Origin of the sequence: Nocardia sp. NPDC058244 (assembly GCF_042882065.1) — a bacterium.
Classification (GTDB): domain Bacteria; phylum Actinomycetota; class Actinomycetes; order Mycobacteriales; family Mycobacteriaceae; genus Nocardia.
In genome coordinates this window covers 56,619-105,753 of the sequence record NZ_JBHVWX010000010.1, presented here as the reverse complement: position 1 = coordinate 105,753, position 49,135 = coordinate 56,619, and the positions used below count along the sequence as shown (strand labels likewise).

Here is a 49,135-nt window from a genome sequence, read left to right as displayed (position 1 = left end):
GTCCAGGACTCGCCCTCGGCGACGGCGAGCTCGGCGTACCGGGTGGCGCCGGCCGCCGAGGTCATGGCGACCACGTCCACCGAACCGCGGCCGAGGCCGTTCATGCCGAGGAACGCTAGCGGGTGTCGCCGAGGACGGCGCCTTCGCGGCGGGGGTCGGCGCCGCCGATCCAGCCGTCCTTGCCGTCGCGTTGCAGGGCGCTCAGGCCGCTCGATTGCGGGGCCACCGAGACCTGGTGGCCCATCTGGCGCAGGCGCTGGACGAGGGGATCGTGGTCGCCGTTGTCGGTGGCGTCGATGTCGGGGTGTTCGCCGCCGACGCCGGTGACCGGGGTGTTGCCGGCGCCGAAGGAGACGCCGGAGACCGCCTGCTGCGGGTCCAGGCCCCAGTCCAGGGTGTTGATCAGGGTCTTCACCACGAACTGGATGATCACCGAGCCGCCGGGGGAGCCGGTGACGAGGGCGAGGTCGCCGCGGTTGCCCGCGTCGTCGCGGTCGAAGACCAGGGTGGGGGCCATGGAGCTGCGCGGGCGCTTGCCCGGCTGCAGCCGATTAGCGACCGGGGTGCCGTCCGGGTCGAGCGGGTCGGCGGCGAAGTCGGTGAGCTGGTTGTTGAGCACGAAGCCGTCGACGAAGTGGAACGACCCGAAGGCCGACTCGACCGTGGTGGTCATGGCGGCGGCGTTGCCGTACTTGTCGACGACGGAGATGTGGCTGGTGCCGTGCTCGGGCGGCTGCGGGCCGTTGCCCAGCGGGACCGGACCGAGATCGCCCGGCTTGGCGGTGCCCATGCTGCGCTGCGGGTCGATCAGCGTCGACCGCTGCTTGAGGTACTGCGGGTGCACCAGCGACAGCACCGAATTGCCGGGCAGCGGAACGAAATCCGGGTCGGCGACGTACTTGTTGCGATCGGCGTAGGCGAGCCGCTCGGCCTCGGAGATCAGGTGCACGGCCTGGGCGTCGGGCCGCCCGCCGTTGGCGTCGAGGTCCTGCGGACGCAGCGACGGGATGTCGAAGTTGGCCAGGATGCCGAGCGTCGCGGCCACCGTGCTGCCGCCCGAGGACGGCGCCGGCATGCCGCACAGCTCGAACTTGCGGTAGCCGGTGCACAGCGCGGTGCGCTTCTTGGCCTGGTAGCCGGCCAGATCGCTGGTGGTCAGCAGGCTGGGCGTGCGCCCGCCCGCGGTGCTGCCCGCCGCCTCGACGATGTCCTGGGCGATGGCGCCGCTGTAGAACGCCTGCGCGCCGTCGCCCGCGATCGCCGACAGCGTCTTGGACAGGGCCGGATTGGTCAGCACCGTGCCGGACTTCTTGGGGGAGCCGTCGGCTTCGAGGAAATACCCGCGGGCACCCTCGTCGGCCGCCAGGTCCTTGGCCGACTCGGCGATCTGGCCCGCCAGCCGGGGACTGATCTCGAAGCCGCTGTCGGCCAGGCCGATCGCGGGATCGAACAGTTCCTTCCACGCGGTCAGCCCGTGCTCGCGATGGGCGAGCTCGAGCAGCCGCAGCACGCCGGGCACACCGATGGAGCGACCGCTGGCGCGGGTGTTCGGAGCGGGTTCGGTGCGGTCGGTGTCGCTGACCCAGCGCAGGTAGTTCTCGGTCGCCGCGGCGGGCGCGGTCTCGCGGCCGTCATAGGTCTCGACGGTGCGCGACTTCGCGTCGTAGTGCACCAGGAAGGCGCCACCGCCGATGCCGGAGGCCTGCGGTTCGACCAGCCCGAGCACCGCCTGCGCGGTGACCAGCGCGTCGGCGGCCGTGCCGCCGGCCCGGAGCACCCGGCACGCGGCCTCGGTGGCCAGCGGGTTCGCGGTGGAGACCGCGTAGGTGCGGGTGCGCACCGCGGTCATGTCCGCGCGGTAGCCCGACGCGATCTCCGGGTTGGTGCTGAGGTTCTGCGAGGTCGGGGCGTTCGTCGCCGGAGCGGCCGAGACGGGCGTGCCGTTCGGTGTGCTCGTGCACTCGGCCGCCGCGGTGTCGCCGGACGAGCAGCCCGTCAGCAGACCCACCGTGAGGACTCCGGCCGCCGCAGCCCCGATCCACGTCTGTCGCCTTGGCGTCATCCTGGCAGCGTAACCCCGCGCGGCCCGGCCCCGCCGATTATTTCTCGGTGACGGCCGCGCGAATGTTCGGTAGACGAACCAGTTTTCCCCCGGCGACCGGCCGCGGCCTCGCTACCCTGGCGACATGGATATCGACGCGGTGCTGTTCGACTTCTCCGGCACGGTCTTCCGGCTCGAGGACGACCGGACCTGGGCCGACGAACTGGTCGGCGACGACGGCACCCCGTTCGACGTCGCGGCGAAAGCCGAAGTGCTGCGCCGGATGACGGCCCCCGTCGAACAGTTCATGACCTTCGACGCGGCGGGCCAGCACGCCTGGGACCACCGCGATCTCGACCCGGCCCTGCACCGGCACGCCTACCTCGAGGTGCTGCGCGGCACCGGCGTCCCCGGCACCCACGCCGCGCGCCTCTACGACCGCCTCATCGACCCGCTGGCCTGGACCCCCTACCCCGATACCGGCACCGTGCTGGAAGCCCTGTCCGCCCAGGGCATTCCGATCGGCATCGTCAGCAATATCGCCTTCGACATCCGCCCCGCCTTCGCGAAACACGGCTGGGACGGCCTGGTCGGCGCGATGACCCTGTCCTACGAGATCGGCGCCGTCAAGCCGGACGCCGCGATCTTCCGCGATGCCACCGACCGCCTCGGCGTCGAGCCGGAACGGGTGCTGATGATCGGCGACAGTGCCGAGGCCGACGGCGGCGCCGCCGCGCTCGGCGCCCGGTTCGCCCTCGTCGAGCCGCTGCCGACGGCCGAGCGCCCGCGCGCCCTGATCGAGGCACTCGGCGCGCACGGCGTCCGGCTCGGCGCCTGACCGACGCGGAACTGGCTCAGCGCTCGCGGGTGAACCAGGCGAGGGCGGTGGGGCGCAGCAGCAGGGCGACGATCGCCCCGTTGGCGACGATGCCGACCGCGCCGGGGGGCAGTCCGGTGAGGATCCCGGTGCACGAGACCAGGCCCGCGATTCCGGCGACGCCGACCGCGGCCTTCCTGATCAGCTCGCCGCCCCGGCCGAACAGCACGATCAGCGGCACCAGCGCGAAGGTCGGCAGGTAGCCCGCCAGCAGGGTGGCGAGCGAGCCGTTCGTCCCGAGCGCGACGGTGATCACGATCAGCACGACGCCGACCAGCGCCGCGACGGCGGCGATCAACCGGGCACCGCGCACACTGCCCGGCATCACGCCCGCCGGCGTCGCCTCGTCGAACAGGTCGTCGTCGGCGGGGGCGGGGGCGGTGGGCGCGTTCGTCACGCCGACCACGCTACACAGGTGGGTTTCCCGGCTCGGCGCACCGCCGCGGCACCCGGTCGGCGGTGTGGGTCTGTCGGACGCGCTCGCTAGGCTGGATGGGTGGCAGATCCCGCGACGTACCGGCCGGCGCCGGGCACCATTCCCGTCGAACCCGGTGTGTACAAGTTCCGGGACGCGCACGGGCGGGTCGTCTACGTCGGCAAGGCCAAGAGCCTGCGCAGCCGGTTGAACTCGTACTTCGCCGACGTGTACTCGCTGCACCCGCGGACCAGGCAGATGGTGACCACGGCCGCGAGCGTCGAGTGGACCGTGGTGTCCACCGAGGTCGAGGCGCTGCAGCTCGAATACAACTGGATCAAGGAATTCGATCCGCGGTTCAACGTCCGCTACCGCGACGACAAGACCTACCCGGTGCTGGCGGTGACGCTGAACGAGGAGTACCCGCGGCTGTTCGTCTACCGCGGCGCGCGCAAGAAGGGCGTCCGCTACTTCGGTCCCTACGCGCACGCCTGGGCGATCCGCGAGACCCTCGACCTGCTGCTGCGGGTGTTCCCCGCGCGCACCTGCTCCAACGGAGTCTTCAAGCGGCACAACCAGATCGGGCGGCCCTGCCTGCTCGGCTACATCGACAAGTGCTCGGCGCCGTGCGTCGGCCGGGTCACCGCGGGCGAGCACCGCCAGATCGTCGACGACTTCTGCGACTTCCTCTCCGGCCGGACCGACAAGATGGTGCGCGCGCTGGAACGGCGCATGCACGAGGCCGCCGACGATCTCGACTTCGAGACCGCCGCTCGCCTGCGCGACGACGTCCAGGCACTGCGCCGGGCGCTGGAGAAGCAGGCGGTCGTGCTCGGCAGCGGCACCGACGCCGACGTGATCGCCTTCGCCACCGACGAACTCGAAGCCGCCGTCCAGATCTTCCACGTCCGCGACGGGCGGGTGCGCGGCCAGCGCGGCTGGGTGGTCGACAAGTCCGGTGACGCGCTCGACGTCGCCGAATCCGGCACCGAACTCGCGGCGCTGGTCGAGCAGTTCCTCACCCAGTTCTACGGCGAGCAGGCCGCGATGGCCGAGCAGAACGCCGACCGGGACGTGGTGGTCGTTCCGCGCGAGGTGCTGGTCCCCGAACTGCCCGCCGACGCCACCGAGATCCAGGACTGGCTGAGCAGGCTGCGCGGCTCGGCGGTCTCGCTGCGCATCCCGCAGCGCGGCGACAAGAAGGCGCTGGCCGAGACGGTGCAGCGCAACGCGGGCGAGGCCCTGGCCCAGCACAAACTCAAGCGCGCCGGCGATCTGACCTCCAGATCCCAAGCCCTGCAGGACATCCAGGACTTCCTCGATCTCGACAGCGCGCCGCTGCGGATCGAGTGCGTCGACATCAGCCATGTCCAGGGCACCGATGTGGTCGCCTCGCTGGTGGTCTTCGAGGACGGCCTGGCCCGCAAGTCCGACTACCGGCACTACGCGATCAAGGAGGCGGCGGGCGACGGCCGCTCCGACGACGTCGGCAGCATCGCCGAGGTGACCCGCCGCCGCTTCGCGCGCCTTGCCCGCGACCGGCAACAGGTCGTCGACGTGGAGACCGACGAGGCCGACGAGCCGACCTCGCGTCCCGGGGTGGACCCGACCACCGGCAAGCCGCGCCGCTTCGCCTACCCGCCCAACCTCTACGTCGTCGACGGCGGCGCGCCGCAGGTCGCCGCGGCCGCCGAGGTGCTCGACGAGCTCGGCATCACCGATGTCGCGGTGATCGGCCTGGCCAAGCGGCTGGAGGAGGTGTGGGTGCCTGGCGAACCCGACCCGGTGATCATGCCGCGCAACAGCGAAGCGCTCTACCTGCTGCAACGCGTGCGCGACGAGGCGCACCGCTTCGCGATCACCTTCCACCGCAGCAAGCGCTCGCGCCGGATGACGGCGTCGGCGCTCGACTCGGTGAAGGGGCTCGGCGAGGCGAGGCGCACCGCGCTGGTCACCCACTTCGGCTCGGTGGCCCGGATAAAGGACGCGACTGTCGACGAGATCACATCGGTGCCCGGCATCGGCGTCTCCACGGCGAAAGCAGTGCTGGAAGCACTGAACAGCCCGTAGCGCGGGACGGGCGGATCGCAGGACGCAACATTGCGAGTGCCGTACGTTGTGTGTCTGCGCCCGATACCCGAACCGGTGCGGGATGATCGAAAGGCACCCAGAAACGGATCCGGTAGGACATGACACGCGTCGAATCGAACAACAATGCGGGGGCGGTACCCGGACAGGCCGGGGCGGTCCCCGATCCACAGCAACCAGTAGAAGTGGTCATCGTGACCGGCTTGTCCGGCGCGGGCCGCGGCACCGCCGCGCGCGTATTGGAGGATCTCGGCTGGTACGTCACCGACAACCTGCCGCCCGAACTGATCGGGCGGATGATCGAGCTCGGCGCCGCGGCCGAACCACCGGTCCGGCGCCTGGCGCTGGTCATGGACGTGCGCAGCCGCTTCTTCACCGGTGACCTCTCCGGCGTCACCGAGCACCTGCGCTCGGCGGGCATCCGGACAAGAGTGCTGTTCCTCGAGGCCTCCGACGACGTGCTGATCCGGCGCTTCGGTTTCGCCCGGCGCAGGCACCCGCTGCAGAGCGACAGCCCCGACGGCACGCTCTCGGCCGGCCTGACCGCCGAGCGGGTCCGGCTCGCGGCGGTGAAGGCGGCCGCCGATGTCGTCATCGACACCACCGAGCTGTCGATCCACCAGCTGCACCGCAAGCTGGAGGAGGTCTACGGCGCGGGCGCGCCCGCCGCGCTGCAACTGACCGTGCAGTCGTTCGGGTTCAAGTACGGTGTTCCACTCGACGCCGACATGGTGTTGGATGTTCGATTCCTGCCCAACCCGCACTGGATTCCCGAGCTGCGGGAACACACGGGGCAGGAGTCGGTGGTCAGCGACTACGTGTTGTCGAGGCCCGGCGCGCAGGACTACCTGCAGACCTGCCACCATCTCGTCGACCTGACCACGACCGGATACCGGCAAGAGGGGAAGCGATACATGACGGTGGCAGTGGGGTGCACCGGCGGCAAACATCGCAGCGTCGCGATCGCCGAGGCGCTCGGTGAGCGCATCGGCGCCGATACCGGGCACGCGGCCGTGGACGTCGTCCGCGTCGTGCACCGGGATCTGGGGCGCGAATGAGTGGATGGGAAGCCGACCCAGCCGTCGTCGCGCTGGGCGGCGGACACGGGCTCTACGCGACCCTGACGGCGGTACGCAGGCTGACCAGGCGGATCACCGCGGTCGTGACGGTCGCCGACGACGGCGGGTCCTCGGGCCGGTTGCGCGGTGAGCTGGGCATGCTGCCGCCGGGTGACCTGCGGATGGCGCTGGCCGCGCTGTCGGAGGACGCCGACGGCGTGTGGACCACGACGGTGCAGCACCGCTTCGGTGGCACCGGGGCGCTGGCCGGTCACTCGGTGGGCAATCTGATCCTGGCCGGCCTCACCGATGTCCTCGGTGATCCGGTGGCCGCGCTCGACGAGGTGGGCAGACTGCTGCGGATCACCGGCCGGGTGCTGCCGATGTCGCCGGTCCCGCTCGACATCGAGGCCGAAGTGTCGGGCCTGGAGTCGGATCCGCGGATCGGGCGCAGTGTGCGCGGTCAGGTTGCGGTGGCGACCACGCCGGGTAAGGTCCGGCGGGTGCGGCTGATTCCGTCCGATCCGCCTGCCAGCCCCGAGGCCACCTCGGCCATCGAGCACGCGGATGTCGTTGTGCTGGGCCCGGGTTCGTGGTTCACCAGCGTCATCCCGCATGTGCTGGTGCCGCAACTGCACGACGCGCTGGTGCACACCAGGGCGCGCAAGGTGCTCGTGTTGAACCTGGCCGCCGAGCCGGGGGAGACGGCCGGCTTTTCCGCCGAACGTCATCTGCATGTATTGTCCCAGCACGCACCGGATTTCGCGGTCGACGACGTGCTCGTCGACTCGGCGTCGGTGCCCGAGGGGCGGCAACGGGAACATGTGGCAAGAGCCGCCGAACAGTTGCGTGCACGGGTAACGTTCAGCGATGTCGCCGAGCCGGGAACGGATCGGCATCATCCCGGAAAACTTGCCGCCGCACTGGATCAGCTGATCCGGGCGCCGCGGCCGCAACTGGCAGGGCTTCGAGTCGAGGGACGGCACACGGGATCGGATGTGCGTTCCGGGTCGGTGGGAAAGGAGCGCGTCTCGTGGCGATGACAGCCGAGGTGAAGGACGAGCTGAGCAGGCTCGTGGTGTCGCAGGTCAGCTCGCGCAAGGCGGAATTGTCGGCCCTGCTGCGGTTTGCGGGTGGTCTGCACATCGTCGGGGGCCGGGTGATCGTCGAGGCCGAGGTGGACATGGGGTCCATCGCGCGACGACTGCGCCGGGAGATCTTCGAGCTCTACGGGTACGGCTCCGACGTGCACGTGCTCGGTGCGGGCGGGTTGCGCAAGACCTCCCGCTACGTGGTGCGGGTGTCGAAGGAGGGCGAGGCGCTGGCTCGCCAGACCGGTTTGCTCGACGTGCGCGGACGTCCGGTCCGCGGCCTGCCCGCCCAGGTGGTCGGCGGCAGCATCGGCGACGCCGAAGCGGCCTGGCGTGGAGCGTTTCTCGCGCACGGTTCGCTGACCGAGCCGGGGCGGTCCTCGGCGCTCGAGGTGAGCTGCCCCGGGCCGGAGGCCGCGCTGGCGCTGGTCGGTGCCGCCCGGCGGCTCGGGATCACCGCCAAGGCCCGTGAGGTGCGTGGCACCGACCGGGTCGTGGTGCGCGACGGGGAGGCGATCGGAGCCCTGCTCACCCGGATGGGCGCGCAGGACACCCGGCTCACCTGGGAAGAGCGCCGGATGCGTCGCGAGGTGCGGGCCACCGCGAACCGGCTCGCCAATTTCGACGACGCCAACCTGCGGCGTTCGGCCAGGGCGGCCGTGGCCGCGGCCGCGCGCGTGGAGCGGGCCCTGGAGATCCTCGCCGACGACGTGCCCGACCATCTGGCCGCCGCGGGCAGGCTGCGGGTCCAGCACCGGCAGGCCTCGCTCGAGGAGCTGGGTCAGCTGGCCGAGCCGCCGATGACGAAAGACGCGGTGGCGGGCCGGATCCGGCGCCTGCTGTCGATGGCCGACCGGCGGGCCAAGGACCTGGGCATTCCCGACACCGAGTCGGCGGTGACGGCGGAGCTGCTCGACGACGCGTAGCGCGGCATTCGCCGCGCGCTGTGGCGAATCCGACGTTTAGGGCAGAGCGGTCATGCATGATCGCTCTGCCCTTTATTCTGTGGTTCCCGCAGGCAGGGGGCCGGGAACCTCACAAATCACAGGTGGCTGTCGTGAAGCAGGTGACGGCTACTACTGTGGTTCCCGTCGGAATGAATCCGCTTGAAAGCTGAGGAGCGATAACGTGACTGTCCGGGTAGGTATCAACGGCTTCGGTCGTATCGGACGTAACTTCTTCCGTGCGGTGGAGGCGCTGAAGGCTGTCGGCAAGACCGATATCGAGATCGTCGCGGTCAACGACCTCACCGACATCAACACCCTGGCGACCCTGCTGAAGTACGACTCGATCCTGGGTCGGCTGCCGCAGGACGTCTCCGTCGACGGTGACGTCATCGTCGTGGGCGAGCAGCGCATCAAGGCGCTGGCGATCAAGGAAGGCCCGTCGGCGCTGCCGTGGGGCGACCTGGGCGTCGACATCGTCGTGGAGTCCACCGGCATCTTCACCGACGCCGCCAAGGCCAAGGGCCACCTGTCCGCGGGCGCCAAGAAGGTCATCATCTCCGCGCCGGCCTCCGGCGAGGACATCACCATCGTGATGGGCGTCAACGACGACAAGTACGACGGCAGCCAGAACATCATCTCCAACGCCTCGTGCACCACCAACTGCCTCGGCCCGATCGCCAAGGTCCTCAACGACGAGTTCGGCATCGTCCAGGGCCTGATGACCACCATCCACGCGTACACCCAGGACCAGAACCTGCAGGACGCGCCGCACAAGGACCTGCGTCGCGCCCGCGCCGCTGCCCTGAACATCGTGCCCACCGGCACCGGCGCCGCCAAGGCCATCGGCCTGGTGCTCCCCGAGCTGCAGGGCAAGCTGGACGGCTACGCGCTGCGCGTTCCGGTCCCGACGGGCTCGGTCACCGACCTCACCGCGACCCTGGCCAAGCCGGCCACCATCGACGAGATCAACGCCGCGATGAAGGCCGCCGCCGAGGGCCCGCTGCAGGGCATCCTCAAGTACAACGTGGACCCGATCGTGTCGAGCGACATCGTCACCGACCCGCACTCCTCGATCTACGACGCCCCGCTGACCAAGGTCATCGGCAACGAGGTCAAGGTCGTGTCCTGGTACGACAACGAGTGGGGCTACTCCAACCGCCTCGCCGACCTCATCGGCCTCGTCGGCAAGTCGCTCTGACCGCGATGACTGTTCAGACACTGCAGGATCTCCTGGCCGAGGGCGTCGAAGGCCGGGGCGTGCTCGTGCGCTCCGACCTGAACGTCCCCCTCGACGACAACGGTCAGATCACCGACCCGGGCCGCATCATCGCCTCGGTGCCGACCATCCAGGCGCTGGTCGAGGCCGGCGCCAAGGTGGTCGTGATGGCGCACCTGGGCCGCCCCAAGGGCGAGCCGGACGCCAAGTACTCGCTGGCGCCGGTGGCCGTGAAGCTGGCCGAGCTGCTGGGCCGCAATGTCCAGCTGGCCGGTGACGTGGTGGGCTACGACGCCCTCTCGCGGTCCGAAGGCCTCACCGACGGCGACGTGCTGCTGCTGGAGAACGTGCGTTTCGACGCGCGCGAGACCAGCAAGGACGACGCCGAGCGGGCGAAGCTGGCGGCGGCCTACGTCGAGCTGGTCGGCGACGACGGCGCGTTCGTCTCCGACGGTTTCGGCGTGGTGCACCGCAAGCAGGCCTCGGTCTACGACGTCGCCCAGCAGCTGCCGCACTACGCGGGCACGCTGGTGGCGGCCGAGGTCGAGGTGCTCCAGAAGCTCACCCAGGACCCGGCCCGCCCGTACGCGGTGGTGCTCGGCGGCTCCAAGGTCTCCGACAAGCTCGCGGTCATCGAGGCGCTGGCCCCCAAGGTCGACACCCTGGTGATCGGCGGCGGTATGTGCTTCACCTTCCTTGCCGCACAGGGCCTTTCGGTGGGCACCTCGCTGCTGCAGGAAGAGATGATCGACACCTGCAAGGATCTGCTCGAGCGCTTCGGCGACGTGCTGCACCTGCCGGTCGACATCGTCGCGGCCGACAAGTTCGCCGCCGACGCCGACGCGAAGACGGTCGCCTCGACCGAGATCCCCGACGGCTGGATGGGCCTGGACATCGGCCCCGAGTCGGTGGCCCGGTTCGCCGCGCTGCTGACCGAGGCGAAGACGGTGTTCTGGAACGGCCCGATGGGCGTGTTCGAGTTCGAGAAGTTCGCCGCGGGCACCCGCGGGGTGGCCGAGGCCATCGTGACCGCGACCGGCAAGGGCGCGTTCACTGTGGTCGGCGGCGGCGACTCGGCGGCCGCCGTGCGCACGCTCGGCCTGCCCGACGACGGTTTCTCGCACATCTCCACCGGTGGTGGCGCGTCCCTGGAATACCTGGAAGGCAAAGAGCTGCCCGGTATTTCGGTGCTGGAGGGCTGAGCGATGGCACGGAAACCGCTCATCGCGGGCAACTGGAAGATGAACCTCAACCACCTCGAGGCCATCGCACTGGTGCAGAAGGTGGCCTTCGCGCTGCCGGAGAAGTACTTCGCCAAGGTCGACGTGTCGGTGATCCCGCCGTTCACCGACCTGCGCAGCGTGCAGTCGGTGGTCGAGGGCGACAAGCTCCTGCTCACCTACGGTGCGCAGGACGTGTCGGTGCACGATTCCGGTGCCTACACCGGCGAGGTCAGCGGGTCGATGCTGGCCAAGCTGGGCTGCACCTTCGCGGTGGTCGGGCACTCGGAGCGCCGTCAGTACCACAACGAGGACGACGCCACCGTGCTGGCCAAGGCCAAGCAGGCGCTGAAGAACGAGATCACCCCGATCGTCTGCATCGGTGAGGGTCTGGGCGTCCGCGAGGCGGGCACGCACGTCGAGTACAACCTCGAGCAGCTGCGTGGTTCGCTGAAGGGCCTGACGGCCGAGCAGATCTCGCAGGTGGTCATCGCCTACGAGCCGGTCTGGGCGATCGGCACGGGCAAGGTCGCCTCGGCGGCGGACGCGCAGGAAGTCTGTGGCGCGATCCGGGCCGAGCTGGCCGAGCTGGCCTCGCCGGAGGTCGCCGCGGGTGTCCGCGTGCTCTACGGCGGTTCGGTCAACGCCAAGAACGTCGGCGAGCTGGTCGGTCAGCCCGACATCGACGGCGCTCTGGTCGGCGGTGCTTCGCTCAAGGCGGACGAGTTCGCCACCCTGTCGGCGATCGCCGCGGGTGGACCGCTGCCCTGATCGGGTAGACAGCGACGAAGGGCCGGAAACCGCACTGGTTTCCGGCCCTTCGGCGTTCGGTGCTACTGCGCGTGCAGGACCAGGCCGCTGCCGTTGTCGTTGCGCAGGGTGAGGGTGTCGCCGTCGATGGTGGCCGTGGTGCGGCCGTCCAGGGCGGTCAACACGCTGTTCTCGACCTCCATGACCTCCGGCGCGCACATCATCTTGGTGGTGGCGACGGCGAAGTTCACCGCGTCGCCGGGGCCGATGCCCGCCGTGCCGGTCATCCGGTTGCAGCCGGCCATCCCGTTGACCGTGCCGCCCTCGCTGATCGTCAGGTTCGGGCTCACCTCGTCCAGGGTGGTGGAGCGGACCTGCCCCTGCGGGGTGAGCAGGGTGGTGACCACCCAGGTGGTGCCGAGCAGCGGCTTGTCCGGGGTGACGATCTTCTTGTCGGTGAGGTGGACGGTGACCGTCTTGCCGGTCAGCGTCAGCTTGTCGCCGTCGAGGCGCCAGGTGGGGTCGGACTCCAGGAAGGTGTTCTGCCAGGCGTCCGCGCGGCCGCGGTCACCGGTGCACGCCATCAGGGTGCCCGCCAGCGGGGAGGTGTGCAGGATGTGGTTGCTCAGGTCGACGGTGCCGCTGCTGGTGTTGCAGCCCGAGTTCGCCGAGATGCGGCCGTCGGCGAAGGTCAGCGTCATCGGTCCGCCGCCGGGGATGCTGTCGCCGTCGACCTCGGTGGAGATGTAGGTGTGGCCCATCGGGGTCGCCGAGTCGTCGGGGGCCTTCGGTTCGTCCGAGGAGGAGCAGGCCGTGGCCGCGGCGGTGGCGAGCACACAGAGCGCGGCGAGACGGATCAGTGTTGCCGACATGTCGCCCATCGTACGGCTCGCGGTGCGGTGAATCCGTTGCCCGAGCGCACCGGGTCGCGCGCCGTTGCGCGCCCGTCCCCGGCCGTTCGCCAGGGATATGCTCGGCGGGTGAGCAGCGTGACGGCGGAACCGGTGTCGACGTGGGCGCCGTTGCGGTCGCCGGTGTACCGGGCGCTGTGGATCGCGCAGCTGGTCTCGAATCTGGGCACCTGGATGCAGACCGTCGGCGCGCAGTGGATCCTGGTCGACGCGCCGAACGCGGCGGCGCTGGTGTCGTTCGTGCAGACCGCGCTGGCCCTGCCGGTGATGCTGCTGTCGATCCCGTCCGGTGTGCTGGCCGACCTGGTCGACCGGCGCAGGTTGCTGATCGGCGCGCAGACCGGGATGGCGCTGGCCTCGCTCACCCTCACCGTGTTCACCGCGACCGGGCACACGACTCCCGCGGTCCTGCTGACCCTGCTGTTCCTGCTCGGCTGCGGACAGGCGCTCACCGCGCCCGCGTGGCAGGCGATCCAGCCCGAGCTGGTGCCGCGTGACCAGATCACCTCCGCGGCCGCGCTGGGCAGTATGAGCATCAATATCGGTCGCGCGGTGGGGCCCGCGGTCGCCGGTGTGATCGTGTCGATCGCCGGGCCGACGGTGGTCTTCGGGTTCAACACCCTGTCGTTCGTCGGGATCGTCGCGGTGCTGCTGGTGTCCAAGTGGCCGACCCGGCCGCGCACGCTGCCCAGCGAACGCCCGCTCGCGGCGCTCCAGGCGGGCACCCGGTTCATCCGCGCGGCGCCCGCGATCCGGCGGGTGCTGTTCCGCGCGATCCTGTTCATCGCGCCGGCGAGCGCGGTGTGGTCGCTGCTGCCGGTGATCGCGCACGACCGGCTCGGCCTGGCCTCCGACGGCTACGGCCTGCTGCTCGGCGCGCTCGGGTTGGGTGCGGTGTGCGGTGCGCTCGGGCTGTCCCGGTTGCGGGTGCTGTTCACCCCGACCCAGCGACTCGCCTTGGCGGCGGTGCTGTTCGGGCTCGGCGCGGTCGCGACCGCGCTGGTACCGAACGTGCCGCTGGTGCTGATCCTGCTGGTCGGGGCCGGTCTCGCCTGGCTGCTGGCGATGTCGACGTTGAACTCGACGATGCAGCTGCTGCTGCCCGCGTGGGTGCGGGCGCGCGGGCTGTCGGTGTACATGCTGGTCTTCATGGGCGGGCAGGCCATCGGCTCGCTGCTGTGGGGTCTGGTCGCGGGCGCGTACGGCGCGGTGACGGCACTGCTGATCGCGGCGGTTCTGCTGGCCTGCTGCGCGGTGAGCACGGTGTGGTGGCCGATCCGGCACAACGTGGAGGACATCGATCTCTCCCCGGCGGCGTTCTGGCCGGAACCGCAGCTCGTCGTCGAGCCCGACCCGGAGGACGGCCCGGTCCTGGTGATGCGCGGCTACGACGTGCCGCCCGAGGACGTAGCGGTGTTCACCGAGTCGATGGCGCTGGTCGGACGGTCCCGGCAGCGGACCGGGGCGATGGAGTGGCGGCTCTACCGCGACGTCGGCACCGTCGACCGGTTCGTCGAGGCGTTCGTGGTGCGGTCCTGGGCCGAGCACATGCACCAGCATCAGGTCCGGTTGACCGCCCGCGATCAGGAGATCGAGCTGATGGTCGCGGGCTGGTCGGCCGGGGCGGAAACGGTGTCCCACCTGGTCGCGGTCGAGCCTGGTTAGACCTGCCGCCCGTCGACCCCATAGGATGGGCGCCATGTCGCTGTTCCTCGATATCCTCCTTGTGATCACCAGCGTCCTGTTGGTGCTGCTGGTGCTGCTGCACCGCGCCAAGGGTGGCGGCTTGTCCAGCCTGTTCGGTGGCGGCGTCCAGTCGAGCCTGTCCGGCTCCACCGTGGTCGAGAAGAACCTCGACCGCATCACCATCTTCGTCGGCCTCGTCTGGCTGATCTCGATCCTCGGCATCGGCCTGGAGATCAAGTTCGCCTGAGTTCGGCCGAACTCCCGCGCTCGACCCTGTCGCCACGCCTCGCGTGACGGCAGGGTTTCGTCTGTGCCGAGGTCGCTAGACCACCGACCACACCACCCGCTGCGCGGCCGCCTCGATGGCGTCCTCGCCGAGCAGCACCGTGTCGGCCGCCGGGCCGAGGGGCACGAAGCTGTCCGCGCTGGTGACGCGGGCGAGCGTGCCCTGGAACCCCGCGTCGACGAGTGCCGCGAACACCGACTCCGACACCCCGCCCGCGCGGCGGGTCTCGTCGGCGACGAGCACCCGCCCGCTCGCCTCGGCATGGTGCAGCAGGTCGGCGATCGGGAGCGGATTGAGCCAGCGCAGGTCGACGACGCGGACCCGGATGTTCTGCGTGGCGAGCCGGTCGGCGGTGCGCAGGCTCATCGGTACGCCGTTGCCGAAGGTGACCAGGGTGAGGTCGGTGCCCTCGCCGTAGACGCGGGCGCGGCCGATCGGCACATGGTCGGACGTCGGTGCTGCGAGCCAGGATTCGTCGCCCGGATGCAGATCCCTGGTGTGGTACAGGGCGATCGGTTCCACGAACAGGCACACGCGGCCGTCGACCCTGGCGGCGGACACACACGTCCGCAGCATGGCCGCCGCGTCGTCGGCGCGGGCGGGCACGGCCAGCACGACCCCGGGGATGTCCCGCAGGGCCGCCAGGGAGTCGTCGTTGTGGAAATGCCCGCCGAAGCCCTTCTGATACGCGAGTCCGGCGATCCGCACCACCATCGGATTGCGGTACTGCCCGTTGGAGAAGAACGACAGCGTCGCCGCCTCGCCGCGGATCTGATCGGCGGCATTGTGCACGTAGGCCAGATACTGGATCTCCGGAATCGGCACGAAGCCGGCGAGCGCGGTGCCCAGCGCGGTACCGAGGATGCTCTGTTCGTCGAGCAGGGTGTCGAAGACCCGGCGCGCGCCGAACCGCTTGCGCAGCCCCTTGGTGACGCCGTAGACCCCGCCCTTGCGGCCGACGTCCTCGCCGAAGACCAGCACGTCGCGGTCGCGGGCGAGCAGGTCGCCCAGGGTGTGGTTGATCGCCTGGGCGACGGTCATCGGGGGCTGGTCGGTGGTATCGACGTGGTCGCGCAGGACATCGGCGCGGACCGCGTCCGGGGTGGCGGGCGCCAGCGGGGCGGTGACGGCGCCCGCCGAGCTCAGCCGGGGCTCGCGCACCACCTTCTCCGCCGTGTCGCGCACCGCGCCGCCGATCCGGTCGTAGCGGGCGAGCAGGTCGGCGGTGTCGGCGATCCCCGCCGACAGCAGGTAGCGGGCGGTGCCGAGCAGCGGATCGCGCGCCAGATCGGCGGCGATCTCGGCCGGGCCGCGATAGGCGCCCTCGACATCGGAGCCCGCGTGCCCACCGAGCCGCACCGTGCGTACGTGCAGGAAGACCGGCACCCGCCAGGTCCGGGCGAGATGCACCGCGTCGTCGGCGGCGCCGAGGACATCGGGCAGGTCGCAGCCGTCGGTGGCGAGGTAGGTCAGACCCGGCCGCGGCCCGTAGTCGCGTTCGATCCAGTCCGGCGGCGTGGGCACGCTGATGCCCAGCCCGTTGTCCTCGCAGACGAACACGATCGGCATCGGCACGCCCTGGTGTGAGGCGTGCACCGCGGCGTTGATCGCCCCCGCCGCGGTCGAGTGGTTGGCCGAGGCGTCACCGAAACTGCACACCACCACCGCGTCGGCGGGCCACGGGCACGGAACCCCCTGGCGGGCGGCCCGATCCAGGGCGAAGGCCAGGCCGACCGCGCGGGGCAGGTGCGAGGCGATGGTCGAGGTCTGCGGGATGATCGCGGCCTGCTTGCTGCCGAACACCTTGTGCCTGCCGCCGGAGATGGGATCGGCGGCCGCCGCGACGACGCCGAGCAGCACGTCCCGGATCGGGTCGAGGCCGGTCACCCGCCGGCAGCGCTGCACGAAGAAGGCCCCGGACCGGTAGTGCAGCAGGGCCGGATCGTCGACCCGCAGGGCCGCCGCCACCGCCGCGTTTCCCTCGTGCCCCGAGGACCCGATGCTGTAGTACCCCTGCCGGGCCGCGCCGAGCCGCCGGGCGGTCAGATCGAGATGCCTGCTGGTCACCTGGGATTCGAAGATCTCCAGCCCGACGGCCCCGTCGATCGCGGGTGGCCCGTCGGTGCGTGGCGGGACCGTCAGCTCCGTGAGCGCCGTCCGGAAGGCCGCGTCGAGATCGACCGCCCCGCTCATGGCCGCGCTCCGTCGGCCGCACCCACTCCTCGCAGATCGCGCATCGTCACCACTCCTCGCTCGAGTCGAGTCGACGTCCGTTCGCCGGCGTTGCCAGGACTCCGATGCTAGGCGCTCCGGCCGCCGAACTCGGCCGTTCGGGCCCGGACACTCGGTGGATGTCGCGATCGGCCCCGCGACCGCGATGCCCGCCCGGTCGGCGCGCGTGCCTGCTCGGCGCGCTACTCGGCCGGTGGTGTCTGCTCGCGGGGGACGACCCACAGCGCCTCCGCGAGCGCGCAGAGGTCGCCGTCGCGGGTGGCGAGGGCGACACCCACCGTGTATTTGCGGCCCTCGGCGCGGATCGGCCAGGCGTGCGCGATGTACTCCGCGCCGGCCGGGACCGGACGGAAGCGGGTGGCGGTGAGCGCCGCGGTGACCGCGCCGCGGGCCATCTTCTGGAACGTCCAGGCGGCGATGCCGCCGGGGCAGTCGAGGGCGGACCAGACGATCTCCGGCGGGAGTTCGCCGGTGTCGTCGGCCAGGCTCAGATCGGGGGTCCAGGCGGCGGCGACCATCGGCCGGTCCGGCACCGGCCAGGGGAACAGGCGCAGGCCGTGGCCGGGGGAGCACTCGACACCGCAGCCGAAGCAGTCGGTGACCGGGCGGTGCCGGCTGGCGAGCGCGGCGTCGGCCGCCCGCTTGGCCGCGGACCAGGACGGGCCGGGCGGTGCGGTGATGGCGAGGTCGGCGGGCGCGGCGGTGGCGAGGACGGTGCCGTCCGCGTCGGTCAGGGTCGCGTGACCCGGTGCGCCCGCGGGCAGCGCGATCGGGGTCTCGATCGGGACCGCGCGGCGGAAATCGACGCGCACCGTGTCGGCGCCGGAGCGGCGCGCCAGCAGGCCTGCGACGTACCCGCCGAACGCCACCCGCGGATAGCCGTGCACATGGGCCGGAATCGTCACCGTCTCGGTCTGGATCATGCTGGTGGTCACCCTTTCGGCCGGTCGAACACCTCCGACGATATCGATGCGGCGCCGCAGGCCGACAGGGTGTCCACACGAAAGGGCCGGGTCCCGCCGGACCCGGCCCTTCGGTGACGCGATTACTCCTCGTCGAGGAGCAGGTCCGCGGCGGCGGCCTCGTCGACGACCCAGGTGGTCGATTCGATGCCGACCGCGCCGGCGGAGGGCACGTCGTCGGGGGAGGCCCCGTTGACGGCGGCGGTGACCGCGGCGGCCTTGCCGACGCCGCTGACCACCAGCATGACGTGGCGGGAACGGTGCACGGCGGGCAGCGTCAGCGACACCCGGGTGGGCGGCGGCTTCGGGCAGTCATGAACCGCGACAACGTAATCCGTGGTCTCCCGGATCGCCGGGGAATGCGGGAACAGCGAGTTGATGTGCCCCTCGGGCCCCATGCCGAGCACGGTCAGGTCGAACTCGCCGCGCTCGTCGAGCTCGGTGTGCACGATCTGCGCGTAGGCGGCGGCCGCGGCCTCCGGGGAGCCGTAGGTGCCGTCGGACGGCGCGATCGGGAACACGTGCGCGGGGTTCAGCGGAACGAAATCGAGCAGCGCCTGCCTGGCTTGCAGCTCGTTGCGGTCCGGGTCGCCGTCGGGCACGAAACGCTCGTCGCCCCAGTAGACATAGAGGGTCGACCAGTCGATGTCGCCCGGGTCGCGCCGGACCCGCTCCAGCAGCCGGATACCGTCGCTGCCGCCGGTGAGCACCACCGAGGCGGAACCGCGCTCGGCCTGCGCGGCGACGATCACCTCGACGAAGCGTTCGGCCGCGGCATCGGCGAGACCGTCGGGGTCGTCGTGGACTTCGACGGTGTTGGCGGGGAATTCGGCGCCGAGTTCGTCGTGCACGTCGATGTGCTCACTCATAGGTCACCTTCTCGATTCCGGCGAGTGCCTCGGCGTAGATCTCGTCGGCGTCGAGCCGGCGCAGTTCCTCGGCGAGGCAGTCGCGAGTTTCCCGGCGCGCCAGTGCGATGCGCTGGTCGGGTTCGCCGGTGCGGGTCAGCGTTGCGGTTCTTCCCAGTTGCGGCCTGCTGATGGCGATCGAATCCGTGCTGCGGTGCAGCTCGACCTTCAGCTCGCCCGTCCGGCGGACGACGGGGCAGTTCAGCCGCGCGGCCAGCCAGCCCGCCAGCGTGTCCAGCGCGGGCTCACTGGCCAGGCCCGACACGGTCACCGAGGTGACCGGCTCGAACGGTGGCTCGTCCAGCGCGGCCGCCAGCAGCGCCCGCCAGTAGGTGATCCGGCTCCACGCGAGATCGGTGTCGCCCACCGCGTAGGAGTAGCGCCGCTTCTTGATCGCGGCCTGCGGATCGGGCGCGAAGGTGGCGTCGGTGATCCGGCGCTTGGCCAGCTTGCCCACCGAGTCCATGGACGGGAACTCCGGCGCGCCCCGCGGCCACCACGCCACCACGGGGGTGTCGGGCAGCAGGAACGGGGTGACGACGCTGCTCTCGTGGTTCACCAGCGGACCCTGCAACCGCAGCACGATCACCTCGGCCGCGCCGGCGTCGCCGCCGACCCGGATCTGGGCGTCGAGGCGGGTGTCGGCGTCGCGGTCACCGCGGGCCAGCACGATCACCCGGCAGGGGTGTTCGCGGCTGGCGTCGTTGGCGGCGTCGATCGCGTCCTCGGCCTCGGAGGAGTCCAGGGTGCAGACCACCAGGGTGAGCACCCGGCCCTGGGTGATGACGCCGTTGGTCTCGCGCAGCTGCACCATCTTCTTGGCCACGTCGACCGTGGTGGTGTCGGGCATGTCGACGATCACGGGCGCCGCCACTCCCGCCCGCTGCGCGCGAGCATCTCCTCGGCCGAGGCCGGACCCCAGGTGCCCGCCTCGTAGGGTTCGGGTTTGCCGTCGGCGGCCCAGTGCGCCAGCACCGGATCGAGGATGCGCCAGGACAATTCGACCTCCGCGTTCACCGGGAACAGCGAGGGCACGCCGAGCAGCACGTCCAGGATCAGCCGCTCGTAGGCCTCGGGCGAGGACTCGGTGAACGCCTCGCCGTAGCTGAAGTCCATGTTCACGTCGCGCACTTCCATGCCGGAGCCCGGCACCTTGGAACCGAAGCGCAGGGTGATGCCTTCGTCCGGCTGCACCCGGATGACCAGCGCGTTCTGGCCGAGCTCCTCGGTCATCGTCTGGTCGAAGGGCAGGTGCGGCGCGCGCTTGAAGATCACCGCGATCTCGGTGACCCGGCGGCCGAGGCGCTTGCCGGTGCGCAGGTAGAACGGGACGCCAGCCCAGCGGCGGTTCTCCACGTGCGCGGTGATCGCGGCGTAGGTCTCCGTGCGCGACTGCGGGTCGAAGCCCTCTTCCTCGTGCAGGCCGACCACGTGCTCGCTGCCCTGCCAGCCCTCGGTGTACTGACCGCGCGCGGTCGTCTCGTCCAGTGGCTCGACGAGTTTGGTGGCCGAGAGCGCCTTGATCTTCTCGGTGGTCAGCTGCTGGGGCTCGAAGGAGGTGGGTTCCTCCATGGCGGTGAGCGCCAGCAGCTGCAGCAGATGGTTCTGGATGACGTCGCGGGCGGCGCCGATGCCGTCGTAGTATCCGGCGCGCCCGCCGAGGCCGATGTCCTCGGCCATGGTGATCTGCACGCTGTCGACGTAGTTGGCGTTCCAGATCGGCTCGAACAACTCGTTGGCGAAGCGCAGCGCCAGGATGTTCTGCACCGTCTCCTTGCCGAGATAGTGATCGATGCGGAAGACCTGCTCCTCCGGGAACACCCGATTGACCAGCGCGTTGAGTTCCTTGGCGCTGGCCAGGTCGTGCCCGAAGGGCTTCTCGATCACCACCCGGCGCCACGGCAGGTAGCCGTCGGCGTCGGTCCCGGCGGGCTGGGCGAGCTTGTGCTCGGAGAGCTGGTCGAGCACCACCGGGAACATGTTCGGCGGAATCGACAGGTAGAAGGCGTAGTTACCGCCGGTGCCGCGGGTCGCGTCCAGGGTGCGCAGGGTGTCGGCGAGCGTCGCGAAGGCGGCGTCGTCGTCGAAACTGCCCTGGACGAAACGCACGCCCTCCGCCAGGTGGTCCCAGACCTCCTGGCGGAAGGGCGTGCGCGCGTGCTGTTTCACGGCGTCGAGGACGACGGCGGCGAAGTCCTCGTGGGCGTAGTCGCGCCGGGCGAAGCCGACCAGGGCGAACCCGGGCGGCAACAGGCCCTGGTTCGCGAGGTCGTAGATGGCCGGCATCAGCTTCTTGCGGGACAGATCTCCGGTGACACCGAAGATCACCATGCAGCAGGGTCCCGCGATGAAGGGAACCCGTTTATCTCGTTCGTCGCGCAGCGGGTTATGCCACAGCCCCGCCGCCCGATCGCTCGATGCTGTGCCGGCCATCGGGTCAGTTGCCCCCCGCCGCCGCGGAGTTCAGTTCGCCGGTGGTGGCTTCCAGCAGTTCGTTCCACGCCTGTTCGAACTTGTCGACGCCCTCGCGCTCGAGCAGGTCGAACACGTCGTCGAGGTCGATGCCGACCGCGCTCAGGTCGGCGAAGACCTGCGCGGCCTCGACACCAAGCCCGCTGAGCGTGTCGCCGCGCACCTCGCCGTGATCGGCGAAGGCCTGCAACGTCTTCTCCGGCAACGTGTTCACGGTGTTCGGGCCGACGAGCTCGGTGACGTAGAGCGTGTCCGGGTAGTCCGGGTTCTTCACGCCGGTCGAGGCCCACAGCGGCCGCTGCCGGTTGGCGCCCTGCGCGGCCAGGTGGTTGTAGGTGGAGGTGTGCGCCCCACCGTCGAACACGTCCTGGTACTCGGCGTAGGCGAGCCGGGCGTTCGCGACGCCGGCCTTGCCGCGCAGCGCGAGCGCCTCGGGGGTGCCGATCGCCTCCAGCCGCTTGTCGATCTCGGTGTCCACGCGGGAGACGAAGAACGAAGCGACGGAATGGATCTTGGCCAGGTCGTGGCCGCCGATCTTGGCGTTGCGCAGCCCGTCGAGGTAGGCGCCCATCACCGCGCGGTAGCGCGGCACCGAGAAGATCAGCGTCACGTTGACGCTGATGCCCTCGCCGATCACCGAGGTGATGGCGGGCAGGCCCGCCTCGGTGGCCGGGATCTTGATGAACAGGTTCTTGCGGTCGACGATCTTCCACAGCTCGATGGCCTGGGCGACGGTCTTGTCCGCGTCGAAGGCGAAGCGCGGGTCGACCTCGATCGACACCCGGCCGTCGACGCCGTTGCTGGCCTCGAACACCGGGGCGAGCACGTCGCAGGCGGCGCGCACGTCGTCGGTGGTCATGGTGCGGATCGCGGCGTCGGCGTCGGCGCCCTGGGCCGCGAGTTCCTTCAGCTGACCGTCGTACTCGTGGCCCTGGCTCAGCGCCGCCTGGAAGATGCTCGGATTCGTGGTGACGCCGACGATGCTCCTGGTCGCGATCAGGTCGGCGAGATTGCCGGACTCGATCCGCTCACGGGACAGGTCGTCGAGCCACACCGAGACGCCCGCGGCCGAGAGCGCGGCGAGATTCTCGTTCTGTGCCATTGGTTTTACCCCTTCACCTTGTCGGTCGAACGCAGCGCGGCGGCGACGACGGCATCGGCGGTGATACCGAACTCGGAGTACAGCTTCTTGAAGTTGGCCGAGGCGCCGAAGTGCTCGATCCCGACGACCTCACCCGCGTCACCGACGAACCGGTGCCACGGCATCGCGATACCGGCCTCGACGGCCACCCGGGCGCGCACCGAAGGCGGCAGCACCTCGTCGCGGTAGCCCTGCTCCTGCGCGTCGAACCATTCCACGCACGGCATCGAGACCACGCGGGTCCCGATGCCCTGCTCCTCCAGCGTAGTGCGCGCGGCGACGGCGAGCTGGAGCTCGGAACCGGTGCCGATGAGGATGACCTGCGGAGTGCCGGTGGAGGCCTCGGCCAGGATGTAGCCACCCTTCTTGACACCCTCGTAGCTGGTGCCCTCGAGCGTCGGGATGTCCTGGCGGGTCAGCGCCAGCGCGGACGGGCCGTCCTGGTGCGGGGCGTCGTAGGTGTGGAAGTGCGAGGTGTGCTCGTCGGAGTCGCGCTCGAGGATGGTGCGCCAGGCGTGCACGGTCTCGTTGGCGTCGCCGGGGCGGACCACGTTGAGGCCGGGGATCGCGCGCAGCGCGGCCAGGTGCTCGATCGGCTGGTGGGTCGGGCCGTCCTCGCCGAGACCGATGGAGTCGTGGGTCCAGACGTAGATGGCGGGCACCCGCATCAGCGCGGCCAGGCGCACGGCCGGACGCATGTAGTCGGAGAACACCAGGAAGGTGCCGCCGTACGGACGGGTCGGGCCGTGCAGCGCGATGCCGTTGAGGATCGAGCCCATCGCGTGCTCACGGATGCCGAAGTGCAGGGTGCGGCCGTAGGGCTGCGCCTTCCACATGCCGGTGGAGATCGACTCCGGGCCGAAGCTCGGCTGGTTGGGCATCGTGGTGTTGTTGGACTCGGCCAGGTCGGCCGAACCGCCCCACAGCTCCGGCAGCTCGTCGGCGACCGCGGCCAGGAACTTGCCCGACGCCTTGCGGGTGGCCATGCCCTTGGGATCGGTCTCGAAGGCCGGCAGCGCCTCGACCCAGCCCTTGGGCAGGGTGCGGGTCTGCAGGCGGTCGAACAGCGCCTTGTTCGACGGGTTGGCCTCGGCCCACGCGTCGAAACCCTGCTGCCACTTCGCCTTCGCCTCGGCACCGCGGCCGAGCGCCCCGCGGGTGTGCTCGATGACGGCCGGGTCGACGTCGAAGGACTTCTCCGGGTCGAAGCCCAGCGCCTTCTTCACCGCGGCGACCTCGTCGGCGCCCAGCGCCGCGCCGTGCACGCCGCCGGTGTTCATCTTGTTCGGCGCGGGGAAGCCGATGATGGTGCGCAGGATGATGATCGACGGCTTGCCGGTCTCGGCCTTGGCCGCCGCGATGGCCGCCTCGATCGCCACGACGTCCTCGCCGCCCTCGACGATCTGCACGTGCCAGCCGTAGGCCTCGTAGCGCTTGGCGACGTCCTCGGTGAAGGCGATGTCGGTGTCGTCCTCGATGGAGATCTCGTTGTCGTCGTAGATCACCACGAGGTTGCCCAGCTGCTGGGTGCCCGCGATCGAGGAGGCCTCGGCGGTGACGCCCTCCTGCAGGTCGCCGTCGGAGGCGATGGTGTAGATGAAGTGGTCGAACGGGCTGGTGCCCGGTGCGGCCTCGGGATCGAACAGGCCGCGCTCACGGCGGGCGGCCATCGCCATGCCGACCGCGGAGGCCAGACCCTGGCCCAGCGGGCCGGTGGTGATCTCGACGCCGTCGGTGTGGCGGAACTCGGGGTGGCCCGGGGTCAGCGAGCCCCACTGGCGCAGGTCCTCGAGGTCGGTCAGCTCCAGGCCGAAACCGGCCAGGTACAGCTGCACGTACAGGGTGAGGCTGGAATGCCCACAGGAGAGCACGAACCGGTCGCGGCCGACCCAGCGCGGCTCCGCCGGGTCGTGGCGCATGGTGCGCTGGAAGAGGGTGTAGGCGACGGGCGCGAGACTCATCGCGGTGCCGGGGTGCCCGTTGCCCGCCTTCTGCACGGCGTCGGCGGCGAGCACGCGGGCGGTATCGACGGCCTTGGTGTCGAGGTCCGTCCAGTCGCTGGGGTAGTTCCGCTGAGTGAGGGCGCGAATGTCGTCTGTGACTGACACGACCGTGGTTCTCCTGACCTAGGTTTCGTCGACGGCGATACATGGCAGCGGCGATGGGTGTCTGATGCGGATCGCACGCGGCCGGGGGTGCGTACCGATGTACATCCATACCCTAGTGGTGGTGCTCGGTGGGACCGGCGCGAACCCTGGTTGTGAGTCTAGTGCCGACCCGGGCGTCGTCTCCCGGTGTGGGCGGCATCGATCGGCGCGCCGGACGGTGGCGTGTCCGCGGTGCCGTTCACCTGCATGTCGATGCCGGTTCACCACCGCGTGCGGCCGGGCGAGGGCCGCGAGCGGCGCGGTGACCGCGCCCACGGTGGCAGGGGCCTGGCGCGGAGCGGCATCGGCGTGGGTCTACCATCGTCTGTAGTAGTGGCCGCGCCGCAGCCGCGCGCTGCTCGTTCCAATGCCGGATGCGAAGCACAGCGTGCGAGGAGAAACAGTGCGGATCGATCCCCAGCCGGGTAGTAGCGGTGCGCACAATTCCTCGACGGCGCTCGCCGATCGCCTCTCCGGCGACGGCCTGGTGTCCAGGGTACTGCGCAAGCCGCTCGCCTACATCGCGCTCACCAAGCCGCGCGTCATCGAGCTGTTGCTGGTCGCCACCATCCCGACCATGCTGCTCGCCGATCGCGGCACCGTCGACATCCGGCTGATCCTGGTCACCCTGTTCGGTGGCTGGATGGGCGCGGCCAGCGCCAACACCCTCAACTGTGTCGCCGACGCCGACATCGACAAGGTGATGAAGCGGACCGCGCGGCGCCCGCTGGCCCGCGATGCCGTGCCGACCAGGCACGCGCTCGTCTTCGGTGTCGCGCTCGGCGCGATCTCGTTCGCGTGGCTGTGGTGGCAGGCCAACCTGCTCAGCGGCGTGCTGGTCGTCGCGACGATCCTGTTCTACGTCTTCGTCTACACCAAGGGCCTCAAGCGCCGGACCTCGCAGAACGTGGTCTGGGGCGGCGCCGCGGGCTGCATGCCCGCCCTGGTCGGCTGGTCCGCGGTCACCGGCACCATCGGCTGGCCCGCGATCGTGCTGTTCGCCGTCATCTTCTTCTGGACGCCGCCGCACACCTGGGCGCTGGCCATGCGCTACAAGGAGGACTACCGCGCGGCCGGCGTGCCGATGCTGCCGGTGGTCGCGACCGAGCAGGTCGTCACCAAGCAGATCGTCATCTACACCTGGCTGACCGTGCTGGCCACGCTCGCCCTTGTCCCGGCGACCGGTGTCATCTACACCGCGGTCGCGCTGGTCGCGGGCGCCTGGTTCCTGCTGATGGCCCACCAGCTCTACGCCGGGGTGCGGCGCGGTGAGTCGGTGAAGCCGCTGCGGCTGTTCCTGCAGTCGAACAACTACCTGGCCGTGGTGTTCTGCGGGCTGGCCGTGGACTCGGTGCTCGGCTGGAACACGGTGGGCTCCTTCATCGGGCTGTAGATCCCGCGCACGAACGGCGGCCGGGCAGACACTTGCCCGGCCGCCGTTGTGTCCGGCGGCGGTTCCGCTCACCAACGACGGGCGAGATGGCCGTCCGGGCGGATCAGGATCTGGGTACCGGGGGTGGCCGCGTAGGCGGTGAAGGCGTGTCCGTCGGTGTCGACCAGGGTGGTGGCCGCGGGGTGGTGCGGGTCGTCGGCGCGGCGGATCTCGACCGTGTGGATCGTGGGATCGCCGACGGACGCGTCCTTCGGCGGGCGGCCGGACAGCGGGCGATCGGTGTCGGGTGTCCTCCGCGACGGCGTCGGCGCGAAACGCAGCAGGGTGGCGTGCGGGCCGCGGAAGAGGTCGAAGAGCCGGACGCGACGACCGGCGGCGTCCACGAGCGGGGCGTCCGGCGCGCGGTCGCCCGCGACGAGCGGACCCCGCTCGGCGGGGGAGCGGTAGGAGATGCCGAGCTGACGGGTCTCGGGGCCACGGCGCATCGCGTCCGCGTCGCCGTCGACGAGCTTGTCGAGGAGCGCGGTGCTCAGGCCGAGGACCTGGGCGGCGACGGTGCGGCGTTCCGGTTCGTAGGTGTCGAGCGGGGCCGGGTCGCCAGCGAGGGCCGCGGCCAGCTTCCAGCCGAGGTTGTAGGCGTCCTGGACGCCGGTATTGAGGCCCTGGCCGCCGGTCGGCGGGTGGACGTGGGCGGCGTCGCCCGCGAGCAGCACCCGGCCGTCGCGGAACCGCGCGGCGAGGCGAATGTTGGGGCGCCACACCGTGACCCAGGACAGGTCCGTCAGCTCGAGCTCCAGCGCGGGCGCGTGCCGGTCGGCGAGTTCCTGGAGGGTGGCCAGGTCGGCGGTCTGGTCCTGCGAGAGCGGGGCGGCGAACTGGAAGCGGCGCCCGCCGGGCAGCGGTGACAGGGCGAATCCGGTCATCGGCTGATCGGCCGCCGCGGCGAACCAGTAGCCGAACTCGTGGTCGAGGGCGTCGACGCGGACATCGCCGAGCAGCATCCTGATCGAGTCGTCGGTGCTGCCCTCGAACGCGATACCCAGGCGCTTGCGGACCGTGCTCGCCCCGCCGTCGGCCCCCACCAGATAGCGCGTACGCACTGTCTCCCGGCGGCCGTCGCGTTCCAGGATCACCGTCACGCCGGTGGCGTCCTGCGTGAATTCGACCAGCGCCGTACCGAATTCGACCTGCCCACCCAGCTCGGCCAGCCGGTCCCGCAGGATCGCCTCGGTGTCGGACTGGCCGAGCACCCACGCGTTCGGGTACGGCACATCGGGGGTCGGCGCGACCGGCTCGGCCATCCGCCGCTCACCGGCGAACTCGCCCCCGAAGTAGGCGCGCATGACCGGGAGGTCGCGCCCGGCGGCCAGCACCGCGTCGAGGACGCCGAGATCGTCGAACACCTCGAGCGTGCGCGGCTGGATGCCGTCACCGCGCGAGCCCTGGAAGGCCGACGCCGCCCGGTCGACGACCCGGACGGCGACGCCGCGCCGCGCGAGATCGATGGCGAGGGTGAGCCCGGTCGGGCCCGCACCGGCGACGAGTACCTGGTCGGTCATGCGAACTGCCTCCTGCGACAAGAACTGAATCCGTATTCAGTGAATATGAATTCAGTTTCAGCGTTGGTACGGTGCTTGTCAAGGAGGTGGCCTCGGATGGCAGGCAGGCGCGAGAAATCCGCGGAGACCGAGCAGGCGCTCAAGGACGCGGCCCGGCAGGTGTTCGCCGAACACGGCTACCTCAACGCGAAGATCACCGACATCACCGCCACCGCGGGCCGGGCGGCCGGGTCGTTCTACAACCACTTCGCGAGCAAAGAGGAACTGCTGCAGGCGCTGCTGGCCGATATCGCGGCGGCGGGCGATGAGCGCGCGGCCGATCCCGAGCACAACGGGGACTTCACCGATCCGGCGGCGATCCGTTATCACGTGCGCGGCTACTGGACCTTCGCGCGCGAGCACGCCGCGGTGCTGCGGGCCATCGAGCAGGCGGCGCAGGTGAGCCCCGAATTCGCCCGCGTCATCGCGGGATTCGGGGCGGCGCAGCGTGCCGACATCGCCGACCATATCGCCGACTTCCCCGAGCGCGGGCTCCGGCTGCCGGGGACCGTGGACGCCAGTCTGGCGATGATGTTCGCGGCGGTCGACGGGATGCTGCGGATGGTGGCGGACGGCTCGGTGGCGATCGGCGACGAGGAGGCGATCGAGTCGATCACGCGCTTCGTCTATCGCGGGCTCACCGGTCGTGACTACTGACCTCGCGGCCCGCCCCGCCGGATCCGGCAGTGGCCACGGATCCGCCGGGAGCCCGAGGTGAGCCGGCGTCCCTAGGGCAGCAGGACGAGGGAGCCGGTGGTCTTGCGCGCGGCGAGATCCCGGTGGGCCTGGGCCGCGTCGGCGAGCGGGTAGGTCGCGCCGATCCGGAAGGTCAGCGTGCCCGCCGCGATGGCGTCGAAGACATCCGTCGCGCGCCACAGGAATTCGGTGCGGGTGCGGGTGTAGGCGCCCAGCGACGGGCGGGTCAGCCAGAGCGATCCGGCGGGGTTGAGACGCTGCGGATCGAACGGCGGAACCGCGCCGCTGGCGGCGCCGAACAGGGCGAGGGTGCCGCGGACGCGCAGCGCGGCCAGGCTCGCTTCGAACGTGCTCGCGCCGACACCGTCGTAGACCACCGCGACACCCTCGCCGTCGGTGAGCTCGCGGACCCGCGCGGCCAGGTCGTCGCCGTAGCGCAGGACCTCCGCCGCGCCCGCCTCGCGGGACAGCTTCTCCTTGTCGTCGGTGGAGACGGTGGTGATCACCCGCGCGCCCTTGGCGGCGGCCATCTGGGTGAGCAGCAGGCCGACGCCGCCCGCGCCCGCGTGGATCAGCACCGGGTCGCCCGGCTCGGGCCGGAAGACCGATTCGATCAGGTAGTGCGCGGTCATGCCCTGGAGCAGGGCGGCGGCCGCCACGACCGGGTCGACGGCATCGGGCACCCGCACCGCCACCGCCGCGTCCACGGCGACCCTGTCCGCGTAGCTGCCCGGCGCCGCCGCCCAGGCGACCCGGTCGCCCACGGCGAACTCGGTGACCTCGGCGCCGACCGCCGCGACGACACCGGTGCCCTCGGAGCCCGGAATGTACGGAGTCGCCTGCGGGTACTGGCCGGTGCGGAAGTAGATATCGATGTAGTTGACGCCGACACCCTGGGTATCGACCAGCAGCTGACCGGGTCCGATCTGCGGATCGGCCACCTCGACGTACCGCAGGACCTCGGGACCACCGTGCTCGGAAACCTGAATGGCGCGCATGAGTCTCCTTTGTACACCCCGTGTTCGACGCCACTCGGGGGTGGACTCGCGACTACCGGCCGGTAAACTCTGGCCCATGAGTGCTACCACCGCCGCCCCCGTCGCCGTGAAGGTGCCTGCCGAGGTCGAGAAGTCCGTCGCCAAGTTCGTCGCCGAGCACGGCGGTTCGGGCACGGCCGTGCTGCAGTACATCGGCGAGCAGGGTGTGCGCATCACGCTGGTCGGTGCCGACGGCATCCTCGGCGACCGCGTGGTGGCCGACCTGGCGACCGCGAAGGCCCTGGTCGAGCGGGTCGACGGGCTCACCGAGGCCGACGAGTGGAACCGCGAGCTGGTCTCCGTCGTGACGCCGACCAAGTCGCACTGGAAGAAGATGGCTGGCTGGGTCGCCCACCAGACCAAGTTCCCGAAGGCGCGCAACTGGAAGCTCTTCGCCGGCGCCTGATCCCGGCCCGAACGCCCGACAGCCCGCGATCCTCGGATCGCGGGCTGTCGTCGTTGCGGAAGGTCAGTGCGCGGCGGCCGACGACACCGGCGCCGGCACGCACACCTGCTCGCGGACCCGCAGCGAGGCCCAGAGCGCGGCGGTGGCCGCCGTGCACGCGGCGGCGCCACCGACATGGATGGCGACCAGCGCGGCGGGGACGTCGGTGAAGTACTGGACGATGCCGACGAGCGACTGCGACAGCACCAGCCCGAGCAGCACGTACAGGCGGACGCGGATCGCGGGGGTGATGCCGACGGCGAACAGGCCGAAGGCCAGGCCGATCAGTAGCGCCAGGTAGCCGACCAGCAGCTGCGAGTGCAGGTGCACCAGCGTGACGATCTCGACCTCGAGCCGGGCCACCGGCCGGTCGATGCTTTTGTCGCCCGCGTGCGGGCCCGCGGCGGTGACCAGCGTGCCCGCGATCAGTACCCCGGCCAGCGCGACGCCGCTGAGCGCGGTGAGCCAGCGCAGGGGAGCGGGTACCTGGACGGTGTCGATGCCGTCGTCGGGCTGGCCGATCTTGGCGTACAGCACGACCGCCAGCCACACCATCACCATCGAGGCCAGCAGGTGCACGGCCACGGTCCACCACAGCAGGCCGGTCCGCACGGTGATCCCGCCGATGATCGCCTGCACGACGGTGCCACCGGGCATCAGCCACGCGTAGACGAGGACCTCGCGCCGACGCCGGGCGCGGACCACGGCGAGCACGATCAGCGCGGCGCACAGCGTCACCGCGAAGGTGAGCATCCGGTTGCCGAACTCGACGGTCTGATGCAGGACCGGCACCTCCGAGACACCCACCGGGGTGAAGCTGCCGGGGAAGCACTGCGGCCAGGTCGGGCAGCCCAGGCCCGAGGCGGTGACGCGCACGACGGCGCCGGTCACCGAGATTCCGGCCTGGCTCAGGATCACCGCGAGCGCGATGAGCCGCTGCACCCGCAGCGAGGGGAGCGGCAGCCGGTCGACGAGGCCAACGAAGGCGCGATACAGCACGTCACGATGGTACTGGCCGCGAAATCCCGACCGATACCAGGGCTACTACAGTGCGTCGTTGATCACTCAGCTGAACCGGAACAGGCGGGTCGCGAGCCAGCCGCACAGCACGCCCCACACCGCGAGCACCGCGACCGCGAACCAGTCGACCGCGCCCGTCAGCGCCGATTCCAGGGCGAACGCCAGCGCGCCGGAGGGCACCAGCCGGACCAGCACGGTGAGCGCATCGGGCAGCGAGTCGCCGACGAGCACCAGGCTGGCGACGCCGAGCATGATGAACCAGAGGATATTGGCCAGCGCCAGCACGACCTCGGCCTTGAGCGTCCCGCCCAGCAGCAGGCCCATCGCCGCGAACGTCGCGGTACCGAGGGCGATCACCAGCGCGCCGAGCGCGAGGCCGCCGATCCCGGGCCGCCAGCCCAGGGCGGCGCCGATCGCGCCGAGCAGGATCGCCTGCAGCACGACCACGATGAGCACCGCCGCGCACTTGCCCGCGATCACGCCCCAGCGGGGCAGCGGGGTCGCGCCGAGCCGCTTGAGCGCGCCGTAGCGGCGGTCGAAGCCGACGGCGATGGCCTGGCCGGTGAACGCGGTCGACATCACCGCGGTCATCATGACCATCGGCACCACCTTGTCCACCCGGTGCTCGCCGAGCTCGCCGAACGGCAGCAGAGTCAGGCCGATCAGCAGGGTGATCGGGATGAACATGGTGAGCAGCAGCTGTTCGCCGTTGCGCAGCAGCAGCTTCAGTTCGAGGCCGGTCTGCGCGATGAGCATCGTCCGCCGGGTGGCGGGGCGTGGGTCGGGAGCGAAGGTGCCGGGCAGGAACCGGCTGGTGGTCTCGGTCATCCGCGCAGGTCCCGTCCGGTCAGTTCGAGGAAGACGTCCTCGAGGCGGCGCTGATCGATGCGGATGTCGGTGGCGAGCACGTCCATCCTGGCGCACCAGGCGGTGACGGTCGCCAGCACCTGCGGGTTGATCTCGCCCTCCACCAGATAGGTGCCCGGTGTCGTCTCCCGTGGCGAGAAACCTTCCGGCAGCGCCGATTTCAGCAGCGCGATATCGAGCTTCGGCGGGGCGCAGAAGCGCAGCTGACCCGCGGCGCCGTGCGCGGTGACCTCGGCGGGCGTGCCCTGCGCGACGATCTCGCCGTGATCGATGATCACCAGCTGGTCGGCGAGCTGCTCGGCCTCGTCCATCATGTGCGTGGTCAGCACCACGCTCACGCCGTCGCGGCGCAGGGCGTCGATCAGCTCCCACACGATCAGCCGGGCCTGGGCGTCCAGCCCGGCGGTTGGCTCGTCGAGGAACACGATCTCCGGCCTGCCGACCAGCGCGCAGGCCAGCGCGAGCCGCTGCTGCTGGCCGCCGGACAGGCGGCGATACGGCGTCCGGCGGTTGTCCTGCAGGCCGAGGGTGGACAGCAGCCAGTCGGGATCGATCGGGTCGGCCGAGTAGGCGGCGACCAGATCGAGCATCTCGCCGGCCCGCGCACCCGGATAGGCGCCGCCGCCCTGGAGCATCACGCCGATGCGGGGGCGCAGCTGCTCGGAATCGGCGATCGGGTCGAGGCCGAGGACGCGGACCGTGCCCGCGTCGGGGCGCACGAAGCCCTCGCACATCTCCACCGTGGTGGTCTTGCCCGCGCCGTTGGGGCCGAGCAACGCGAACACCTGGGCCTGCTCGACCTCGAACCGCAGGCCGTCGACCGCGGTGGTCTCGCCGTAGCGCTTGACCACGCCGTCGACGCCAACAGCGGGTCCGGAGCGACTTCTCACGATGTCACACGGTAAGCCGTGCCCTCCTGTGACGGAGCCGACACCCCCGGCTGAGCCCGCCAGGGCAGGGAGTGACGGGTGAGTGCGAAGAACAACGCGAAGCAGACCGCGGCGGCCAGTGCGGCGCCGATGATCTGGAAGACCTGGAACTCCGCCCCCCGTGGCATCACCAGCATCGAGACGACCGCGGAGAACGCCACGGCGGGCACGCGGAACACCGGCTGGGTGGCCCAGGCGGCCAGCGGCACGATCGCCCACAGCAGGTACCAGGGCTGGACCACCGGGAACAGCAGCACGATCGCACCGAGCGCGACACCCAGCGCGCCGACCGGATGCAGCCGGCCGGTGCCGGTGGCGACCAGCATGCGCACGGTGATGTAGGCCGCGACCGCCGCCGCGATCGGCCGGGTGATCGACAGCAGCGCGGTCGTGTGGTCGCCGAGACCGAGCAGGACGCCGCCGAATCCGGTGATGATGCCGATGACGGTCGGCAGCGACATCCAGCTGCGCACGGCGCTGGCGGTGTTGAGTGTGAAGATCCAGCCGAAGCCCAGACCGCTCACCGAGCTCACGAACAGCGTTGTCACCCCGGCGATCACGCCGAGCAGCAGCGCGGCCTTGACCACCGCCTTCAGGTCGCCGCCCCAGCGACGGGCCAGCGCCATCCCGACGAAGCCGAGCGCGATGATCGAGGTGAACTTGATCGACGACGACAGGGTGATCACCACCGCGCCACCGATCAGCAGCCCGTAGGCGCGCGCGTCGAACGGCGCGAGACCGGTGCCGTTCAGCCGATCGGGGGTGCCGCCGTTGCCGTAGATCGCCCGCAGCATCAGCTCCACGCCCGCGAGCATCAGGCCGAGCATCAGCGCGTCGTTGTGCACGCCGCCGACCAGGTGGAACAGCACCAGCGGGTTGGCCGCGCCGAGCCACAGCGCGCTCACCGGCGCGACACCGCAGCGCACCGACAGCCGCGGCAGCGCCCACACGATCAGCGCCACGCCCGCGAGCGCGAGCAACCGGTGCACCCAGACCCCGGCGATGATGTTGTCCCCGGTCAGCTCCGCGATGCCGCGGCCGATCCAGAGGAACAGCGGGCCGTACGGCGCGGGGGTGTCGCGCCAGATGGTCGGCACGTTGTTGGTGAGGACATTGTCGATGCCGAGCCCGGCGACCGGACCCTCCAGATACGGGTCGATGCCGCGCGCGGCGATCTCGCTCTGCGCCAGATAGGAATAGACGTCGTTGCTGAACATCGGCGGTGCCACGCTGAGCGGGATGATCCACAGCAGCAGCGTGCGGTCCAGCTGCGACCGGGTCAGCCGGTGCACCGGCGACCCGGCCAGACCGCCGACCGCGAACCGGCCGAGCAGCAGCCACGCGCCGATCACCAGCACGGTGCCGAACATGCACATCGCCAGCGAACCGGTGTGCGCCCTGGCGAAGATGCCGAGGACCCGCATGCCCGAGACGGGGTTCTGGTGGACCGGCTGCGCGCCGATGCCCAGCGCCGCGATCGCCATCAGGACCGCGCCGGTCGCGCCCATCAGCCGGATGCGGTCCAGCTGCGCGCGCTCGCGCCGGTCGAGGCCGGGAACCTCGTTCTCGTCGCGGTGCAGCACCGCGACGGTGTGATCAGGGGTCGGCACGTCGAGCCCGAGAGCTCGCCTCCCGAACGCCAGTGTCTTGCGCGCCGCGCCCTCCAGTACCGCCACGGAGAGCGAGCCTAGTGCGGCGCGCCGCGACCGGTGGTGCTCCGGTCGGTGCCGCGTCGCCCACCAGCGCCGATCACGGCGGCTAGCGCGGTTGCGGCGCCACGGCGGTGGGGGCCGACACCTGGGGCGGTGGGCCCGGGATGTCGGCGCGCACCATCAGCGTGGCCCCGACGATGACGGCCAGGCACGCCACCGCGACCGCGCCCAGCGACGCCCAGCCGATCCGGCGCGCGGCCTCGGGCGTGCGGGCCGACAGCCATTCCGGGACGAACAGGATGCCCAGCGCCGCGAGCGTGCCCGCGGCCAGCCCGCCGAGGTGGCCCCACAGCGAGATGCCGGGCAGCGAGAAGCTGATCAGCACGTTGACGCCGATGACGACCAGCATCGGCGTCGGGCTCTGCCGCAGCCGGATCAGTGTCACGGTGACCGCGCCGAACAGGCCGTACACCGCGCCGGACGCGCCCGCGGTGGCGACGACGGTGTCGGACAGGGCCATCACCGCGGCGGAACCGCCGAGCAGCGAGATCAGGTACACGCACGCGAACCGCACCCGGCCGAGCACTCGCTCCAGATCCCGGCCGACGACGTAGAGCGCGAACATGTTGACCAGCAGGTGGATCGCGCCGTAGTGCAGGAAGCCCGAGCCGATCAGCCGCCACCACTCGCCGTCGGCGACCAGCAGCGGGACCAGCACGAACTCCCGGAACAGCGCCGAGCCGCGGTAGTTGTCCATCGCGCTGCCCGCCTGGGCGGCCGTGACGAGATAGACCAGGACGTTGACCGCGATCAACGCGTAGGTCACGTACGGAACGGCGGCCGCGCCCGCGGTCGCGCCGCCGACGGTGCGCACCTGGCGCACCTCGCTCTGACCCTGGCGCACGCAATCCACGCAGTGCTGGCCGACGGCGGCGGGCCGCAGGCACTCGGGGCAGGCGGGCCTGCCGCACCGGGTGCACGCGAGGCCGGTGGGGCGGTCGGGATGGCGGACACACGTCGGTGCGGGCGGGTTGGACACCTCGTCATCGTGCCACGGCCGGTGGGCCGGGGCGGGCCGACCGCGCGGCGACGCCCGCCGGGCCGCAACACCGGTGTTGCGTAATTCCGCGGGCCGGACGGCGGCCCTCGGTCGTGTGCGATGGGTCACCCCGGCGGCGGCCGCCGGCGCGGCCGTGGCGTCCGCACCTGGGGTTTTGCCGGGCGGTCGCGGTGTCCGGCGATCTTCGTCGCAGGTCAGGGCACCCTTTGTCAGGGGACCCTTATTAGATTTAGGGAAGTAATTCCGCCACACTGGTGTTGTGAAAACCGTGGGTTTGCGGACAGACGTGGACGGGACCGGTCGTAAGACGACCGGCGCCCGGTCGTCCGCCGGTCCAGCGGCGACCGCGCACGAAGGGCACACCAGGGCGGCGATCGTCCAGTTGCTGCTCGAGGACGGCCCGATCACCGCGACCGCGATCGGCGCCGCGCTCGGGCTCGCGCCCGCGGGCGTGCGCAGGCATCTGGACGCGCTCATCGACGCCGGCCAGGCGCGGGCGAGCCGGTCGGCGCCGTGGCAGCAGAAGGGCCGCGGCCGCCCGGCCAAGCAGTACCAGCTGACGGCGGCGGGGCGGGGCAATCTCGGCCACGCCTACGACGATCTGGCCGGCGCGGCGATCCGCCAGCTCGGCGAGATCGGCGGCGAGGCGGCCATCGCCGAGTTCGCGCGCAAGCGGGTTCGGGTCATCGTCGACGGCATCGAGCCGGTCGCCGAGCACACGGCGCCCGTCATCGAGGCCAAGGTCGAGGAGATCGCGGAAGCGTTCGCCGACGCCGGTTTCGCCGCCACCACCCGCCAGGTCGGCGCCGGTGTGCAGATCTGCCAGCACCACTGCCCGGTGGCCCACGTGGCCGAGGAGTTCCCGCAGCTGTGCGACGCCGAACTGGACGCTTTCCGGGACCTGCTCGGCACCCACGTTCAGCGACTTGCGACCATCGCCAACGGCGATTGCGCCTGCACCACCCACGTACCGCTGGTCGCGCTCCCGAAAACAGCTTCCACCCCATCCGCCGCACAGCCCGCGGCGGGACGAACGAACGACTCCGGAAGGAGTGCCGAATGACGACGACCACCGACCAGGTGCAACCGCTGACCCAGGACGAGACCATCGCCTCGCTGGGCAACTACGGTTACGGCTGGGCCGATTCGGATGTGGCCGGTGCCAGTGCGCAACGCGGCCTGTCGGAGGCTGTCGTTCGCGACATCTCGGCCAAGAAGAGCGAGCCGGAGTGGATGCTCGACATCCGCCTCAAGGCGCTGCGCATCTTCGATCGCAAGCCCATGCCGAACTGGGGCTCCAACCTCGACGGCATCGACTTCGACAACATCAAGTACTTCGTGCGTTCGTCGGAGAAGCAGGCCGAGAGCTGGGAAGACCTGCCCGAGGACATCAAGAACACCTATGACAAGCTGGGCATCCCCGAGGCGGAGAAGCAGCGGCTGGTCTCCGGTGTCGCCGCGCAGTACGAGTCCGAGGTCGTCTACCACTCCATCCGCGAGGACCTGGAGAAGCAGGGCGTCATCTTCCTCGACACCGACACCGCGCTCAAGGAGCACCCGGAGATCTTCCAGGAGTACTTCGGCTCGGTGATCCCCGCCGGTGACAACAAGTTCTCCGCGCTCAACACCGCCGTGTGGTCGGGTGGCTCGTTCATCTACGTGCCGCCGGGCGTGCACGTCGACATCCCGCTGCAGGCCTACTTCCGGATCAACACCGAGAACATGGGCCAGTTCGAGCGGACGCTGATCATCGTCGACGAGGACGCCTACGTCCACTACGTCGAGGGGTGCACCGCCCCGATCTACAAGTCCGACTCGCTGCACTCCGCGGTCGTCGAGATCATCGTGAAGAAGGGCGGCCGCTGCCGCTACACGACCATCCAGAACTGGTCCAACAACGTCTACAACCTGGTCACCAAGCGGGCCAAGGCCGAGGCGGGCGCCACCATGGAGTGGGTCGACGGCAACATCGGCTCCAAGGTCACCATGAAGTACCCGGCGGTCTGGATGACCGGCGAGCACGCCCACGGCGAGGTGCTCTCGGTCGCGTTCGCCGGTGTCGGCCAGCACCAGGACACCGGTGCCAAGATGCTGCACCTGGCCCCGCACACCTCCTCGACCATCGTGTCGAAGTCGGTGGCGCGTGGCGGTGGTCGCGCGTCGTACCGCGGCCTGGTCCAGATCAACAAGGGCGCCCACGGTTCCAAGTCGACCGTGAAGTGTGACGCGCTGCTGGTCGACACGATCAGCCGGTCCGATACCTACCCCTACGTCGACATCCGCGAGGACGACGTGACCATGGGCCACGAGGCGACCGTCTCCAAGGTCTCCGAGGACCAGCTGTTCTACCTGATGAGCCGCGGTCTGACCGAGGACGAGGCGATGGCGATGGTGGTGCGCGGCTTCGTCGAGCCCATCGCCAAGGAACTGCCGATGGAATACGCGTTGGAACTGAACCGGCTCATCGAGCTGCAGATGGAAGGGGCCGTTGGCTGATGTCGTCGCTCGAGACGCCGACCCAGAATCCGGGCGCGGGCGCCGCGGTCAACAAGGGCGAGGTCTTCACCTCGTTCGACGTGGACCAGTTCGAGGTGCCGTCGGGCCGTGACGAGGCGTGGCGGTTCACCCCGCTGCGCCGGCTGCGCGGCCTGCACGACGGCACCGCGGTGCGCGACGGACAGGCCACGGTCGAGGTCACCCCGGTCGCCGGGGTCACGGTCGAGACCGTCGACCGCACCGACGCCCGCCTCGGCCAGGCCGGTACCCCCGCCGACCGCGTCGCCGCCCAGGCCTACTCGGGCTTCGAGTCGGCGACCGTGGTGTCGATCGGCGCGGAAACCGAAGTGGCCGAGCCGGTCACCGTGACCGTCACCGGTCCGGGCGAGGGCAAGACCGCCTACGGTCACCTGCAGATCCGCCTGGACAACTTCGCCGTCGCCACCGTGGTCCTGGACCAGCGGGGCAGCGGAACCTACGCCGAGAACGTCGAATTCGTGCTCGGTGACAGCGCCAAGCTGACCGTCGTCGCCGTCCAGGAATGGAACGAAGACGCCGTGCACGCCACCGCGCATCACCTGAAGCTGGGTCGCGACGCCACCGTGCGCCACTTCGCGGCCACCCTCGGCGGCGACCTGGTCCGGCTCACCGGCACCGTGCGCTACGCCGGTCCCGGCGGCGAGGCCGAGCTGTTCGGCCTGTACTTCGCCGACGCGGGTGAGCACTTCGAGCAGCGGCTGCTGGTCGATCACTCCGAGCCCAACTGCAAGTCCAACGTGCTGTACAAGGGTGCGCTGCAGGGTGATCCGGCCTCGGCCAAGGGCGATGCCCGCACCGTGTGGGTCGGCGACGTGCTGATCCGCGCGGCCGCCGAGGGCACCGACACCTACGAGGCCAACCGCAACCTGGTGCTCACCGACGGCGCGCGCGCCGACTCGGTGCCGAACCTGGAGATCGAGACCGGCGAGATCGCCGGTGCCGGACACGCCAGTGCCACCGGCCGTTTCGACGACGAGCAGCTGTTCTACCTGCGCGCTCGCGGCATTCCGGAGGACGTCGCCCGCCGCCTGGTGGTGCGCGGCTTCTTCCACGAGATCATCCAGAAGATCGCGGTCCCCGAGGTCCGGGAGCGGCTGGAGGCGGCCATCGAGGCCGAGCTCGCCACTGTCGGTATCTGACCCACTCTTACCTCCCACGAAGGAATTCGAATTCGATGACCACCTTGGAAATCAAGGACCTGCACGCCGAGATCACCACCCCCGAGGGTGAGTCCAAGAAGATCCTCAACGGTGTGAACCTGACCGTGCGCTCCGGCGAGACGCACGCCATCATGGGCCCCAACGGCTCGGGCAAGTCGACGCTGTCCTACGTGATCGCGGGTCACCCGAAGTACACCGTCACCCAGGGCACCATCACCCTCGACGGTGAGGACGTGCTGGAGATGTCGGTCGACGAGCGCGCTCGCGCCGGCCTGTTCCTGGCCATGCAGTACCCGGTCGAGGTCCCCGGTGTCTCGATGTCGAACTTCCTGCGCACCGCCGCCACCGCCGTGCGTGGCGAGGCCCCCAAGCTGCGCACCTGGGTCAAGGAGGTGAAGGAGTCGATGAAGGAGCTCGAGATCGACGCCGCCTTCGCCGACCGCAGCGTGAACGAGGGCTTCTCCGGTGGCGAGAAGAAGCGCCACGAGGTCCTGCAGCTGGGTCTGCTCAAGCCGAAGATCGCGATCCTCGACGAGACCGACTCCGGCCTCGACGTCGACGCGCTGCGCATCGTCTCCGAGGGCGTCAACCGCTACAAGGAGCGCGAGAACGGCGGCGTGCTGCTGATCACGCACTACACCCGCATCCTGCGCTACATCCAGCCCGACTTCGTGCACGTGTTCGTCAACGGCAAGATCGTCGCCGAGGGTGGCTCCGAGCTGGCCGAGGAACTCGACGCGAACGGCTACGTGCGCTTCACCTCCGCGACCGCTGGAGCCTGAGATGACCGCGACGGTGCCGGCCCTCGACGTGGCCCGGATCCGGGCCGACTTCCCGATCCTGAACCGTACGGTTCGGGACGGGAAACCGTTGGTGTACCTGGATTCCGGGGCGACCTCGCAGCGTCCGCTGCAGGTGCTGGACGCCGAGCGCGACTTCCTGCTCACCCGTAACTCGGCCGTGCACCGCGGCGCGCACCAGCTGGCGGAGGAGGCGACCGACTCCTACGAGGACGCCCGCGTCGCCATCGCCCGTTTCGTCGGCGCCGACGCCGGGGAGATCGTGTTCACCAAGAACGCGACCGAGTCGCTGAACCTGGTGGCCAACGCTTTCGGCGACGACCGGTTCCCCCACAAGGTGGGTCCCGGCGACGAGATCGTGATCACCGAACTCGAGCACCACGCGAATCTCGTTCCGTGGCAGGAACTCGCGCGCCGCACCGGTGCCACGCTCAAGTGGTACGGCATCACCGACGACGGCCGGATCGACCTGGATTCGCTCGAACTGTCGCCCGCGACCAAGGTGCTCGCGTTCACCCACCAGTCCAATGTGACCGGCGCGGTCGCCCCGGTGGCCGAATTGGTGCGCCGGGCCAAGGACGTCGGCGCGCTCGTCGTGCTCGACGCCTGCCAGTCGGTGCCGCACATGGCGGTGAACTTCCGTGAGCTCGGCGTGGACTTCGCCGCGTTCTCCGGCCACAAGATGCTCGGCCCGATGGGCGTGGGCGGACTGTACGGCCGGCGGTCGCTGCTCGAGGAGACCCCGCCGTACATCACCGGTGGGTCGATGATCGAGACCGTCACCATGGAGCAGACCACCTACGCGCCGCCGCCGCAGCGCTTCGAGGCGGGCACGCCGATGACCTCGCAGGTCGTCGGGCTGGCCGCCGCGGTCCGCTACCTGGAAGACCTCGGCATGGACGCGATCGCCGCCCACGAGCACGCGCTCACCGGCGCGGCGCTCGACGGCCTGCGCGGGATCGAGGGCGTGCGGATCATCGGGCCGACCGAGAACGTGGACCGCGGTGGCGCGGTGGCGTTCGTGGTCGACGGCATCCACGCCCACGACGTGGGCCAGATCCTCGACGACCAGGGTGTCGCCATCCGGGTCGGGCACCACTGCGCCTGGCCACTGCACCGCAAGTTCGGTGTCGCGGCGACGGCGCGCGCGTCGTTCGCCGTCTACAACACCCTCGACGAGGTGGACGCGCTGGTGCAGGCCGTGCGGAAGGCTCAAAGCTTCTTCGGAGTTGCATAAGTCATGCGCATGGAGCAGATGTACCAGGAAGTGATCCTGGACCACTACAAGCACCCGCACCACCGCGGGCTGCGGGAGCCGTTCGGTGCCGAAGTGCACCACGTGAACCCGACCTGCGGTGACGAGGTGACCCTGCGCGTGCACATCGACGACGCGGGCGAGGTCGCCGACGTGTCCTACGACGGGCAGGGCTGCTCGATCAGCCAGGCCGCCACCTCGATCCTCACCGATCAGGTGATCGGGCTGCCGGTGCAGCAGGCGCTGAAGGTGGTCGAGTCCTACAGCGAGATGATCTCCAGCCGCGGCACCGTCGAGGGTGACGAGGACGTGATCGGCGACGGCATCGCGCTGGCCGGCGTCGCCAAGTACCCGGCGCGGGTGAAGTGCGCACTGCTGGGGTGGATGGCGTTCAAGGACGCCGTCGTGCGGATCGCCTCGGCCGAAGAAGTCAAGCCTGCCATGGGAAATGGGGAAGCGTGATGAGTGAGACACCGGCTGTGGAAGCCACCGAGGCCGCCGCTCCCGAGGTGGAGCTGACGCCCGAACAGGTCGAGCACCTCGAGAATCTCGAGGAGGCCATGCGCGACGTCGTCGACCCCGAGCTCGGCATCAATGTCGTCGACCTCGGCCTGGTCTACGGCATGTCCGTCGACGACGACAACATCGCCACCCTCGACATGACGCTGACCTCGGCGGCCTGTCCGCTGACCGACGTCATCGAGGACCAGTCCCGCAACGCCCTGGTGCGCAGCGGCCTGGTCGAGGACCTGAAGATCAACTGGGTCTGGATGCCCCCGTGGGGCCCGGACAAGATCACCGAGGACGGTCGCGAACAGCTGCGCGCCCTCGGCTTCACGGTCTAGAAATCGCGCGAAAAGGCCCGGATTCCTTGGGAATCCGGGCCTTTTCGGTTCCCGCGGCCCCGCCGGATTCGCCGCCGGGCACCGATATCCGGTTGCGGGTGCGGCCGCGACGAGGATTATGGAGGAATGGCCGAGTCGAGCAGGAGCAGTGCCGCCGAACGCGGCAGGCACGCGCTCGTCGGCGGTCTCGCCGCGGTCGTTCTCGCGCCGGTGGCGGCCGCGACGACGGCCGCCGTCTATCGCTTTCCGGTGCCACTCGTCGGCTATACCAGCGGAATAGGCGGCGCCCCGACGGCGGCGGTCGGCAGCATCTTCTATCTGGTGCTCGGCGGCGCGGTGGTGCTCGCGGTGGCCGGTGCGCTGGGTGGTCTGCTCACGACGTGGGGGAATCCGGCACCGACCCGGCGCAATTATCTGATCGCCGGCGCGGCCGGATTGTTCGTCGCGTTTCTGGGCGCCGTCGGGCTGGCGCTGCTGGAATTCCTCGTCGGGCCGTGGTGATGTGTTCCTTTGTCGCGCTGTGATTTTCCTCCCTGCTATTGGATGTACGCCGTTGTTCGGCAATAATCCGGAGGTTCCGGACTTCCGGGACAGATTCCAGAGGAGAATTGTTCGATGAGTTTCTTGGGTAAGGCCGGTCTCGCCGTCGCGGCGCTCGGCCTTGCGGCCGGTTCGGTCCTCGGCGCCGGTGCGGCGAACGCGGAGAGCCTGCACGCCGCCATCTCGTTCAGCGACGCGGACTGGGCCTTCGCCTACAGCGTGAACAAGCCGACGGCCGAAGCCGCCGCCGACGAGGCGCTCGCCCTCTGCGACGCCGCCGACTGCCACATCTGGGCCGCCTGGGCCAACGGGTGCGGTGTCATCGTCGAGGGTGACGGGGGCGCGATCGGCATCGGCACGGGTGCCACCAGCCGTGAGGCGGAGACCGAGGCCTACGCCAGCCTGGGCGAGCTGGAGCCGAAGGCGCTGCTCGCGAACACGGGTTCGGCAGCGTTCAGCGGGGCCCACGTGGTCAAGACGATCTGCACGGCCAACGCCCGCTGATCACCGCACGCCGAAGGGCCCGGATCCGCACGGATCCGGGCCCTTCGGGGTCTGTGGGCCTAGGCGGGCTCCGGCTGGGTGAGCGAGGCGATCCAGGCGCCGATCATGTCGGCGGTGTGGTCGATGACGACCTCGCGGTCGAGGCCGTCGTTCTCCATCTCGACCGAGCGCAGCGCGGTGGCGAAGCCGGCGTTGAGGACGACGAAGGCCATGGTGTCGATGTCGATGTTCTCGGTCGGGCCGAGCATCTGGATCAGGTACAGCTTCATGATCATCCGCAGCCGCGGCTCGAATTCCGGGATGCCACTGCCGTAGAAGTGCAGATCGGCGACGAGGGCGCGCACCAGCGGCCCGTTGGCGATCAGGATCTCGACCGCGATCCGGATCACCTCGGCCACGGCGTCGCGCGGGGTCTTGTCGGCGGAGCCCGTGAGCAGGCGGCTGTAGCGGTCCTCGACCTGCAGGAACAGGCTGTCGGTGAGTTCCTTGACGATCTCGTCGCGGTCGGTGAAATACCGGTACAGGGTGCCGATGCTCATGCCCGCCTCGGCGGCGATCCGATTGGTCGAGGTGTTGCCGATTCCGCGGCTGCCGAAAAGATGAGCGGACACCGTGAGAATGCGGGCGCGGGTTTCCTTCGCCCGGTCCTGCTTGGGGCGTTTGCGCTGCTTGTCGGCGTGCGGTGGCATTCGGAGACCTCGGTCGAAAGAGGAGTAGAAGATGAGCAGTTGCTCATCCTAGAGTCATGATCATGGAGAAACCGGAGTGTAGGCCATCACCGGGGCCGGGCACTACGGCAGCTGAACCACCGCCGGCCGCGCCGACGCGGTGTGGAAGGAGTCGACGATGATGACGATCCCCGTGGATGGAGCCCCGATGTGGCAGCCGCTGCGCGATGTCCGGACGCTGACGGGCACGCTGGTGAGCCACTTCGTCGACACCGTGGCCACCTGCCGGACGCTACCCGGCGACGCGATCTCCGGTGACGTCACCGCGGTCACCCGCCTGTGCCTGGAGATCGTCGGCGGGATGCTCGACGGCCGCGACGAGACCGAGCGGCTGAACCGGCTCTCGGTCGCCGCGGCGGGCTGGGCGCGCGAGGGCGTGCCGATCGACGCCATCCTGCACGCCTTCCACGAGGGTGTGCGGATCAGCTTCGACGCCGTCTTCGACGCGGTCGCCGACGACGACCGGGCGAGCCTGCTCGACGGCTTCCGCCGGGCGGTGGCGATCTCGGATCAGCTGTGCACCACCGTGACCCGCGCCTACATCCGCGAGCACCGCGACGTCGCGGGCGAGCACCACACGGCCGTGCACACGCTCACCTCGGCGCTGCTGGCCGGGCAGCCGACGGTCACCATGGCGCGCGAGTGCGGAATCGCCGTCGCCGATGCGTATTCGGTGCTGGCGCTGTCGATCCGGCGTCGTTCCGAGGCCGCCGATCCGCGGGTGAACCGGGCGGTGGTGGCCCGGCGCGCGCTGCGCCGGGTGCAGGCCGCGCTCGCGCACCACGGCGGCGAGCAGGTGCTGTCGCTGCTGTCGGTGGACGGTGGGACCCTGCTCATCCCGGCCGAGCTGATGGACTCCAGCGCCCTGGACGCCCTGATCGCGGCGCTGTCGCGCGCGGCCGATGTCGACGTGACCGGCGCGCTGGTCCCGGCGACCACCGCGGAGATCCCCTCGGCCGCCGAGCGCGCGCACGAGCTGCTGGACATGGTCGAACGGCTCGACTGCGAGCCCGGCCTGTACCGCTTCGGCGACCTGGCCCTGGAGTACCAGCTCACCCGTCCCGGCCCCGGCCGCGCCCGCCTCGGCGAGCTGCTCGCGCCGCTGGACAGCCACCCCGAGCTCTTCGAGACCCTGCGGGTGCACATCGCCAACAATATGAACCGCAGGCGCACGGCCCGCCTGCTGCACATTCACACCAACACCGTCGACTACCGCCTGCGCCGCATCGCGCAGCTCACCGGTCTGGATCCGGCCCAGGGCTCGGGGCTGTGGCAGCTGCGCTCGGCCATGATCGCCCGCAGCTTCCACTCCGGGCCGACGGTGGAAGCCCGCCTGGCCTGATCCGGAAACCGTTGGCGCGGTGTCCCCTCTCCGGTATATGGTTCAGTGGACCAAAACCTGGGAGGGGATATGACCGTCGAGACCGTCGAGCAGCTGTGTCACGCGATCGAGCAGGGCGCGGCACCGAAATACCTGGCGTTCTGGGGGCACACCCCGCGCGCCGACGGGACTATCGGCGCGAGCTGCCTGAGCCAGTGGTGGCCCGCGGAATTCGTCGTCGACGGCACCGCGTTCCGCAGCGCTGAGCACTACATGATGTGGCGCAAGGCGCTGCTGTTCGACGACGAGCGCACAGCGGTTCGCGTGCTCGACGCGAGCCATCCGAGCGTGGCCAAGAAGCTGGGCAGGCAGATCCGCGCCTTCGACGACACCGTCTGGGAGCGTGCGCGATTCGAGATCGTCGTCGCGGGCAGCGTGGCCAAGTTCGGCCAGGACGACGCCCTGCGCGCCTACCTGCTCGGCACCGGCGCGCGGGTGCTCGTCGAAGCCAGCCCGGTGGACCGGATCTGGGGGATCGGCCTGGCCGCCGACGACGCGCGCGCCACCGACCCGGCGCGCTGGCGCGGCCAGAACCTGCTCGGTTTCGCCCTGATGCGCGCTCGCGAGGTGTTCGCCGCGGCGGGCTAGCCGCCGGCGATCCCCGGTTGTCGGTGGGGGTTGTTAGTCTGTGGCGGACGGACGGACCGGGAGGATTCGGGCGTCACGGTAGGCGAATTCGGTTGGCGTCGTGCTCATGCCGGCGCGCGGCGGAATTCGCGGAACCCGGCCGGGCGGGCAATTCGGGAAAGCTATTTCTCGATGACCCGTGTGGCGGTTCATGATTGGTTCGGCTTCGACCGCGAAGCCGATTTTTCGATGGGGAGATTCACTGATGTCTGTTGTGGGCAAATATGCCCTGGGTGTGGCCGCCATGTCCGCGGTGGCCGCGTTCACCGTCGTGAACGCCGGCTCGGCCGCCGCGGCCGAGAGCGGCGTGGCGATCGCCGAGGCGCCCGGCTACACCGCCGTCTCGCGCGACGGTGGCTTCCAGGCCGCCGCCGGTGATCTCTACGGCGCGCTGGCGTTGTCGTCGAAGGAGGCCGTGGTCGCCTCGGCGGTCAACTACGGCAGCTGGGCGGCCGCGAGCCAGGCCGCGCTGGCCGAGTGCGGCGTCTGGGACTGCCAGATCGTCGTCGAGTTCCGCAATGCCTGCGGTGCCGTCGCGCAGGGCGCCGACTACCGCTTCGGCTGGTCCTGGGATCACTCCCTGGCCGCGGCCGAGCGCTCGGCGGTCGACGTGCTGGGAATCAGCGCGCCGCCGTTCCCTGACCCGGGTTCGGCCTCGCCGCGCGCGGCGAGCGTCATCCTGTCCGCCTGCACGGCGAACGTCTGACGAATCCAGACAACGGGGTGCGGACCGAATCGGTCTGCACCCCGTTCTCTTTCCCCACCGGTATTCTCAGCGCCGCAATACCTTCCGGGCCAGCCAATTGCCGAAGAACTGCACACCCTGCACGCCGGCGATGATGATCAGCGTCGCCACGATCGTGACTTCCCAATCGAATTGCTGATAGCCGTAGACCAGCGCGAAATCGCCGAGTCCACCGCCGCCGACCGTGCCCGCCATGGCGGAGATGTCCACGATCGAGATGACCACGAAGGTATAGCCGAGGATCAGCGGCCCGAGCGCTTCCGGAATCAGCAGCGTGAGAATGATCCGCAGCGGACCGGCCCCGACCGCGCGCGCCGCCTCGATCACGCCCGGATCGACCGTCACCAGATTCTGTTCCACGATCCGGGCGATGCCGAACGACGCCGCGACGATCATCACGAACAGCGCGGCCTCGGTCCCGATCGTGGTGCCGACGACCTCGAGGGTGACCGGACCCAGCGCCGCCAGCAGGATGATGAACGGAATCGGGCGCACCACGTTCACCAGCACATTGAGCACCAGATAGACCGGCGCGTTGGCCAGCAGCCCGCCCCGGCGGGTGGTGTAGAGGGCGGTGCCCAGCGCCAGCCCGATCACCCCGGCCACGACGAAGGTCACGCCGACCAGATAGACGGTGGTCCCGATCGCCTCGAACAGCGTGGGCCGCAGCTTCTCCCAGTTGGTCTCCATCAGCTCGCCTTCCGCTCCAGGTCGGCGACCACGCGGTCGAGGGCGTCGTCGGGGCCGTGCAGCGCCAGCGTGATGCTGCCGAACGTCTTGTCCTGCAACGTGCTAACCCCGCCGTAGACGATCTCGAAACGCACGTCGGCGGCGGTCGCGGCGGCCAGCGCGGCGCCGATCCCGCTGTCGTCGTCGACGTCGACGGTGACCAGCCTGCCGCCGTGCAGGTCCCGCAGGCGCGCGAGTTCGGCCGCGTCGGGCCGGTTGTGCAGCACGGTGGCCACGAACGACCGGGTCGGCGCGGCCCGCGGCGCCGCGAAGACGTCGAAGGTGGGCGACAATTCGACGATCCGGCCCTCGGCCAGCACCGCCACCCGGTCGGCGACCGCGCGGATCACGTCCATCTCGTGGGTGATCACCACGATGGTCACCCCGAGCTCGGCGTTGATCTTCTTCAGCAGCCGCAGCACCTCGGCGGTGGTCTCCGGGTCCAGCGCCGAGGTCGCCTCGTCGGCGAGCAGCAGCGACGGCGAGGTCGCCAGCGCCCTGGCGATGCCGACGCGCTGCTTCTGCCCGCCGGAGAGCTGATCGGGGTAGGCGCGCGCCTTCTCGGTGAGGCCGACGAAGTCGAGCAGCTCGGCGACGCGCGCCTTGCGTTCGGCGCGCTTCCAGCCCGCCACCTTGAGCGGATATTCGATATTGCCCGCCGCCGTGCGCGAGCGGAACAGATTGAACTGCTGGAACACCATGCCGATATCGCGGCGCAGGGTGCGCACCGCCGACTCCGGCACCCCGGTGATCGGGGCGCCGGAGACGGTGATCGTGCCCGAGGTGGGCTTCTCCAGGGCGTTGATCAGCCGGACCAGGGTCGACTTGCCCGCCCCGGAGTAGCCGATCACCCCGAAGATCTCGCCCGCCTCGATCCGCAGATCGATGTCGTCGAGCGCCACGTGCCGCTCGGCGCCGCTGCCGAAGACCTTGCTGACGGAACGGAATTCGACCGCGGCGTCGGGTGCGCTCACTTGTTCGCGCGGATGCCCTGCTGCACCCGGTCGAGGATCTGCTCGAGCTCGGGGCCCGGGCGGGTCACGGCGACCGCGGTGTTCTTGGTGACCTCCGCGTGCGCGGCGGCCACGGCCGGGTCCTTCCAGATCTCGACCAGCTTCAGGTAGGTCGGGTTGGTCTTGTCCTCGGCCCGCGTCACGATCACGTTGATGTACGGCTCGGCGGCCGGGTTCTTCGGATCGTCCTTGTAGAGCGCCGAATGCGGATCGATCCCGGCGCGGTCCAGGAAGGTGTTGTTGATCACCGAACCGTCGACCGAGGCCAGCGACAGCGCCGTCTGCGCGGCGTCGACCGGGGTCACCGTCACCTTGGACGCGCCCTTGTCGATGTCGGCGGGGGTCGGCTGCGCGGAGGTGCCGGTCAGCTTCAGCAGCCCGGCGGCCTGCAGCACGAACAGCGCGCGGGCCTGGTTGGTCGGATCGTTGGGGATCGCGATCTGACCGCCGGCCGGGATGTCGGCCAGCGCCTTGTGCTTCTTGGAGTACAGGCCCAGCGGCACGATGTAGGTCGCGCCGATCGGGGTCAGCGTGTCCGAACTCGCCACGTTGTACTGCCCGAGGAACTGCAGGTGCTGGAACAGGTTGACGTCGATCTGCTTCTGCGACAACGCGGCATTGGGCTGCTTGTAGTCGGAGAAGCTGGTGATCTTCAGGGTGATGCCCTGCTCCTTGGCCTTCTGCTCGAAGACGTCCCAGGCCTTGTCCCTGTCGGTGGTGCCGATGCGCACCACGGTGCCGGAGTCCGCGTCGTCCGAACCGCACGCCGTGAGGGTGAGGGCCGCGGTTGCTACCAGGACCGGGATCGCCAGTACCCGCCGGAATTTCACTTGATGCTCCCGAATTGCTCGCTGAGGATGAACCCGGTCATCCAAGCCTCCGTTCGTACGCCGAAACAACGGTTTGCGTTGCCTCGAGCGAAACCCTCGGCAACTCCTGGACGTGCGACTACTTTGCGGACGATGCGAGTTCTGCGCCGTCCGCGGCCGGGATCCTCGAGACCGACGACCCGGCCGATCCGCAGGCGACGCCGCGTGAGCTGGAGGCGAAGTTCCGCGAGGAGGGATCGCCGCATACGAGAATCGGAGTTTCGTATGCTGCGAGCATGAGGACGTCGAAATCAGCGGG

At 70.3% G+C, this 49,135-nt stretch carries 47 protein-coding genes (1 of these 47 running past the window's edge); 26 read left to right on the top strand and 21 right to left on the bottom strand.

Annotated elements, in window-relative coordinates; genetic code table 11:
* Positions 1–115: 115 nt before the first annotated feature.
* Entirely contained in the window at positions 116–2,062 is a 1,947-nt protein-coding gene (locus ACFVW6_RS29035) for a gamma-glutamyltransferase family protein (RefSeq protein WP_355281314.1), read from the bottom strand.
* Positions 2,063–2,186: 124 nt separating this feature from the next.
* Between ACFVW6_RS29035 and ACFVW6_RS29030 the strand changes: the two genes are divergently transcribed.
* Positions 2,187–2,879 (top strand): HAD family hydrolase, encoded by a 693-nt coding sequence (locus ACFVW6_RS29030; RefSeq protein ID WP_378830157.1) that lies wholly within the window; start codon positions 2,187–2,189, stop codon positions 2,877–2,879.
* A 16-nt stretch (positions 2,880–2,895) separates the two neighbouring features.
* On the opposite strand, the gene ACFVW6_RS29025 is transcribed toward ACFVW6_RS29030, so the two are convergent.
* Complete coding sequence (locus tag ACFVW6_RS29025) at positions 2,896–3,315, bottom strand: hypothetical protein (RefSeq protein ID WP_355281311.1); 420 nt, start codon at positions 3,313–3,315, stop codon at positions 2,896–2,898.
* 99 nt (positions 3,316–3,414) lie between these two features.
* Here ACFVW6_RS29025 and uvrC point away from each other — a divergent pair, with 99 nt between their 5' ends.
* The 7 genes from uvrC to tpiA all read left to right on the top strand — a co-directional run bounded on the left by uvrC (position 3,415) and on the right by tpiA (position 11,724).
* A complete protein-coding gene (uvrC, locus tag ACFVW6_RS29020) occupies positions 3,415–5,403 on the top strand; it encodes an excinuclease ABC subunit UvrC (RefSeq protein ID WP_378830158.1) in 1,989 nt (662 codons plus the stop codon).
* 119 nt (positions 5,404–5,522) lie between these two features.
* On the top strand, positions 5,523–6,479 hold the full coding sequence (gene rapZ / locus ACFVW6_RS29015; protein WP_357345141.1) for an RNase adapter RapZ: 957 nt from the start codon (positions 5,523–5,525) through the stop codon (positions 6,477–6,479).
* Positions 6,476–7,522 (top strand): uridine diphosphate-N-acetylglucosamine-binding protein YvcK, encoded by a 1,047-nt coding sequence (gene yvcK / locus ACFVW6_RS29010; protein ID WP_357345143.1) that lies wholly within the window; start codon positions 6,476–6,478, stop codon positions 7,520–7,522. Before rapZ ends, yvcK begins: the two co-directional genes overlap by 4 nt.
* Positions 7,513–8,496, top strand: a complete 984-nt coding sequence (gene whiA / locus ACFVW6_RS29005; RefSeq protein ID WP_019047780.1) for a DNA-binding protein WhiA — start codon at positions 7,513–7,515, stop codon at positions 8,494–8,496. The genes yvcK and whiA overlap by 10 nt, the downstream gene beginning before the upstream one ends.
* Positions 8,497–8,698: 202 nt before the next feature.
* Entirely contained in the window at positions 8,699–9,715 is a 1,017-nt protein-coding gene (gene gap / locus ACFVW6_RS29000) for a type I glyceraldehyde-3-phosphate dehydrogenase (RefSeq protein WP_218718252.1), read from the top strand.
* 5 nt (positions 9,716–9,720) lie between these two features.
* The gene (locus ACFVW6_RS28995) at positions 9,721–10,935 is read left to right on the top strand and encodes a phosphoglycerate kinase (RefSeq protein ID WP_316575305.1); all 1,215 of its coding nucleotides are present in this window, start codon (positions 9,721–9,723) and stop codon (positions 10,933–10,935) included.
* 3 nt (positions 10,936–10,938) lie between these two features.
* Entirely contained in the window at positions 10,939–11,724 is a 786-nt protein-coding gene (gene tpiA, locus ACFVW6_RS28990; RefSeq protein ID WP_357345148.1) for a triose-phosphate isomerase, read from the top strand.
* Between the two features lie 62 nt (positions 11,725–11,786).
* On the opposite strand, the gene ACFVW6_RS28985 is transcribed toward tpiA, so the two are convergent.
* The gene (locus ACFVW6_RS28985) at positions 11,787–12,575 is read right to left on the bottom strand and encodes an META domain-containing protein (protein ID WP_378830159.1); all 789 of its coding nucleotides are present in this window, start codon (positions 12,573–12,575) and stop codon (positions 11,787–11,789) included.
* A gap of 117 nt (positions 12,576–12,692) precedes the next feature.
* Here ACFVW6_RS28985 and ACFVW6_RS28980 point away from each other — a divergent pair, with 117 nt between their 5' ends.
* Together ACFVW6_RS28980 and secG are read left to right on the top strand one after the other, a co-directional pair.
* On the top strand, positions 12,693–14,279 hold the full coding sequence (locus tag ACFVW6_RS28980; RefSeq protein WP_378830512.1) for an MFS transporter: 1,587 nt from the start codon (positions 12,693–12,695) through the stop codon (positions 14,277–14,279).
* A 34-nt stretch (positions 14,280–14,313) separates the two neighbouring features.
* Positions 14,314–14,547 carry a preprotein translocase subunit SecG gene (gene secG / locus ACFVW6_RS28975; protein WP_357345154.1) on the top strand — a complete coding sequence of 78 codons (234 nt, stop codon included), beginning with the start codon at positions 14,314–14,316 and terminating at the stop codon, positions 14,545–14,547.
* Positions 14,548–14,622: 75 nt separating this feature from the next.
* On the opposite strand, the gene ACFVW6_RS28970 is transcribed toward secG, so the two are convergent.
* The 7 genes from ACFVW6_RS28970 to tkt all read right to left on the bottom strand — a co-directional run bounded on the left by ACFVW6_RS28970 (position 14,623) and on the right by tkt (position 24,409).
* Positions 14,623–16,779, bottom strand: coding sequence for a thiamine pyrophosphate-dependent enzyme (locus tag ACFVW6_RS28970; protein ID WP_378830160.1), 2,157 nt, complete (start codon positions 16,777–16,779; stop codon positions 14,623–14,625).
* A gap of 221 nt (positions 16,780–17,000) precedes the next feature.
* Positions 17,001–17,741, bottom strand: a complete 741-nt coding sequence (locus tag ACFVW6_RS28965; protein WP_378830161.1) for a PaaI family thioesterase — start codon at positions 17,739–17,741, stop codon at positions 17,001–17,003.
* 122 nt (positions 17,742–17,863) lie between these two features.
* On the bottom strand, positions 17,864–18,649 hold the full coding sequence (gene pgl, locus ACFVW6_RS28960; protein WP_378830163.1) for a 6-phosphogluconolactonase: 786 nt from the start codon (positions 18,647–18,649) through the stop codon (positions 17,864–17,866).
* On the bottom strand, positions 18,642–19,550 hold the full coding sequence (opcA, locus tag ACFVW6_RS28955; protein ID WP_378830164.1) for a glucose-6-phosphate dehydrogenase assembly protein OpcA: 909 nt from the start codon (positions 19,548–19,550) through the stop codon (positions 18,642–18,644). The genes pgl and opcA overlap by 8 nt, the downstream gene beginning before the upstream one ends.
* Entirely contained in the window at positions 19,547–21,121 is a 1,575-nt protein-coding gene (gene zwf / locus ACFVW6_RS28950) for a glucose-6-phosphate dehydrogenase (protein WP_378830165.1), read from the bottom strand. Before zwf ends, opcA begins: the two co-directional genes overlap by 4 nt.
* Positions 21,122–21,125: 4 nt before the next feature.
* Positions 21,126–22,262: a transaldolase gene (gene tal / locus ACFVW6_RS28945; protein ID WP_355281289.1), complete on the bottom strand. Its 1,137-nt coding sequence runs from the start codon at positions 22,260–22,262 to the stop codon at positions 21,126–21,128.
* 5 nt (positions 22,263–22,267) lie between these two features.
* Positions 22,268–24,409, bottom strand: a complete 2,142-nt coding sequence (gene tkt / locus ACFVW6_RS28940) for a transketolase (RefSeq protein ID WP_378830166.1) — start codon at positions 24,407–24,409, stop codon at positions 22,268–22,270.
* 442 nt (positions 24,410–24,851) lie between these two features.
* On the opposite strand from tkt, the gene ACFVW6_RS28935 reads away from it, so the two are divergent.
* The gene (locus tag ACFVW6_RS28935) at positions 24,852–25,841 is read left to right on the top strand and encodes a heme o synthase (protein WP_378830168.1); all 990 of its coding nucleotides are present in this window, start codon (positions 24,852–24,854) and stop codon (positions 25,839–25,841) included.
* Between the two features lie 68 nt (positions 25,842–25,909).
* On the opposite strand, the gene ACFVW6_RS28930 is transcribed toward ACFVW6_RS28935, so the two are convergent.
* Positions 25,910–27,400 (bottom strand): FAD-dependent monooxygenase, encoded by a 1,491-nt coding sequence (locus ACFVW6_RS28930; RefSeq protein ID WP_378830169.1) that lies wholly within the window; start codon positions 27,398–27,400, stop codon positions 25,910–25,912.
* A gap of 96 nt (positions 27,401–27,496) precedes the next feature.
* Between ACFVW6_RS28930 and ACFVW6_RS28925 the strand changes: the two genes are divergently transcribed.
* The gene (locus ACFVW6_RS28925; protein ID WP_378830170.1) at positions 27,497–28,096 is read left to right on the top strand and encodes a TetR/AcrR family transcriptional regulator; all 600 of its coding nucleotides are present in this window, start codon (positions 27,497–27,499) and stop codon (positions 28,094–28,096) included.
* A gap of 71 nt (positions 28,097–28,167) precedes the next feature.
* Here ACFVW6_RS28925 and ACFVW6_RS28920 read toward each other — a convergent pair whose 3' ends face one another.
* Positions 28,168–29,133 (bottom strand): quinone oxidoreductase family protein, encoded by a 966-nt coding sequence (locus ACFVW6_RS28920; RefSeq protein WP_378830172.1) that lies wholly within the window; start codon positions 29,131–29,133, stop codon positions 28,168–28,170.
* 76 nt (positions 29,134–29,209) lie between these two features.
* Here ACFVW6_RS28920 and ACFVW6_RS28915 point away from each other — a divergent pair, with 76 nt between their 5' ends.
* Positions 29,210–29,578: a hypothetical protein gene (locus ACFVW6_RS28915; RefSeq protein ID WP_378830173.1), complete on the top strand. Its 369-nt coding sequence runs from the start codon at positions 29,210–29,212 to the stop codon at positions 29,576–29,578.
* Positions 29,579–29,641: 63 nt separating this feature from the next.
* Here ACFVW6_RS28915 and ACFVW6_RS28910 read toward each other — a convergent pair whose 3' ends face one another.
* The 5 genes from ACFVW6_RS28910 to ACFVW6_RS28890 all read right to left on the bottom strand — a co-directional run bounded on the left by ACFVW6_RS28910 (position 29,642) and on the right by ACFVW6_RS28890 (position 35,124).
* A complete protein-coding gene (locus tag ACFVW6_RS28910) occupies positions 29,642–30,616 on the bottom strand; it encodes a heme A synthase (RefSeq protein ID WP_365006702.1) in 975 nt (324 codons plus the stop codon).
* A gap of 66 nt (positions 30,617–30,682) precedes the next feature.
* On the bottom strand, positions 30,683–31,465 hold the full coding sequence (locus ACFVW6_RS28905) for an ABC transporter permease (protein ID WP_355281276.1): 783 nt from the start codon (positions 31,463–31,465) through the stop codon (positions 30,683–30,685).
* Complete coding sequence (locus ACFVW6_RS28900; protein WP_355281274.1) at positions 31,462–32,394, bottom strand: ABC transporter ATP-binding protein; 933 nt, start codon at positions 32,392–32,394, stop codon at positions 31,462–31,464. Before ACFVW6_RS28900 ends, ACFVW6_RS28905 begins: the two co-directional genes overlap by 4 nt.
* Positions 32,391–34,109, bottom strand: coding sequence for a polyprenol phosphomannose-dependent alpha 1,6 mannosyltransferase MptB (mptB, locus tag ACFVW6_RS28895; RefSeq protein WP_355281273.1), 1,719 nt, complete (start codon positions 34,107–34,109; stop codon positions 32,391–32,393). The genes ACFVW6_RS28900 and mptB overlap by 4 nt, the downstream gene beginning before the upstream one ends.
* A gap of 82 nt (positions 34,110–34,191) precedes the next feature.
* Positions 34,192–35,124: a rhomboid family intramembrane serine protease gene (locus ACFVW6_RS28890; RefSeq protein WP_355281272.1), complete on the bottom strand. Its 933-nt coding sequence runs from the start codon at positions 35,122–35,124 to the stop codon at positions 34,192–34,194.
* A gap of 289 nt (positions 35,125–35,413) precedes the next feature.
* On the opposite strand from ACFVW6_RS28890, the gene ACFVW6_RS28885 reads away from it, so the two are divergent.
* The 9 genes from ACFVW6_RS28885 to ACFVW6_RS28845 all read left to right on the top strand — a co-directional run bounded on the left by ACFVW6_RS28885 (position 35,414) and on the right by ACFVW6_RS28845 (position 42,784).
* Complete coding sequence (locus ACFVW6_RS28885) at positions 35,414–36,208, top strand: helix-turn-helix transcriptional regulator (RefSeq protein ID WP_378830175.1); 795 nt, start codon at positions 35,414–35,416, stop codon at positions 36,206–36,208.
* Entirely contained in the window at positions 36,205–37,641 is a 1,437-nt protein-coding gene (gene sufB / locus ACFVW6_RS28880) for a Fe-S cluster assembly protein SufB (protein ID WP_218718234.1), read from the top strand. The genes ACFVW6_RS28885 and sufB overlap by 4 nt, the downstream gene beginning before the upstream one ends.
* A complete protein-coding gene (sufD, locus tag ACFVW6_RS28875) occupies positions 37,641–38,819 on the top strand; it encodes a Fe-S cluster assembly protein SufD (RefSeq protein ID WP_355281270.1) in 1,179 nt (392 codons plus the stop codon). Before sufB ends, sufD begins: the two co-directional genes overlap by 1 nt.
* A gap of 35 nt (positions 38,820–38,854) precedes the next feature.
* Positions 38,855–39,622, top strand: coding sequence for a Fe-S cluster assembly ATPase SufC (sufC, locus tag ACFVW6_RS28870; RefSeq protein WP_355281269.1), 768 nt, complete (start codon positions 38,855–38,857; stop codon positions 39,620–39,622).
* 1 nt (position 39,623) lies between these two features.
* Entirely contained in the window at positions 39,624–40,877 is a 1,254-nt protein-coding gene (locus tag ACFVW6_RS28865; protein WP_378830177.1) for a cysteine desulfurase, read from the top strand.
* A gap of 3 nt (positions 40,878–40,880) precedes the next feature.
* Positions 40,881–41,357: a Fe-S cluster assembly sulfur transfer protein SufU gene (gene sufU / locus ACFVW6_RS28860; protein ID WP_355281265.1), complete on the top strand. Its 477-nt coding sequence runs from the start codon at positions 40,881–40,883 to the stop codon at positions 41,355–41,357.
* Entirely contained in the window at positions 41,357–41,740 is a 384-nt protein-coding gene (locus ACFVW6_RS28855) for a metal-sulfur cluster assembly factor (RefSeq protein WP_355281263.1), read from the top strand. Before sufU ends, ACFVW6_RS28855 begins: the two co-directional genes overlap by 1 nt.
* Positions 41,741–41,866: 126 nt before the next feature.
* Positions 41,867–42,241: a hypothetical protein gene (locus ACFVW6_RS28850; protein WP_378830178.1), complete on the top strand. Its 375-nt coding sequence runs from the start codon at positions 41,867–41,869 to the stop codon at positions 42,239–42,241.
* 114 nt (positions 42,242–42,355) lie between these two features.
* Complete coding sequence (locus tag ACFVW6_RS28845; protein ID WP_378830179.1) at positions 42,356–42,784, top strand: DUF4189 domain-containing protein; 429 nt, start codon at positions 42,356–42,358, stop codon at positions 42,782–42,784.
* Positions 42,785–42,843: 59 nt separating this feature from the next.
* On the opposite strand, the gene ACFVW6_RS28840 is transcribed toward ACFVW6_RS28845, so the two are convergent.
* The gene (locus tag ACFVW6_RS28840) at positions 42,844–43,473 is read right to left on the bottom strand and encodes a TetR/AcrR family transcriptional regulator (RefSeq protein WP_378830180.1); all 630 of its coding nucleotides are present in this window, start codon (positions 43,471–43,473) and stop codon (positions 42,844–42,846) included.
* Positions 43,474–43,630: 157 nt separating this feature from the next.
* On the opposite strand from ACFVW6_RS28840, the gene ACFVW6_RS28835 reads away from it, so the two are divergent.
* The 3 genes from ACFVW6_RS28835 to ACFVW6_RS28825 all read left to right on the top strand — a co-directional run bounded on the left by ACFVW6_RS28835 (position 43,631) and on the right by ACFVW6_RS28825 (position 46,226).
* Positions 43,631–44,854 carry a PucR family transcriptional regulator gene (locus tag ACFVW6_RS28835; RefSeq protein WP_378830181.1) on the top strand — a complete coding sequence of 408 codons (1,224 nt, stop codon included), beginning with the start codon at positions 43,631–43,633 and terminating at the stop codon, positions 44,852–44,854.
* A 69-nt stretch (positions 44,855–44,923) separates the two neighbouring features.
* A complete protein-coding gene (locus ACFVW6_RS28830; RefSeq protein ID WP_378830183.1) occupies positions 44,924–45,481 on the top strand; it encodes an NADAR family protein in 558 nt (185 codons plus the stop codon).
* A 244-nt stretch (positions 45,482–45,725) separates the two neighbouring features.
* Complete coding sequence (locus tag ACFVW6_RS28825) at positions 45,726–46,226, top strand: DUF4189 domain-containing protein (protein WP_357345193.1); 501 nt, start codon at positions 45,726–45,728, stop codon at positions 46,224–46,226.
* Between the two features lie 66 nt (positions 46,227–46,292).
* Here the strand turns inward: ACFVW6_RS28825 and ACFVW6_RS28820 are convergent, their stop codons facing one another.
* The 3 genes from ACFVW6_RS28820 to ACFVW6_RS28810 are packed head-to-tail and all read right to left on the bottom strand — an operon-like array spanning position 46,293 to position 48,837.
* The gene (locus ACFVW6_RS28820; RefSeq protein ID WP_355275993.1) at positions 46,293–46,955 is read right to left on the bottom strand and encodes a methionine ABC transporter permease; all 663 of its coding nucleotides are present in this window, start codon (positions 46,953–46,955) and stop codon (positions 46,293–46,295) included.
* A complete protein-coding gene (locus ACFVW6_RS28815; protein WP_378830185.1) occupies positions 46,955–47,968 on the bottom strand; it encodes a methionine ABC transporter ATP-binding protein in 1,014 nt (337 codons plus the stop codon). Before ACFVW6_RS28815 ends, ACFVW6_RS28820 begins: the two co-directional genes overlap by 1 nt.
* Entirely contained in the window at positions 47,965–48,837 is an 873-nt protein-coding gene (locus ACFVW6_RS28810) for a MetQ/NlpA family ABC transporter substrate-binding protein (RefSeq protein ID WP_378830186.1), read from the bottom strand. The genes ACFVW6_RS28815 and ACFVW6_RS28810 overlap by 4 nt, the downstream gene beginning before the upstream one ends.
* Positions 48,838–49,112: 275 nt before the next feature.
* Here ACFVW6_RS28810 and ACFVW6_RS28805 point away from each other — a divergent pair, with 275 nt between their 5' ends.
* On the top strand, positions 49,113–49,135 hold the beginning of the coding sequence (locus tag ACFVW6_RS28805; protein ID WP_378830187.1) for a TetR/AcrR family transcriptional regulator. 589 nt of this gene lie beyond the right edge of the window; 23 of the gene's 612 nt are visible here — the first part of the coding sequence; its start codon is at positions 49,113–49,115; its stop codon lies off the right edge, out of view.

Excerpts from the sequence above, each read along its gene's own strand:
- tpiA (WP_357345148.1), top strand. The coding sequence starts at position 10,939 with ATGGCACGGAAACCGCTCATCGCGGGCAACTGGAAGATGAACCTCAAC.
- ACFVW6_RS29030 (WP_378830157.1), top strand. The coding sequence starts at position 2,187 with ATGGATATCGACGCGGTGCTGTTCGACTTCTCCGGCACGGTCTTCCGG.
- ACFVW6_RS28865 (WP_378830177.1), top strand. The coding sequence starts at position 39,624 with ATGACCGCGACGGTGCCGGCCCTCGACGTGGCCCGGATCCGGGCCGAC.
- yvcK (WP_357345143.1), top strand. The coding sequence starts at position 6,476 with ATGAGTGGATGGGAAGCCGACCCAGCCGTCGTCGCGCTGGGCGGCGGA.
- tal (WP_355281289.1), bottom strand. The coding sequence starts at position 22,262 with ATGGCACAGAACGAGAATCTCGCCGCGCTCTCGGCCGCGGGCGTCTCG.
- ACFVW6_RS28855 (WP_355281263.1), top strand. The coding sequence starts at position 41,357 with ATGAGTGAGACACCGGCTGTGGAAGCCACCGAGGCCGCCGCTCCCGAG.
- ACFVW6_RS28840 (WP_378830180.1), bottom strand. The coding sequence starts at position 43,473 with ATGCCACCGCACGCCGACAAGCAGCGCAAACGCCCCAAGCAGGACCGG.
- ACFVW6_RS28830 (WP_378830183.1), top strand. The coding sequence starts at position 44,924 with ATGACCGTCGAGACCGTCGAGCAGCTGTGTCACGCGATCGAGCAGGGC.
- ACFVW6_RS28995 (WP_316575305.1), top strand. The coding sequence starts at position 9,721 with ATGACTGTTCAGACACTGCAGGATCTCCTGGCCGAGGGCGTCGAAGGC.
- ACFVW6_RS28985 (WP_378830159.1), bottom strand. The coding sequence starts at position 12,575 with ATGTCGGCAACACTGATCCGTCTCGCCGCGCTCTGTGTGCTCGCCACC.
- ACFVW6_RS28920 (WP_378830172.1), bottom strand. The coding sequence starts at position 29,133 with ATGCGCGCCATTCAGGTTTCCGAGCACGGTGGTCCCGAGGTCCTGCGG.
- ACFVW6_RS28965 (WP_378830161.1), bottom strand. The coding sequence starts at position 17,741 with ATGATCCAGACCGAGACGGTGACGATTCCGGCCCATGTGCACGGCTAT.
- sufD (WP_355281270.1), top strand. The coding sequence starts at position 37,641 with ATGTCGTCGCTCGAGACGCCGACCCAGAATCCGGGCGCGGGCGCCGCG.
- pgl (WP_378830163.1), bottom strand. The coding sequence starts at position 18,649 with ATGAGTGAGCACATCGACGTGCACGACGAACTCGGCGCCGAATTCCCC.
- secG (WP_357345154.1), top strand. The coding sequence starts at position 14,314 with ATGTCGCTGTTCCTCGATATCCTCCTTGTGATCACCAGCGTCCTGTTG.
- ACFVW6_RS28825 (WP_357345193.1), top strand. The coding sequence starts at position 45,726 with ATGTCTGTTGTGGGCAAATATGCCCTGGGTGTGGCCGCCATGTCCGCG.
- ACFVW6_RS28925 (WP_378830170.1), top strand. The coding sequence starts at position 27,497 with ATGGCAGGCAGGCGCGAGAAATCCGCGGAGACCGAGCAGGCGCTCAAG.
- ACFVW6_RS28970 (WP_378830160.1), bottom strand. The coding sequence starts at position 16,779 with ATGAGCGGGGCGGTCGATCTCGACGCGGCCTTCCGGACGGCGCTCACG.
- ACFVW6_RS28845 (WP_378830179.1), top strand. The coding sequence starts at position 42,356 with ATGAGTTTCTTGGGTAAGGCCGGTCTCGCCGTCGCGGCGCTCGGCCTT.
- ACFVW6_RS28915 (WP_378830173.1), top strand. The coding sequence starts at position 29,210 with ATGAGTGCTACCACCGCCGCCCCCGTCGCCGTGAAGGTGCCTGCCGAG.
- sufB (WP_218718234.1), top strand. The coding sequence starts at position 36,205 with ATGACGACGACCACCGACCAGGTGCAACCGCTGACCCAGGACGAGACC.
- ACFVW6_RS28820 (WP_355275993.1), bottom strand. The coding sequence starts at position 46,955 with ATGGAGACCAACTGGGAGAAGCTGCGGCCCACGCTGTTCGAGGCGATC.
- ACFVW6_RS28835 (WP_378830181.1), top strand. The coding sequence starts at position 43,631 with ATGATGACGATCCCCGTGGATGGAGCCCCGATGTGGCAGCCGCTGCGC.
- rapZ (WP_357345141.1), top strand. The coding sequence starts at position 5,523 with ATGACACGCGTCGAATCGAACAACAATGCGGGGGCGGTACCCGGACAG.
- zwf (WP_378830165.1), bottom strand. The coding sequence starts at position 21,121 with ATGGCCGGCACAGCATCGAGCGATCGGGCGGCGGGGCTGTGGCATAAC.
- sufC (WP_355281269.1), top strand. The coding sequence starts at position 38,855 with ATGACCACCTTGGAAATCAAGGACCTGCACGCCGAGATCACCACCCCC.
- ACFVW6_RS28850 (WP_378830178.1), top strand. The coding sequence starts at position 41,867 with ATGGCCGAGTCGAGCAGGAGCAGTGCCGCCGAACGCGGCAGGCACGCG.
- ACFVW6_RS29035 (WP_355281314.1), bottom strand. The coding sequence starts at position 2,062 with ATGACGCCAAGGCGACAGACGTGGATCGGGGCTGCGGCGGCCGGAGTC.
- ACFVW6_RS28905 (WP_355281276.1), bottom strand. The coding sequence starts at position 31,465 with ATGACCGAGACCACCAGCCGGTTCCTGCCCGGCACCTTCGCTCCCGAC.
- ACFVW6_RS28930 (WP_378830169.1), bottom strand. The coding sequence starts at position 27,400 with ATGACCGACCAGGTACTCGTCGCCGGTGCGGGCCCGACCGGGCTCACC.
- sufU (WP_355281265.1), top strand. The coding sequence starts at position 40,881 with ATGCGCATGGAGCAGATGTACCAGGAAGTGATCCTGGACCACTACAAG.